The sequence below is a fragment of the Mesorhizobium argentiipisi (SeqCode) genome (assembly GCF_037179585.1).
Taxonomy (GTDB): domain Bacteria; phylum Pseudomonadota; class Alphaproteobacteria; order Rhizobiales; family Rhizobiaceae; genus Mesorhizobium; species Mesorhizobium argentiipisi.
Window position 1 is genome coordinate 56501 of record NZ_JAPYKO010000005.1, and the last position, 57671, is coordinate 114171.

Consider the following 57671-nt stretch of genomic DNA (forward strand, 5'->3'; position numbering starts at 1 on the left):
CGTCTAAATCTTTGATGCCGATCTGCGTCGGATCCCCAAAATGGAGCGGCGCGCCGTGAACGCCGGGGAACCGGCTGGTTACCTGAATCGCGCGAATAGTATTGGCTGGCGTGAAGGGACGCATCGACACGACATAATTGCCCCTGAACGGGCCGGCCGGCTTGGCAACGATGTTCGTTGTGTACATCGGATTAACGAGGCCGAGCTCGTTGTGCCGAACGCCAAGGCCAGCATTTTCGAGTGCTTCTTCGAACGAGAAGGAGCAGCCGATGGCGATGGTCACCAAATCGTCCGACCAGCGGTCGGATATGTCGTGGACGATACCGACCTCGCGACCATTCTCCAAAACCCGATAGGCAGGCAGATCTGACCGTATGTCGATATCATCGCCGAGACTTGGCAGCGTGGGATCGCCTGGCGCGCCCACGGCAAGCAAAGGACAAGGCTTTGGGTTGAGGTGGCAGAACCGCAGGAAATCTCCCGCGTATTCTTTCGGAACGATGACGACGTTAGCCTGGACGTAGCCGCGCGCAAGTAGTCCGGTTGGCCCTTTGTACTCTCCTGATCTCATGCTGAGACGTGCAGCCACTGCCGGATTTAGTTGCGATCTAGGACCCGGCGAGCTGACCATCAGAACCTGCTCTCATTAATCCGATATCCCGGAGCCGCTGATTGCGAAGGCCGGGTACGCCATTACATATATGTGTCGTATATTTTTAGCAAGCGACTTCTCCCTTTAGCTGCGGGCTATTGGCCACTACCCATGAAGTGCTAGATCGAAGTTCGGAGGACACGTGAATGGCCAGAGCCGGAAGACAGATCGCTACGGGATCAGAGAATGGGAAGCGGCCAAGCGCGGCCAAGCGCGGCTTAGCTGGCGGCGGCGGGACGATCACGGATCCGAAGCCGGCGTCTCAGACGGACGAGGCCGTAAACCGTATACGCTCCCTCATCATCGACATGTCGCTCGAGCCAGGCAGCCGAATAGATGAAGCTCTTCTGATCAAGGACTTCAAGCTCGGCCGCACGCCAGCCCGCGAGGCGATCAATAGGCTGCTGGCTGAGGGGCTCGTCTACATCGTCCCGAATAGAGGCGGCACATTCGTGCGCAAGTTGGACTTCCCAGAGATTAGCCAAGTGATCGTGGCGTATCAGGCGGCGGAGTCTATTTGCGCACAGCTCTGCCGCTTCGAAGACCCGACGCTCGTTGAAGACTTAAAGTCGATCCAGGATCGCTACATGAAAGAGGTCCGGAAGCACGCCTATCTGGCGATCACGCAGATCAACGAGGAGTTCCACCTTCGGATCCACAGTTCGATCGGCAACGCCCTCCTCTTCGAATTTGCCAAGAGCGTGCATCGGCATGTCAGGCGGCTATTGATACTTATCTACAGGATGGAGGAAGCGGAAGGTTCCGTTCTCGACAGACAGTTCGATATCAATCTAAACGAACACACTGACATCATTTCCGCAATTGGACGGCATGACCGTGCTGCGCTTGCGGCGATCATGCCAGTGCACGCGCGCCAGGTTCAAAAGCGCATGCTGCGCCTCCTTGAGGCATCTGCGGTAGAGCCGATGCATTTGATGTTGGATATGGAAATGCCATTTTCCCCCGGAAGCGCGTTGCTCGCCGCGTTGCAGGCTGCCCGTTCGAAATAAGCCGATAATCCTTCGCATCCCCTGAAAAAACCCGCCGGCCGCGCTTATGCGCGATCCGGCGGGAGGGGGAGGATATCAATCGTTCAGTTCCCAGTCCGGCTGCTCACAAACCGCTCCACCAGCAGCGCCAGAATTATGATCGAGCCGATAGCCGAACCTTGCCAGAATGGTGAGACTCCAAGCAGATTCAGTCCGTTTCTGATCATGACCATGATGAGAACACCGATCAGCGTCCCGATTATGGAACCGCGGCCGCCAAACAGGCTAGCGCCGCCTATGACGACTGCCGCGATAGCATCGAGTTCCATCATGTTGCCCATCAGAGGATCGGCCGTGCCCAGTTGCGCGATGGAGAAAGTAATGGCAACCGCGGACAGCGCTCCCGATACCACGTAGGGCAGAACGCTATAGAACATCACGTTTAGCCCAGCCGCCCTGGCCGCTTCTTTGTTTGAGCCAAGGGCATAAATCGTGCGCCCGCCCTTAGTGTAAGCAAGGTAGGCCCACGCGGCGAGATAAAGCACCAAAAGGAAGAACACGTTTCCCGGAATGCCAAGGACGTTGGTGTAAACGATCTGCGACAAGTCGAGAGGGATATTCGAAATCGCTGTTTGCCCGGAGAAGATGTAGGCAAGGCTTCTTCCGATCGCCATCATGCCAAGCGTGACCACGAAGGCCGCCAATCCGAAGTATGCAATCAAGATTCCGGACACGAGGCCAATGCCGGCTCCCGACAGAAGGGCGAGCAAGATCGCGACAGGGATCGGAAAGCTTTGCAGAGCCAACCCGAGAATGATCCCAGTGAGCCCTGCAACGGAACCTACCGATAAGTCGATTCCCCCAAGCAGAATGACGAAGGTCATCCCCACCGAAACGATACCAACAACGACAGATTGGTCGAGAATATTGAATATGTTTGCTTGGGTTAAAAAATAAGGTGACGTTAATGATAGGCACACGGCAAGTGATAGAGCCAACCCAAGCATTCGTACTTCGAGACGGCCTTTAAGCGCCCACAACGAAAATCCCCGGGGTGCGCTAATGTTCATCGTCACGGTGCCATCTCTCTATTCATTGTGAAATGCAATCTGACTGCTTATACGAGACCGTATCTGCTCAACCGAGGGCAGATCGCGTCCGCCTGGCATGCTGAGCCCGATCCAGCCGAAATCGTGGCCCCGTCGGCTTGTGACAGGGACCAGAATGGTTGCCCGGCTCCCATCTTCCTCACATACGAAACTCGTCGCTCGATCACGAAGGGCTTTGGGAATCTGAGTGTCGGAGATACCGACCGCCTCTCCTGCCGCGAAGCCCGGCGCTACACTGTTGTTCTGAACAACGGAACTCAGGCAGATGAGATCGTTCTCGCCAAGAAGCGCCCAGAAACTTGCGCCTCCGTGGTCCCGTGTGAGGCCACGCAGGATTTCGGTATTTTGAGCCGTAGACGTACGTGGCGCGGCGAGCAGCGTTAGCTTCTCCTCGGTAAGTGACTTGGCGGGCACATCGGCAATGCTGAGCCCATCGCTTATCACGACGATACGCTCCGCGATTCCAAGGAGCTCATCGAAATCCGAAGACACCACCACAACCGAGATCCCTTTCGCGGTGATTGAACGCAAGATGCTGTAGATCGAGGATCGGGTCCGGATGTCGACACCCTTGGTGGGTTCGTCGAGGATCAGAACCTTGGGTTCCAGCAGAAGCCATCGCGCAATGATTATCTTCTGCTGCATGCCACCCGAAAAGTTCAAAAGGCTGGAGTCGATGAGCCTGTTCGGGGGTAAGTCGAGGCTGGCCAGCAACTCTTTTACTTTCGCCTCGCGCTGGCGGTAGCCAAGGCCAAAACCGCGATGCGCTCCAAGATGCGCCAGCAACAGATTCTCTTTGACGGTCATATCCGGGACTATGCTTTGGATGCGGCGGTCCTCGGCGACGAAGCCGATACCCGCAGCTATCGCGTCACGAGGCTCGCGGATCGTAAGTGCCTTCCCGTCCAACCGGATGATACCGCCCTGGCGCTTGCGAAGGCCGAAGATAGCTTCAAGCGTTTCGGATCGGCCCGCCCCAACTAGGCCGCCAATTCCAAGAATCTCGCCTTCTCGCACCGAAAAGCTGACGTCCCGTACGGCGGGAGCTGAGGATATTTTCTCGACGTCAAGGACGATCCGGGCAGCAGCAGCCGTTTTGGGATCCCGCGGTGTCGAATAGATTGTGCTCAATTCCTGGCCAACCATAAGTCGGATCAGTTCGCCTTGAGTGAGCGATGCCGTGTCGAGCGACGTGGCGACTGATTGCCCTTCGCGCATAACCGTCACACGGTCCGTGATGGTGAAAACCTCTTCCAGCCGATGCGAGACGAAAACGAGGGCCGCTCCGCTTTCACGCAACTTCGCCATTATGTCGAAGAGGCGCTCTACCTCTTTTGGGCTCAGCGAAGTCGTGGGCTCATCAAACACGATAAGCAAGGCGTTGAGGGCAAGCGCTTTCATGATCTCAACAAGTTGCCGCTGCGCGGCTGACAGTTGCCGGACCGTTTTGTCGAGAGACAAAATTTCCTTTTGGCCCAAGCGGTCCAAGAGGTCCATAGCTCGCTGCCGAAGTTTGGGGAACGAGAGACGGCCACGACGCCCAAGTTCCGGCAGGAAGACGTTTTCCAGCACGGAGAGATCGGGAGCCAGGCTTGTCTCCTGTGAGACAAGCGCAATTCCAGCATCCAAAGCGGCGCGGGTAGATCGAAGGCGTAGTTGCTGGCCTCTATAGACGATTTCCCCCTTGTCGGGCTGTATGTAGCCGGCTAAGACGCGGGAAAGAGTGGATTTCCCTGCCCCATTGGCACCTAGCAGGCCATGGATTTCACCGCTTGCAAGCTCAAGACGAGCCTGTTTCAGTGCCTGGGTCCGCCCGAAACTTTTGCTAATATCTGAGGCTCGCAAGACGACGTCCAGCGGACTTGGGTTCGATTCGACCATATCTTAGGTTCCCGAAAGCATGGGCCGGCGGTCACACTGCCGGCCCTGTAAACGATCAAAGACCCTCGTTGGCGAATACGGTCTCTTTCACTGTCGGAAGCTGACTTTCGAGATTCTCCGTGGTCACGACGAGCACCGGGACCGCTATCTCCTTGGGAGGGGTAGCTCCGCCGAGTGCTTGGAATAACGTCTCGGTCGCTCGCTGGCCCATCAGATACGGCTGCTGCATGCCCGTCACCAGGATGTCGCCCGACTTCAAGAGGTCAATGAACTCCGGAATGCCATCAAAGGCAGCTACCAGCACATCTCCTTGGCGACGAGCGGCGCGGATGGCCTTCAGCGCTCCGATCGTGGGTTGGTCTGATTGAATGAAGATGCCTTTCATGCCTGGACTGGCCGTAAGCATGTCCTGGGTGAATTTGAAGGTTTCGTCGACGGTATAGGAACGAAGCTGCTGGAAGCCAGCTTCCTTGGCTATACCTGCTTCCTTCATCGCATCGCGGAACCCTTTCGTCCGAGCCTGCCCATTCTTGCGGGCCTGCGACACGGCCACGATGCCAACCGAATTGCTTTCCCACCCTTTGGCCTTCAGAGCCGCAGCAAGAGCTTTGCCGACGCCGTTCGCACCCTCGTAATTGTCCGAACTGATAATGGAAACGTATTCACCGCTATTGGTGCCGATGTCGGATATCACCACTGGGATGCCCGCCTTCTCCGCGAGTTCGAGCACGCTCGGAGCAGTCGAACTGTCAGTAGGCGATAGAATAATGCCGGCTACGCCGCGGGCAATTGCGTCTTGCGCGTTGGAGAGTTGGGTTCGCGCTTCATCGTTCGAGTTCAGGGCCTGAAATTTATAGCCCTGCTTCGTTGCGATCGACTCGACTCCCTTCGACATATATCGCCAGAAGGAGAGATTTATGTTCGGGGTGATGTATACGATCTCCTTCGACCCCGCAAACAAGGGACTTCCCGGCAGAATTCCAACCGCTGAGATGATCGCCATCGCAGCAACACTGTGTAGTACCGAACGTTTGTTCATTTACTGCTCCCATTTAGACCGCCCCCAATGGTCGGCCTCTGATCTCCGGTCGGTAGGCCATTGGCGAGCAACGCTACCTGTTGGCGCCGAGCTGCGTGCGGTATTCCCATTTTCCCGCGGTCGTTCTGACTAATGCTCGATTGTATAGATAAGCCGCTGTGCAGGCGTGCCTCGGGGTGAGGGCGACATAGTCCCCAACCCGAAGCGAGTTCGTCCCTATGACGGCGTGCTCTTCCTTAATCATCTTGATTGGCCCGGGGCCGACGAACCGACTGGTAACGGGGATGTCAGGCGAAACCGCCTTCGATCCGGCATCCAGCGTCGCCGTATCGCGACCAACTGAGACGACAGTCGATAGAACATAGGCGGCGATGCGCCAGCCGATGTCCCCAAGATCACTTGAATGCTGAGCGCTGGAAAAGGTGAAACTGCCTGTCGACACCCAACGCGCGACTTCAGCCGACCAGATGTTGAAGGAGTAGCTCCCTGCGGCGATAAGGTCCGTAGAGAGGCCCGCCGCCGACACATCCGCCATTAGCTTGCGAACCGCGTTGATTAGGCGAGCGAGCTTGACCTCACGTTCAGCTCTGTCCGCATCCGTGATGTGACCATCATATACATGCCATCCGGCAAAATGTCCGGCGACCGCCATGGCGCGAGCCAGGGCAATCGCGCCTTCGTCGATCGGCACACCGGTCCGGCCTAAGCCAGGATCGAGATCTACGCGAAATCCGACATTCCCTGCGCCGCTTGCAAGCTCCGACTGCCAAGCGTGCAGTCCTTCGTATGAATCCACCACTGCCTCGATCCGAAGGCCATCGTGGCTTCGCGCAACGTTCGCAACGCGGCGGATATTCGCCTGATTTGCAGTCGGGTAGGCCCAAACGATAAGGCGGGCTCCGGCTTCCGCGGCTATCTCAACTTCCGCTGGGGTCGCGGTCTTAAAGCCAAGAACGCCTTCACGGATCATCATTTCGATAATCCAAGGCGCCCGATGCGTCTTCACATGCGGCATTAGGCGACCAATTCCGCCAGCAAGCCTAGCAGTCTGACGAAGGTTGAAGACAACCTCATCTTCAAGGATCACGAAGCACGGCGTTTCGACCGGCACTGGAGGAACGGGTAAGTCACGCTTTTCGTCCAACACGGCTGACTGTTCCAAGAATCGCTCTCATGACATATATGTAACGTATATTACGATGCATGAGTTTGCAATAGGCGAGGAACGCTCGCCCGGAAGCGCTGCGCTAGGCCATTGAAAACAAACTCATGAGTTTGGGTTTTCACCACCCGTCCCTGTCGGGAATCTCGCCCAAGCTACAAAATGGCCAGTGTTCGCTCACCGCTTGATGTGGCAGAGAGCGACGGAGCCCCGGCAACAGCCGAGGTGGCCAAAGGAGCGACTTGCGACGCATATGCCGCCGACTTAAGATCAGTAAGGCAACGACTCGCCTTTATAGTCGCAGTACCGAAAGGCGCTCGCGCCCGACCCATCGTCAAGCAGCGCTACAAGGCCGAGAACTGAGGTAGCGACATCGATATCAGCGTCGGTGCCTCCCATTTCGGTGCGCACCCAGCCTGGATGGGCAACCGTGACGGCAAAGGTTCCCCGGCTGCGTCGGCCATAGAAACTCTTCGCGGCCGAGTTGAGCGCCGCTTTGCTCGCCCGATAGATCCACTCGTCCCCCTGGGCATTGAGCCGTACAGAGCCCATACGTGAGCCAAGGAGCATGATGTGGCCAAGAGAAGGACCTAGCCGCCGCGCCAACATATCCGCCAGCACCGCAGGCGCCACGCTATTGGTGTCGAACACCGCGGCGACGACCGCAGGGTCGAGAGTGTTGTCGACATCCTTGGGCATGATTCCGGCGGAAATGACGATATGGGTCGTACCGTCGAGCAACGGATCACTGACGAAGCGCTCGCGGGAAGCGCTGTCGGTGATGTCCAAGCCAAGCCAGGGCGAAAGCGGCGCGTGGGCGCTGCCGTCCCTGCTTGTCGCCACCACCTGCCGACCCTGCGCAGCCAGCACCTTGACCAGCCCAAGCCCGATTCCTCGGGATGCGCCGACGACGAGGAACTTCTTGCCCGCCGCCGCAACTGCTTGCCCGCTCATGGATAGCCTTCCCTCAGTCCTAGCGATAAGCGGCGGCGCCGACTTCGGTGATCCACCCAGCGGCGAGGTCCTGCTGGATGGCATCGGGATCCCGCTTGCGCGGGTCGCCATAGCCACCACCGCCGGGCGCCACCACGATGACCTGATCGCCCTCATAGACCTTGGCATTCGAGAACTTGGAGGCCGACACCTTGCCGCTGTCTTGATGGAAATCTTTCCAGTCTCGCGAGCCCGCCCGCTTGATATGAAGGCTGCCGCAGCCGCCGGCCTGACCCTTGAAGAGACCCCAAGGCGCCAACTCCTGGCGGTCCGACATGAAGGAGAGCGTCAGCTCCTTGGCGAGGCAGGTCATCTTTTTGCGCAGAGCCAAGCCGCCGCGATACTCGCCCGGACCCCCGGTGTCTGCAACGAACTCATGAGCGTCAATCCGCCATGGGAAACGGGTCTCGAAAACCTCGACCGGGTTCAGCCGAGAATTGCCGTTCACTGCGTTGCATGCGCTGTTGCCATCGGCATGACTGCGCCCGCCCCAGCCTGGGGTGGAGAGATCGTAGCAGACGACGTATTCCTCTGTACGCGCATTGTAGCCGCCGAACAGGAAGTTCGAGTGGGTGCCCCCGTCTGTCGCGAAGGCTCTTTCGGGAACGGCGGTCGCCAATGCTCCGATGACCGTATAGCAGATGCGGATGTGCGTTTCCGTGTTGCCGCCGACTTCGGGTGCGGGATAGTTGGCATTCACCATCAGACCGGGCGGGGCGACAACTCGGATCGGGCGGAAGCAACCGGAGTTCTTCGGAATGCTCGGGTCGGTCAAGTGAAGTATGGCGTTGTAGGAGGCGGAGAGCGCCACAGAGAGAACACCGTTGATCGGGCCTTTGGCCTGCTTGTCCGAGCGGCGGAAGTCGACAACGATCTCGTCGTCCTGGACGAAGACGTCGACGGCGATCTTGTAACGCCGCTTCTCGATGCCATCATCCTCCATATAGTCTTCGAAGCTGTAGCGACCGTTCGGAAATTCCCTGAGCTCGGCCCGCATACGGGCCTCCGAATAGTCAAGCAGGCTGTCGGTCAGCTGCACGAAGCGGTCGAGGCCGAATTCGGCGACCAGCGCCCGCATGCGCTGCTCGCCAAGCTGCACTGCGCTGATCATTGCCCGGAAGTCGCCGAAGTTCTGCCTGGGCGTGCGGTAGTTGGCGAGCATTAGGCGCCAAATATCTTCAACGTCCTTGCCTCGGCGCCGTATTTTAACTGGTGGAACGCGCAGGCCTTCGTGGAAGATTTCGGTTGCTTCCCCGGCGAACGCGCCGGGCACCATTCCGCCGACCTCCGCGACGTGGCCGATCGCCACCGAGTAGCCGACGAACGTCTTGTCGACGAACACTGGCTGGATGAAGGTGTGTTCGGGCGTGTGCATGCCGCCGCGATACGGATCGTTGTGAACGATGACGTCGCCTTCCTCCAGCGTTTCAACAGGAATCTCCTGGGTGATCGTCTGAATGACCAACGGAAGGCCGCCGATCATCGACGGCTGGAAGTCGCCAGTGCCGATTAAGTTGCCCTTGGCATCGGCTAGGCCACAGGTGAAGTCGAGTCCTTCGTTGAAGATGGTCGAGTAGGAGGTCATCATCAAAGTGATGCCCATCTCCTTTGCGATCTGGACCAGGCGACCGTCCAGAATGCTCATCTGGACCATGTTCTTGGCATGTCTGCCCTGCATCGTCATTTCCCCGCTGCCGCGCGTTGCCGTCTCGGTTCGACGCCCTCGGCGTCCCGCTTCTGGTTTGCGATCTCGGACTCCCGCTTCATGTCCCAATCGACGCACCAATCCGAGCAATATCGCTTGTGGACACCGTCAACGGTGATGCGGATCGGCGACCGATAGAGCAGGATCCCGCAATTGTCGCACTTGGTGTATTCTTCGAGGTAATATCCGTTGTCCGAGAACTTCATCGCGTTTGCCTTTCCGAAACGTGGAGGTTGCCGTAGTCGTCCAGGAGCAATTCCTGGTCGGGATGCAACACGACAACGGACACGGCCTCTTCGATGACCGCAGGGCCCTGGATCGTGTCGCCGGCCATAAGTTCCTCGCGCCGGTACACGGGCGTGTCGTGACGTCCTTCGTCATAACTAACGGACCGCATTGAAGTCGGCTTCGGCGCGAAGCTAGTCCTGGCCAGCTGTGGCACCTGCGGCTTCGAGAGCAATTTCACGGCCGTCACGTTGAAGTTCACGATCTCGATGAACTCGCCGGGGATGTTGAAGCCAAAGCGCTCTTCGTGCGCCTTGTCGAAAGCGGCCCACAGTTCCTTGGCAGTGGCGTCGTTGAAGGTTGTGAACCGCAGCGGAAGCGAGAGCTCGTAGTTTTGGCCGTGGTAACGCAGTTCGACCCGGCGCTCGACGCTGATGTCGCCTGCGAATCCCTGGGCGTGGAGTTGCGCCAGGCAATCGGCCTCGAGCTCCTTGAGATGTTGGGTCGCGCGGCTGTGGTCCATGCGGTTCGATGTCATCTGCACCGTCCGCTGGCGGTCGACGCGGGCGTCTGTCGCAGTGAATCCGAACGCGGAGAACTGGCCGGGATGGACCGGGATGATGGCCCGCGACATCGAAAGGTCCTTCAGCAGATCGCAGGCATGCACCGGGCCAGCACCGCCGAAGAACATCAGCGAGAACTTGTCAGGCGACTCGCCTTTTTCAATGAGCACGCTGCGGATGGCTCCAACCATGTTGTTGTTGACGATCTTGATAATGGCCAACGCTGCATCGTCGACGCTAAGGCTGAGGCGCTCCGCCAAGCGCTTGACGCCGGCGCGCGCGCCATCGACGTCGAGCGCGACTGTGCCACCCAGAAAGTTGTCGGGATTGATGCGGCCAAGCACGAGGTTTGCGTCCGTCACCGTCGGCTCGGTTCCTCCCCGGCCATAGCAAATGGGACCGGGCCGTGATCGGGCGCTCTCCGGCCCAACGCGGAGCAAACCGCCCTTGTCGATCCAGGCGATCGAGCCTCCCCCGGCGCCGATCGTGCGCACGTCCAGCATGGGCACCTGGATGGGGATGCCCCACTCCACCTCGAAATCAGTGGTAAGCGAAGCGGCGCCGTTGACGATGAGCGAGCAGTCGGTCGACGTCCCGCCCATGTCGATGGTGACGAAGTTCTTCTCGCCAGTCACGCTACCGATGAACTGCGCCGCCACTACCCCGCCTGTCGGGCCGGACAACGTCATCTGCACTGGCGCCTCGCAGGCTCCCGCAACGGTCGTTTGCCCGCCATTCGACTTCGTCACCACTACGCGCGCAGCTCCGACGGCCTCGGCGATCCGGCTCTCGAGCTCGCCGAGTTGATCGGTGACGATGGGCTTCAGATAAGCATCCGCTATCGTCGTCGAGGCCCGCTCATACTCCTTCCATTTCGGGAGCACGTCATAGGAGATCGAGATCGGCAGATCTGGAAAGCGCGACGCGAGATAGTCGCGAGCGGTGATCTCATGCTGGGGATTGATGTATGAAAACAGGAGGCAAACGGAGATTGCCTTGATGTCCCCCCGCTCGGCAATGCTGTCGGCGACACGACGCAGGCTGTCCATGTCTAAGGGAACAATGACGTTACCTTCGCAGTCGACCCGTTCAACGACCTCGAAGCTGTTGGCCCGTTTGAGCAGCGGCTGCGGCTTTACCCAGCGAGAATTGAAGTGAAAACGGCGATTGCCACGCTGGATGAAGGGAACATCGCGAAAGCCTTGAGTCGTCACGAAAGCGACATTTGCGCCATTGCGTTCAAGGATAGCGTTGGTCGCGATCGTGGTTCCCAAGCGAATGCCGGATATCTCGTTGCGCCGCGGAAACTGCTTCAGCCCGTTGAGGATGCCGTCTGATGGGTCGCCGGGGGTGGAGAAATCCTTCCACACCGTCACTTCGCGGCTCTGCTCGTTATAGGCCACGAAGTCGGTGAAGGTACCGCCAACATCAATACCCAGTATGTAAGACATGATATTCCTTTCCTGCCGGCGCGGGGCAAAGCGTGCCCGCGCAACCGGGATCAATCTTCATTCGGCACGTTTATGCCTGCCATGAGGTGGAGCAGTTCGCCCTCGTCGACCTCCGAGGCCCGGACTGTCGCGACGATCTTGCCGCGCCTAAGCACCAGGATGCGATCGGCCGTGGAGAGCACGTCGCTGAGCCGATGGCTGATCAGAAGGATCGCGACGTTGCGCTGCGGCAGGCGACGGATCAGCTCGAGTACAGGCTGGCCGGCCGAGACTGAAAGCGCGGCGGTCGGCTCGTCCATGATGACAAGCTTCGGCTCATAGGCGACCGACCGGGCGATGGCCACCATCTGGCGCTGGCCGCCGGACAACGCCGTCACGGGCTCGCGCAGGTTCGGCAGCTTGACGTCCAGCATGGTGAGAAGCTGGTGCGCCTTCAACATCATGACGTCATGGCTCAGCCGCGCATAGCCCAGCATGCTGCGATGAGTGATCTCTCGTCCAAGGAAGATGTTGGCGCAGATGTCGAGGTTGTCGCACAGCGCCAGATCCTGGTAGACCATTTCCACGCCATGGTCTCGCGCCCATTCGGTCGAGGAACTTTGAACCGGATTGCCGCCAATCCTGATCTCGCCCGAGGTAGGCGCCACATCGCCAGCGATCATCTTTGTTAGGGTCGACTTGCCCGCGCCGTTGTCACCGACAAGCCCAACGATCTCGCCGGGAAAGATTTCGAAGCTGACGCCTCGAGTGGCTTCGACGGCACCATAGTTCTTGCGCAAGTCTCGGACTGAAACCGCCGCAGCCGAGTTATCTGAAGTGATCATCTCGGCCTCCTCTGGGCTGCGTGATCGGCTGACACGGCGACGATCAGCAGACCGCCCGTGATGATCATCTGGTAGAAGGTATCCACCCCCGCCAGGCTGAGCCCGTTGGTGATGCTCGCCATGAGCAGCGCGCCTATCACGGTGCCAAGAACCCTGCCCTCTCCGCCAAAGAGGCTGGTGCCGCCAATGATGGCCGCGCTGAGCGCACTAAGGTTGACAAACAGCCCGACGTTTGGGGGTCCGGCATCGAGGCGAGATGTCTGTATTGTCGCCGCCACCGCGGTCAGCGCGCCCATAAGGCCGAACAGCGCCAGGATCGTGCGGTCGACCTTGATGCCCGCGCGCTTGGCGGAGGTCGGATTGCCGCCGATAGCATAGACGTAGCGCCCAAATCGCGTATGGCGGCTGGCATATTCCATCACGAACACGACAAGCGCCAGGAAGGCGAGCGGATAGGGGATGCCGCTGCGAGTTGCGAAAACCCAAATTGACAGCCCTGCAGCGCACAGAGACAGCGCCAGGATCACTAGATTGACGGCGCGTAGGTCGTACCTCTGGGGGCCGAGCAATCCCGTGTATGCGCGCACCCACCCGTAGAGGTGGATTGCGGCGAGCACCAGGATGATCACCAAGCTTGTCGTGACCGGGAACTCGCCGTTGGCAATGTCATAAAAAGTATCCCCGGCGCCCGACAGAGTTTCAGCGCCCGACAGGACGTAGGCCAGGCCGCGCAGCCACGAGAAGCCGGCCAAGGTGATGATGAAAGATGGAATGCCCAGCGTGACGCGGAAGCCACCCTGCAGGAGCCCGACACCGACGCCGACTAGCAGCACGATGAGGATTGTGGGATATGCGCCGAGCCCGGCCTTCTGCATTAGCAGCATGCAAAGCACGCCGCACATCGCAAGAAGCGACCCGACCGACAGATCGATTTCTCGAGCAACCAGCAGCCAGCAAAGTCCGGCGGCTATGACGGCGGTTATCGCGGCTTGGACAGCGAGATTGGACAGGTTGCGCGGGCTGATGAAGACCCCTGTCCAGATATGAAAGCCTATCCAGATCGCAACAGTCGCCAGGATAAGGATGATTATGCGCCAGTTGCTCCGTTCCGCTTCGAGTGATTGCCGCGACGGAGCTGCCGTCGCCGCGACGTTTTGGGTCGAGACAGCCGACGCTGCTGCTTTAGCGTTCATGATCCCGTTTCCTGTTCAGGCGGCGAGACGTTGATTGCATCTGCGCACGACCTGTTGCTGAAGGGGGCAGGTCGAGCGCTCGACTGGGAGGAGGTCGTCGAGCGCTCGACCGCGGATCGGCGACTATGGCCGCCGACTTTGTGGGATTAGCTTTACAACTTGTTGGCCCCTGCCGGCCATTTGTCCTTCGGAACGTTGTCGAGGATGGCCCGGGTGTCGACGTAAACCGGGCTGTACGCCTTCAGGTATTCAACCATGTTGTCGCGGGTGATATTCCGGTCCTCAACGGGAACGTAAGGAAGCGTCACGCCATTCCCGGCATCATAGGTTTCCTTGATGCCGAGGGGCTCTCCCTTAGCGAGCTTTGCGCAAAGCTCGCCGGAGATCTTGCCCATCTGATCGAACAGCGTGAAGCTCGACAGCGCCATGTTGCCCAAGAGGATGTGCCGGCAACCCTCGATGGTCGCGTCCTGGCCAGTTACGAACACCTTGCCGGCAAGCCCTACCTTCTCAAGGGCGCCGATGACGCCGCCCGCCATGCCGTCGTTGTTGCAGAGGAAGCCAGCGATCTTGTTGTTGTTGGCCGTAAGCGAATCTTCGGCCTGACGGCGCGCAGCGTCTGGATCCCAGCCATCGTGGAACAGATGGCTGACGACCTTCAGCTCGCCCTTGTCGATCAGCGGCTGCATGATGTCGTAATAGCCCTTCGTGATCTCTTCCGCCACTGTGTTGCCCGCCTGGCCCGAGGTCACCACCCAGTTGCCCTTAAGCACGCCGACATCCAGCGCGGCCTGCGCCGCCTTGCGGCCCACGCCGCGATTGTTGCGAGCCACGTAGACGTCGACATCCTTTGAAGGGATCGCGGTGTTGTAGGCTAGGACCGGCACGCCAGCACGCTTGGCGCGTTTTGCCATGTTGATGCCAGCTTCCGCGACGACCGCAACGATGGCCAGCGCATCCACGCCCACGGTAAGCATGTTCTCGACATCGGCAAGTTGCTGCTCGACCTTGAAATCCGCCTGGTTCACGATCGGCTCGAAACCTGCGGCCTTAACCGCCTTCTCAAAGCTCGGCCGATCGAGGTTCTTCCATCTCGGGACGGTGAATGTCTCCATAGCGAAGCCGATCTTGCCGGTCCCGGCTGCCAAGACCTTCCCCCCTCCGCCGAGCGTCGCGACGGTGGCGAGGCCGGCGCTGGCGCCCAGAAATCCTCGTCTGGTCAGGTTGAAATTTCCTCTCATGGTCATTCCCCTTTGCTTGCGTTGAACGCTTATCTTTAACGTTAAAGTTAATGATTTCGAGCGGTAGCTGTCAAGAGTATTGTTACGATCTCTCCAAATTGGCAAAAAATGGATATCCTTCAGTGTGTTACCATGTTTCGGACAGGATTGGAGCCGGATAGTCGATGCCATTTATCGTTACAAAGCGCCTCTGGGCATGGCCCGCCGCAAAACAAAAACCCCTCACAGATTGCCCGATTGAGCCCGGCGATCTATTTTAACGCTACAAGTGCAGGTAACGGGATTGGATGACCAGCCGGAAGATCAATAACCAAGTGACGCTGAAGGATGTCGCGGCGGCGGCTGGCGTCTCGGTCATGAGCGTTTCCAACGTCGTCAATGAGCGATGGGACCTGGTCAGCGAGCGGACGCGTGCCATTATCGAGAACGAGATCAAGCGTCTGAAATATCAACCTCAGATCGCGGGGCGCTCACTCAGGACAGGACGCACAAACACGATCGGTCTCATCGCGCTGCAGGGAAGCGACGACAGCATCCGGTTCAACCGTAAGAGCCAAGCCGCAATTGCGGGATTCCTTGAGGCGATCAGCGGTCAGGGCTACACGGTCTGCCACGTCGTTCGCAGCCACTGCGCTATCGAGACCGCCATCACCTCGCTGGCGCAGCGTCTCGATGGGGCTGGCCTCCTGGTCGACGAAAGCCTGGATGTCCGCAAGAAGGATGTCGCGGTGCTCGCCAGCATGGGCATCCCGATTGTCGAGATTCAGGGCCTTCGCCTACATGATCTGCAGGACTGCTGCTCAATCCATGAAAAGGCCGACGCTCAGATCAACAGTCTCGCCGCTTTCATGGCAAAAGGACCGCCCGGCCAGGTTTTCTACATTCGGGCAAGCGACTGCGACCGCCGCGCCATTCGCCGTTACAAGCTGCTGAAGGCCCATCCGATGCTACGGCATTTCGAGTTCGTGGATCCTCTTGGCATCTCCGACTTTCTATCGCAGAGCGCCGTTTCGGCCGCATCCGCCGTCTTTGTAGCCAGCGAGATCGAACTTGCAGAAGTTGCTCAGGGCTGCGTATCGGCGGGCCGAGGGGACGGGCTTGGCCACCTCATCTGCCTCGATGCCGACGCTCAATACGAAAGGCCAGAGGCGACAGGAATTCCCGGCTTGCAATCGGTGGCATTCAGGGTTGGCACAGTGGCCGGAACGTCTCTCCTGGGACGGCTCAACACCAGCGCTTTCACCTATCGTGACATAGGCGTTGATTGTCGCCTCATCCTGCCCGACCGCGCACGGTGGAGCGGCCGCCGGAGTTTGCATGTTGTTTGACGCTCCCCAGGCCAAGTCGCGCATGAAGAGTTTTGGCGCGCGCTACCCCGTGAGAAGCCTCCGCAACCCTTGGATAGTCGTGGAAAGCAATGAACAGAAGAAGCCGCCTTGAGTTGATCTTTCACTTTTCGTTTGTGGTTGCGTTGCTTTTTCTTGCTGCTTACCTAGGGCATGGAAGCGGGACGCACGAAATCGGCTTCGATTGGCCCCTTGGGTCCGGTCACTAGATGCCCGAACCTCAGGATTTCCAAGACAGGGCATAAGCCTAGCCTACCGCGCGTCAGCCAGCTGGCGCAGAGTCAAACCGACGTATTGATTTCAACCTTGCGGCCCGTCGAGGCCGATTGCCGAATTGCGTCCAAGATGCGCATGCCGGCCACGGCGTTAGAGAGGGGCCAAGGCTGCTCCAGTTCGCCCCGAACCGCCCTGGCGAACGTCCTCACCTCGTGCTCATACTGGTTGGCGGGTTCGAACCGGATGGTTTCCACGTTTGCGTCATGGAGGTCGTCGCGGCCACGGATGCGTATGAAGGTTTGCTGATTGGCGGATGGCCATACCGAAACTGGCAGTTCCATCCATCCCACGCTGCCAATAACGATGGTGAAGTGAGACCACGCCTGCAACAGTGCGCCGCTGAAGAGCAAAGTGCGATTGCCGGGAAACTCGAGCATCCCCGCGACGGCGATGTCCACGCCATCGGGCGACTGCTTTTCGAACGTCGCGGTGGCGGCTATTGGCTCGTCCTCAAAGAGGAACCTCGCCGCCGTGATGGGATAGACGCCGACATCGCCAAGCGCTCCGCCGCCGAGTTCCTGCTTGAACCTGATGTCCCCGGGGTTTCCGTTCATGACGCTGTACGCGGCGTGGATCTGGGTGATCCTTCCCAGTCGTCCACTGCGAACAATGTCGCGTGCGGCCAGCCATCGCGGGTGGTACCTCACCATGAACGCTTCCGATACTTGGAGGCCCGTCTCCTGCTGGACAGCCAACAGACGCTCCGCTTCCTTGGCGTCAAGTCCAAGCGGCTTTTCGCAAAGGACATGGCGACCCGCTCTAAGAGCTTCGATAGCCTCTGAGACGTGGGCGTTGTTCGGTGTCGGTATATAGACCGCCTCGACCTCTTCATCTTTCAGAAGCTCGCTGAGCGAGCTGTAATGACGCGGAATGGCGAATTCCTTTGCCACTGAACTTGCCCGTGCTGGATCGCGTGACGAAATGGCCACCACCTCGCACTCAGATACGGATTGCATGGCTGGTATGACCCAGTCACGGGCGATCTTTGCAGTGGACACGACGCCAAATTTAACAGGTTTCATGAAACGCTCGCGAGAAAGAGTTGAGGTTGGGCTGGTGAGCGCGAAGCGGGCAACGCCTCGCACATACGGTCAAGTGTCAGGGGCGCTCACCGCGGCCCCGGGGCCGGAAAGCCGGCGCGTTAAAAGCCATCCGCGCAACCGCTCGCTATAGGCCACGACAGCCGCCGCCAGCACGAGACCGATGACAATGCGCTGCCAGTAGGGATTGATGCCCATGAGGTTGAATGCATTCGCCAGTATACCGATGATGACGACGCCGCAGGTTGCGCCCAGCAGCTGGCCGCGTCCTCCAGCCAAGGAAATCCCACCGACGGCTACCGCCGCGATAGCGTCGAGCTCCCACCCCATCCCTGTCCGCACGCCGTCTCCCGATTGCATACGTGCTGTCAAAATGATGCCGGCGATCGAGGCAAGAAACCCACACAACGTGTAGGCAAGGATCTTGGTCGGGCTGACCGGGACGCCTGCCAACGAGGCAGCCTCCTCATTGCCGCCGACTTGATAGATGGCTCGTCCCGCTCGAGTGTTTGCGAGGAAGAACATTGCGCAAACAGCTACAACGAGGAAGATGAGGACCGGAATTGGAATGCCAAGAAAACGTCCATCAAAAAGCATGAAGAGCTCTTTGGGTAGCGTTCCGAAAATGGGGCGGCTCTCCGACAACCACATAGCAAGGCCCCGCACCATCGCCATGGTCGAAAGCGTGACGATGATTGGCTGAAGCCCGAGCCGCGTTATCAAAACGCCATTGCCGAAGCCGATCACGACACCCGCAACAAGAGCCAGATTGATCCCGACAATGGGGGGATAGGTGTTCGCCAAACCCGCGACGAGCACCGTTGACAGCGCGACGATCGAACCAACGGAGAGGTCAATTCCGCCCGTCAGGATTACGATGCCCATGCCGACGGCAACGATGCCGAGCATCGATGTCTGGCGCAGGACGTTGGTGATGTTGGTAGCGCTTGCGAAACCATCGGCGAAGATGGCGAATATCATGACCAATCCGATCAGGACCATGATGATCGGCTGCTCGACAAGCAATGAGCGGATGCGACTCATCATCACTTCTCCGACACCACAATCGCAGAGACCTGGTTCGCCTCTATCAACGAGAAGTTGGCCCCAAGATCGAGGTCGAGATTGTGTCTGCCTGCCGTTCTAGCTCGGAAAATGAATACCGCCTCGAACGGCTTGTCCCCATTCCCGGCGAATTCAAAGAAGCGTTTGCCCCAGTAATCGGACGTACCCATACTCGAAGGCATGACAGACACGAAGTCAAATTGTGCAATAAACGCGCTGTTGATCGCTATAGAGAATTGTCCCGCGGGGACGGCCCCTTGCTTTATGTTGATCGCCAACTTGAATGGCTTCCCGACGATAGCGGGCTCTGCTTGAATGCTCACAAGACCGGATCGCGGCGCCGATTTCTCGGCTGCCTGAGAGGTCACCAAGATCGTATCAGCGAACCGTCTTGCGTCCTTTGTTGCCTGGCTTCCCGGGTAGTCTCTCGCTAGCATTTCGAAAACGTCCTTGAATCGCCCAGCATCCCCCTCCTCTTCCAGCGCGGCCGCCAGTTTCGAGAGAACTATGAGACGGTTGGACTCCCGCTCGGAGTTGTCCGTTAGACTCGACAAGAGCTTTTCGAAATCGGCTATCGCTTCGCTGCGACGGCCCAGGGCCATCAAGGAATTGGCGATGCCAATTCTGGCAGGGTCATAGTAGCGGCTTTGAGGGAAATCCTCGACCACTTGTCGATAACCATCCAGAGCACGGCTGTACACCCTGGTTAGCTCATAGTTGTTGGCGACCGTATAGGGACCGCGCGCACGATCACTGACAAATACCGAGGGGGCTAGAATACAGAATGCCCCATTGAGCCCTAAGAAGAAGACGGCAACAGCTGCAAGGGGCGTCACCCACTGAGGTACCACCCCAGCTTGGGCTCGAGGGAGGGCCCAGTTGTTAGGCATTGCTTGGCCTCCGCATGGTCAAGGAACGCCATAGCGGTCCCCCGCCCGCTATGGTGACGGCGAGGAGGATAACCGCTCCCTTCGAGACGTTCTGCCACTCCGGCGCCACCCCTAGAAGGTTGAAGAGGTTGGAGAGGACCCCGATGACAAGGGCGCCGATCAACGCGCCCCAAACCGATCCGCTGCCGCTCCGCAGGGAGCTTCCACCTATGACCACGGCGGCGATGGCATCCAGCTCCAGCAAGACGCCAGCCTGGCCGGGTTCGCCCGATCCCATGCGCGCCGTCAGGATGAGGCCCGCAAATCCGGCCAATACCGCACAGTAGGTGTAGGCAAACATCTTCACGCGCCAAACCGATACGCCGCCATAGTATGCGGCGCTTTCATTTGACCCGACCATGTAGATCATGCGGCCAACCGCCCGGAAGCGGACCACGTACCAAGTGAGGGTCACGATCGCCATCAAGACCAGGGCGGGCGCCGGAATGCCCGCGACATTGCCTCTGGCTAGAAAGTTGAAAGCCGGCGGATAGTCGGCGTAAATTGGCTGACCAGCGCTGTAGACAAGCCCGGCTCCACGAAAAAGCGTCATCGTTACCAACGTGGCGACAAAAGGCTGATAGCTGAGAAACGCGACGAGGGACCCGTTCACGATGCCGACGGCGCCGGCAATTGCGAGCGGGGCCATAACGACCACCGGCAACGGATATCCAGCCGTCCACAGCGATGCCGCCAATGTGCCGGTCAGGGCGACGACTGAACCTACCGACAGGTCGATCCCTCCAAGGATGATGACCAGATTCATTCCGACAGCTACGATCCCGATCAGCGATGCCACGCGAACGAGATTCACAATGTTCTCGACCGACCAGAAATAGGGCGATACCAAGCCGGCACATGTCAGCAAGATGACCAGAATAACGAGATTGGCGTTTATCTTGTATCTGATCATTGAACACTCTCAACCAGACCGTTGCCGTGGCCACCCATCACGCTGACCATAATGTTGGAAACATCGAACTGCTCGCGGCTCTGCTCATCCGTGACCCGGCCCAGGTTGAGGCACACGATTCGATCACTGACATGGATTAGCTCCTCGATGACCGAGGACACGATGACAACGCTGGCGCCCTTGGCGGCAAGATCCCGGATGAGCTCGAAGATCGCATCCTTGGCACCGATGTCTACGCCGCGGGTCGGCTCGTCGAGCAGAAACACATCGACTTCGGCATCGAGCAGACGGGCGAGGATGACCTTTTGTTGGTTGCCGCCGCTCAACTTGCCGACCGGAGCTTCGATTGAGCTGTATTTAACTTGAAGGCGCTGGCAAAGTTTCCCCACGGCGCCAGCCTCAGCGCGGCTTCGCAAGGCAAACAGCCCGCTGTAGCGCTCAAGGGACGATAACGTTACATTATGCCGAACCGACATCGACAAGACCAAACCATCGGCCTTGCGGTCTTCGGGACCTAGGCCAACACCGCTGGCCAGTGCGGCGCGCGGTCCCGAGAACATCGCAACTTTTCCCCGGCTGCGAATTACTCCAGAAGAAGGCTTGTCTATTCCAAAAATGGCGCGAAGGATTTCCGTTCGCCCAGACCCCATGAGGCCGGCAAGGCCAAGCACTTCTCCTCGCCGCAATTCAAAGGACACGTTCTTCAAGAGGGCCGGCGTCGAGACGCCGTCGACCTCCAAAACAATTTCAGCTCCCTTCGGCACCGAGGTTCCCCAGTCCCGCTTCTCGAGATTCAGCTTTCGTCCAAGCATCACCTCGACGAGGCGCGCCTCGGTGAGCGCAGCGATATCGGACTCCCCGACCAACCTTCCGTCGCGCAGCACCACCACGCGATCACAGACCTCAAATATCTCGTTGAGATGATGCGTAATAAAAATAATGGCGGTCCCCGCTCGCTGGAGCTTTCGTACAATTTTGAAGAAGTGCTCCACTTCTTGCCGATTGAGAGAAGCTGTGGGCTCATCCATTATCAGAAGCCTGCAAGGCCTGACCGTCGCTCTGCAAATCTCGACGAGTTGCTGCTCAGCGACGCTCAACTTGTTGACCGGACTATCCAACGAGCCGAAATAGCCAAGTTCGGCAAGTATTGCGGTCGCTCTTTTACGCATCTCCGGCCAGTCGAGGGTCCCCCAGCCGTTTGTCGCAAGCATCCCCAAAAAGACGTTCTCAAGGACGGAGAGATAGGGCACCATCATCAATTCCTGATAGATGGTGCTTATGCCTCGCGCATGCGCCGCGGAGGTGTTGGGAAACTCGATCAGTTCACCGTCCAACCTGATCTCACCGCTGTCGGGCCGCACAGCCCCCGCCAGGACCTTCATCATGGTCGATTTTCCGGCGCCATTTTCACCGACCAACGACACGATTTCCCCTGGCCGCACCTCGAGCTTCACGCCACAGAGGGCCTGAACGCCAGGATAGGACTTCGAAATATCGGCCATTGTCAGGAAGGCGGCAGGCCGCTCAGCGGTCGGTCCCGCATTGGTCGTTTGGTTGCCGACGTACCTCGCCATCGATTGTTCGCCTCCTCCGATATCATGGCGGCCAGCATGAGCTGGCCGCCTCGCTTATCGCTCTCGCTTAGCGAACGTATTGAAGGTCGGGGTTGTAAAACTCGTCGACGTTTTCCTTGGAAACAATCGGCGTTTCGGTGGTGATGCGCTTCGGGACCGGCTCGCCCTTGAGGACTCGTACCGCCATGTCGAGGCCGACACTTCCGCCCGTCGCGTAGATGGACGTCACCTGAAGCCAACCATCCTTGATCGCCTGGAAGGCCTCACGTTGGCCGTCCACACCGACAAGGAAGACCTCGCCGGGTTTGTAGCCAGCCTCCTTGAGGACATTGATGGCGCCAAGGATCATTGGGTCGTTGTGCGCATAGATGACCTGGAATTGTCCGCGGTAGCGCGTGAGCCAGTCCTCCATGATCGGAATGGCAGGGGCGAGGTCGTAGTTGGCGGGCTGGGCATCCAGCCGTGTAACGCCGGGCTTGTCATTGAACTGCGCCGAGAAACCTTCGTGACGCTGGATTGTCGGGGTCGCGCCGGGGATACCTTCCAATTCCAGGTAGCTGAACTTGTCTCCAACATTCTTGAGGACGTGTTGCCCCAGCCCTTCGGAGAGCGTCAGATTGTTGCCGCCAATGAAAACATTGTAGTCCTCGCCGACGATCTCGCGATCGAGCACCACCAGCGGAATGCCGGCCTTCTTGATCGCCTCCACCGCCGGCACAAGCGCCTGGGCTTCGCGCGGGCTCATCATGATTAGGTTGACGCCACGCGAAATCAGATCTTCCACGTCAGCGATCTGTTTCTCATTCGTCCCCTTGGCGTCGGTATAGACGAATTCCTTGATGAGCTCAGGATATTTTTTCGCCTGTGCCTCTGCGCTTGTCACCATGAATGCACGCCAAGGATGATCCATCGTGTCCTGCGAAAACCCGATCGTCCATGGCGGCGGCCCGAACGGAAATTTGTCTTCCGCCTTCGCCGGCAACAGCGCCGTGAACATAGCCATGCCGACCAATGCTGCAGTCACAACAAGTTTATGCATACTTCCCCTCCTGTGATTGTTATATTGCATCCAATCGGCAATTGCCGGCCTTGTCAAGGCGACAAGGAAAATTCGGTCCCCCTAGCGGCCGGGAAAAAAGCTCAATGTTGAATATTGACACCAATATATTGGATATTAGAGTCGCCACGCAATGAGCCGTTATGACCCGAGTTCCGCTCGGTCTCCCGCGGCTATCGTCGGAGAGATGGAAATGCAGTTGGACCGTGTCATCACCGTCGTCGGCGCTCATGCGGAGGGCGAGGTTGGGCGGGTCATCACCGGAGGGGTTCTTCCGCCCCGCGGCGACACGATGTTCGACAGGATGCAGAACCTAGAGCGTTACAGCGGTTGGCTCCGCAACATGCTCCTCTTCGACCCCCGTGGCAGCGTCAATGCCGCGGTCAACCTGATCACGCCGCCCTGTCGACCGGATGCCGATATAGGCATGATAGTCATGGAGTCCGACTATTTCGTCCCGATGTCAGGATCTAATCTCATCTGCACGGTCACGGTGGCGCTGGAGACGGGCATCGTCCCGATCAAGGAACCTGTTACGCATGTCCGGGTAGATACGCCGGCGGGCCTGGTTGAGGTGGAAGCCGAGTGCGCCGGCGGCAAGTGCCGCAAAGTCAAATTCCGCAACATTCCCTCATTCGTCATGCACCGCGACCGCACGATATCGGTCCCGGGCATAGGCTCGCTCCGTGTCGACGTCGCCTATGGGGGGATGATCTACTGCATCGTCGAGGCGGCCGACCTTGGATTTACGCTCGACCGAAGCGAGGCACGCCGCCTGGTTGAGGTGGGAGAGCGGATTAAGGCTGCGGCCGCAGAGCAGCTTCCCTCGGTCCATCCTGAGAATCCAGGAATACACACGATCAACCAGACCGAGTTCGTCGGTCCGCTGGAAATCGTCAACGGCATCAAGACTTCGAAAAACGCAGTCGTCGTGTCGCCCGGCAGAATCGATCGCTGCCCATGTGGAACCGGTACCTCCGCGCGCATGGCCCTGCTAAGTGCCAGAGGCGAACTCGGTATCGGCGACCCTTTCAGACATTTGTCGATCCTGGACACAGAGTTCGACTGCAAGATCCTGGAGACAGGCAGGGCTGGATCGATTCCCGCCATCGTTCCGCAAGTTTCGGGTCGGGCGTGGCTCACGGGCGTCAGCCATTACGGGGTAGATCCCGAGGACCCATTCCCCGAAGGCTACCGCCTCTCGGACACATGGTTCAACTGATCAAGATGGAGACCTAGATGGCAATGTCGATGAATGAACTGAGCTGGCTGAACGAACCGCCCCATCACACGTTGAAAGATGGCACCCTGGAGGTCACCACGGGAGAAAAAACCGATTTCTGGCGAGAGACCTTCTATGATTTCTGGCGAGATGACGGCCACTTCCTGTTCAAATCGGTGGCGGGGGACTTCACCGCCGAGGTTACCGTTCAGGGGGACTACGAGGTCCTCTACGACCAGGCAGGACTAATGATGCGACTGAGCGAGAGCCACTGGATCAAGGCAGGCCTGGAGTTCACGGATGGAAAGAGCTACTTCTCAGTCGTCGTCACGAACGACGCATCGGACTGGTCGCTCGTCGAAGTTCCAGTCGACCCGGAGGGCATCAGAATCAGGCTTACCCGGCATGACGAAGCCATTCGGGTGCAGTACTTCAGCGTCAAAGAAAATACGTGGATTCCGGTACGGCTCGCCTATTTTCCGACAACCAGCCGGGTGGACGTGGGTGTGATGTGCTGTTCGCCACAACGCAGCGGCTTCAAGGCCCGCTTCAAGGACCTCAACATCGGTCCCCCCATTAACCGTGAGTTGCATGATTGAGCAGGATCCGATCCGACGACAAAAACCCTTGCCCTCGACCGCACCGACAGAGGCCGATTTTCGTTTAGCGGAGCTGGCGCGGCCAGCTTGCCGGAAAAGATGCTGCTGTTGTATTCAATATGCAATCGAAAATCAGGGCACCCCATGAAGTCTCCAACAGCGATTAAGCGTCAGACCGTAACCTCTTCGGTGCTTGATCTCCTGAGGGACCGGATCATTTCCGGCATCTACCCCGGAGGGTACCAGATCAGGCAGGAAGCGCTCGCGGACGAATTCTCGGTCAGCCGCATTCCTATTCGCGAGGCCTTGCTGCAGCTCGAGGCGGACGGGCTGGTGGTGATCCATACGCATAAGGGTGCTGTAGTCGCGTCCCTGACCCCCGAGGATGCGATCGATATCTTCGACGCTCGCCTGACGCTCGAACCTTTCGTGCTAGGCAAGGCGATCGAGAATGCCGATGATGCCGATACGGACCGCGTGCGAGCCGCGCTTCAAAATTACGAGGTGGCGCTGAACACTGGAGCGCCACCCGAACGGCTCAGCCAATTGAACTGGGCATTCCACAATGCGCTGTCGGCGCCCGCCGACAGACCGCGAACCTTTGCAGTATTGGCCACCCTGCACAACTCCGCCGACAGATATCTCAGGCTGCAAATCGATACCGAGGCTGCACAGGCCAAGGCCCTGGAGGACCATCGTTTACTGGCCGAGGCCTTCGCGAACAGGAGCATCGCGCTGGCACAGAAGCTGCTCCGGAAACACATCTCAGATGCACGCGATGATGTCATCAAGAACCTGAAGGGCCGCGCCGTCGCCCGATGATCTTGTAGAGGCCAGGCGTGCGACGTGACGCCGCCGTCCGGTCTCTGCGCTCTCCCGGACGCATCGGCTCCTCAGTGCGCCTGGTCCGCATACCTCATCGCGGTAGCAGGCAGCGGTACAACCCCCCTGATGTCGTCACTGATCTTCTCGGCGATCATCATCGTCGGGCAATGAAGATTGCCGTTGGTTATGCGCGGCATGATCGAGGCATCAACGACGCGAATCCCCTCTAGTCCATGCACCCTTCCCTGCTCATCGACCACGGCCTCGTCGTCGAGGCCCATACGGCAGCTTGAGCAAGGGTGATACTGGGTACCCATGTTCTTCTGCAGCCAGGCAAAGACCTGCCGATCATCCATATTGCGCAAGCCCGGCACGATTGCATCGCCCCTGATCCGATCCCAACCACGTTGCTGGATGATCTCGTCGGTGTGGCGGACGCCGTCGATGAGATCCCTGCGATCCTCAGGGTCCTTGAGATAATTCAGCACTATGGACGGATGCTGTCTTGGATCGGCCGATCTCAGGTTGACGCGCCCCCTGCTCCTGGGTCGACCGAGGCAGACCTGGTATTGGAAGCCCTCTTCGATGTTGACCTGGCCATGCATGAGCTCGCCGAGCATCGGCAAGAATTCATGCTGGATGTTGGCATACTCCATCCGGTCGCTGCTCCTGAAGAAGGACCCGACTTCCCACAGGTTTGTGATGCCGAGACCGCGACGCAGGAACATCCACTGCGCCCCGATCCAAGCCATCTTGAGGAGGTTCATATCGACCGCCGGAGAGACGCCTTTTCTTGAAGCACGATATTTGACCGAGACGGCGACGTGGTCCTGCAATCCCCTGCCAACGCCCGGCAAATCGTGAACCGGCGAAACCCCAAGCGCCCGAAGCTCGGAAGCAGGTCCCACTCCCGACAGCAGCAGCAACTGGGGCGAGTTGAACGCGCCTCCGCAAAGGACGACCTCCCTCTCTGCTTCCACCGTGTGTATGGCGCCGTCTTTCTCGTAGACCACCCCCACGGCGCGCGTCCCGTTGAACACGACTTTGTGGACCAGCGCATTCAGCTGCAGCGACACGTTGCCCTTACGCATTGCAGGACGCAGATAGGCCCTGCCACCACTTGCCCGGATTCCATTGTCGATGTTCGCCTGATAGGCGTGGACTCCTTCCTGCCGATAGGCATTGTAATCGGCGTTCAACCGGTGCCCCGCTTGCTGCCCTGCCTCCAGAAAGGCTTGGAAAGGCTCGAGCTCAGCCTTCAACGAGGTGATGGCGATCGGTCCACTGCCGCCGCGGTAGCCATTGCCTCCCTTGTCATAGGTCTCCAGCTTCTTGAAGTAGGGCAGGCAATGGGCATAAGACCAACCCTTGAGGCCGTCTTCCGCCCAGCGGTCGAAGTCCCGCGGATTCCCGCGAACATAGACCATGCCGTTGAGCGATCCCGATCCGCCGAGCATTTTGCCGCGCACATGCGTGATCATGCGGCCATCGAGCGCCTCTTCCGGCCCCGTCTCGAACTCCCAGGTCCTGCGCTTGTCAGTGAGCGGGTAGGACATCGCGGCCGGCATGCGGACATAGATCGAGTTGTCGTCGGGCCCGGCCTCAAGGACGAGAACCCTGGTTCCCTGGTCCTCACCCAGCCGCGCAGCCACAACCGACCCCGCTGCACCGGCTCCGATCACGACGTAGTCAAACTTGTTTGGCGCCATTTCTATACCTTCCGCTAGCCCCGCCGGCACGCCACAAGCGCCGTGTCGCTTCAGGCGTACAAGCCGCGGCATGCACAATGGCAGTGCCGCGGCCCGATCCCGCCGATTTTGTATAATGCCGAGGGAGCCCGCCTAGGCGACCTTCGGGAGCTTGTAGGCCTCAAGCTTGGCGATTGTGTCCTGGACAATTCGGATCACGCGCTCACGTTCCTCGCCCACGAGCGGAAGGCGAGGAGCTCGCGTCCACTCCGGAGATCCGCAGACCAGGTTCTCGGCCAGCTTTATGCATTGAACCAGCTTCACATGCGTATCGAGGTGGAACGCAGGTGTCATGATCCGGTAGAGTTGCAGCGCCTCATCCTTGCGGCCCGCTGCGCAAAGCCTGAACAGTGCAACGCATTCGGCCGGCCATGCATTGGTCATGCCTGAAACCCAGCCGACGGATCCGAGCGCTACGCTCTCGACAATCTGGTCATCTACACCGCAACACACGTGAAAACGGTTGCCCAACTCAACATAAGTGTCGGTGACGCGGCGGACATCGCCTGTTTCGTCCTTTACGGATTCGATGGTCGGATAGTCGACCAGCTCCTTGAGGATCGCTGGAGTCACGTCGACACCGTAGGCGATGGGGTTGTTGTAAATCATGATCGGCAGCCCACTCGCACCCGCGAGCTTCTGGTACCATTGGGCGGTTTCGCGCGGGTCAGTCTTGTAGGCAAGGCTCGGAAAGGCCATCAGGCCCTCGACGCCGTAAGCCTCGAATTCACGCGCCCTTTCGCACGCCGCGTCCTGGGTGATTTCCGCAAGACCGGATAAGAGGGGCACACGGCCGGCGACCGCCTCCTTCGAAATCCGGATTACATGCTCCTTCTCTTTCGGCGCCATCGAGGCGTTTTCCCCGAGCATCGGTAGCACTATCACCCCGGTAACCCCATTGACGATCAGACGATCAAGGCTTGCCTGGTGCGCGGCAACATTGATCGACCCGTCTGGGTTGAGTTTAGTGGTAACAGCCGGGAAAACACCCTTCCAATTGATCATTGACCTACTTCTCCGCTTGAGGGCTGAATGCCGAACAAAGTTGTATCCAATCTATTATATTCTATATGCAACGTCTAGCCGTTTTGCGCGCTTTTCGATCGCCTGGGGACGGTGGCCGCAATATCCAAATTGGTGCCTAATCCGCCATGACCTCCGTCAAATTCGGCTATGGCTGATCCCGCAGTTCCGCCTCGAACGTGACGCAGATCAAACTCTCTGATTATGGAATCGCGAGGAAATTCACATCCTGTGGCGACCAGTAGAGTGTCGCGTTGTCGCCAGCCCGTGGCAATTCTCTCGCCTGACTGTTCTGAACCTGAACCCTGGCCTGGTCGCCGCTCTTCGCACGTACCGTGTAGAAGCTGCGGCTGCCCATGAACACCGAATCCTCGACAGTCACCGCGGCAGACTGGGAAAGCCTTTCGCCGGGAAAGAATGAAAACGCTTCTGGCCGAACCGTTACGATCACTTTGTCACCGCTCGCGAACCCAGCCCGCATTCTGCAGTCCATAGACCCCGTGAAGGAAGCGAGGCCTGCTTTGGCCGTGGCGGCTTGCTCGGTAACTGATCCCATCACTGCGTCGAACAGATTGATCTCGCCGAGAAACTTTGCGGCAAAGAGCGAGGCAGGTCTCGAATACATCTCGCGCGGTGAGGCGATCTGAATGATCCTGCCTTTCTCCATCAGAACGATCCGGTCAGAAAGGACCATCGCCTCGTCCTGGTCATGGGTGACGTACACAAATGTCGACCCAGTCGCGGCATGGATGCGCCTCATCTCGACCAGCATGTGCTGCCTGATTTTGAGATCGAGCGCAGCAAGGGGCTCGTCCAGGAGGAGGACCCTGGGTTCGTTCACGAGCGCGCGCGCCAGCGCCACCCGTTGGCTCTGGCCACCGCTGAGTTCGGCGATGCTGCGCCCGGCGAGCGCTTCGAGCTGGACTATCGCGAGGATGCGCTCGACACGTTTGCGCACTTCAGCTTTAGGCACACGATGTACGCGAAGCCCAAAGGCCACGTTGTCGAATACGTCGAGGTGCGGAAACAAGGCATAACGCTGGAACACCATGTTGACGGGACGGCGTTCCGGAGGTTGATCCGCGCAATCGCGACCATCAATTCGGATTGATCCGACAGTGGACGCCTCAAAACCAGCGATGAGGCGCATCAAAGTCGTCTTGCCACACCCGCTTGGGCCGAGCAAAGTGACAATTTCTCCTGCGCCAACGGACAGGTCGATGTCCGCCAGGGCTTGGAACGCCCCGAAAGACTTGCCTACGCCGACCGCTTCAATAACGGCTTGTCCGGGCATCTCGTACCTCATGTTGAAGCCCTCGCGGCCATAGTCGTTCTGCGTCTGATGTGGCCGATCGTCCATGCTATGCAAAGCAGCACGATCGAGAAGAAAAGAGCGAGCGTGGAGACCGCGTTGATGAGGGGAGTCACCGTCCGACGCATCATCGACCACACATACATCGGCAAGGTTGTTTCTGTGCCCGCGACGAATACCGTCACGATGAACTCATCGAAGGAGACGGCGAATGCCAGCAGGGACGCAGCAATCAGCGTCGGCATCAAGAGCGGAAGCGTCACCCGTCGAAAGACCGCGAACTGGCCAGCGCCGAGATCACGGGCAGCTTCTTCTAGCTGCGGGTCGAACAGCATAAGCCGGGCTCGTACTGTCAGGATCAGCACAGGCAAAGCGATGACCACATGCCCGATGATGATGGTCAGGACAGATAGCCTGATCCCGACCTGCGCGAAAAGCACAACCAACGACACTCCGATGAACAGCCCCGGCAATGCGATGGGCGAGAGCCAGAGCAATTCGAGGGCCAGACGCGTGCGCGGGCCGACGCGCAACCATGCAAGGGCGGCAGTAGCTCCGAGGATCAAGCACAGCAAGGCTGTCGCCGTGGCGATAACCAGGCTCCGGATTAAGGCATCGCCCAGTTGGCCGTTGTGAAACAGGTCCACATACCAGCGCAAGCTGAAGCCCTGAAAGGGAAACGACAAGGCTGGCGAGGCATGGAACGAGAAGAGAATGATAATCGCTATCGGCGCCAGCAGGAAGCCGAGGATTAGCCAAACGGCAAGCCTGAGTATCATGCCAGAGATTCCTGCTGGCGCGAACGCTTCCTGTTTGGGACCAATCCAACGGCCCGGCCTGCAGCGACGATTACGAAATACAGGATGCCCGTGATTGCGAACATGATGATGGCTTGCGCCGCTCCAAGCGGCCAATTGCCCGTTTTGCGAAACTGATCAGCGATTAACAATCCCGTGGTCTGACCCGAGGAGCCGCCGAGCATCTGGGGCGTCACATAGTCGCCTGCGACCAGGATGAAGGTCACGACGAAAGCGCCGATCAGGCCGTTGGCGGCGTTGGGAGCGATGACCTTGGCGAAGGCCCCTAGCGGTGACGTTCCAAGGTCGCGGGATGCCTCGACGAGTTCCTTTTTTATATCGCGAAGGGAAGACACGACCATCAAAATGCAAAGCGGCAGGTAGACGTGGATGAGTGTGATCGCCACCGCAAATCGGCTGAAGAGAAAGGCTTCTACGGGCACATCGATCAACCCTAGCTGCAACAGGATGGTATTGAGGAGACCATTGGTCCCAAGCAGAGTGCGCCACGCATAGATGCGAACCAGATAGCTCGAGAACCAAGTGATCAGGACAAGGTAGAGAATGGCCTGCGACCTGCTGACGTATATCAGGTAGTAAGCGACAGGCAGGGCCAACGCGAGGGTGGCGGCCGCCGTCAACAGACCGATGACGACGGCATTGCCAGTGACCCGCCAGAAGAGCGGCGACGTCAAGGAATTCAGGTAGTTCACCAGCGTAAAATCAGGCACGATCCTATACGATGCGGCCGTCCAGAAACTGTAGACGAGCAGGATCGCACTGGGCACCAGGAAGAATACGAGCATGTATAAGGCGCCTGGCGCGGCCAACAGCTTACCTGTCATTTCGTTGGAAAGTCTCACCCGATATCCTCGCTGCGCCTGGCCGCACGCTCGCTCACATGCCTGCTTTGAATTCCTGCCAGGCAGCGACCCAGTCATCATAGGTCGCATGGGTGTCCGACTGGCGGGGCGGAATGCCTGGTAGGCCAGCCGCAAAGATCTTGTCGATTGCGCCGTAGTCGATGCGATTGCGCGACTTCTCGTCCAGCAACTCAACCGCCTTCTTCGACACGGGGGCCTGGACGACGGCCATTGCGACTTCCGCCTGTATCTTGGGGTCCAGCGCCTGGTTTATAAAGGCAGTCGCCGTCTCGATGTTGTCGGCCGAGACCGGGATGAACCACGCATCGACCCACAAAACGGGGCCTTCGTCCGGCAGCACCATCTCGATTTTCACGTTCTGCTGCTCTGCCTGGATGAGGATCGACGGATCCGCACAGAGCGCCGCCACAACTTCGCCGGACACCATCAGATTGAGCAATTCGCCCTGGTTCAGCGCAATCACCCGGGCCTGGTCCCTATACTTGGCGAACTTCGCAAAGGTCTGGGCAAGTTCATCCTTGCTCAGCAGAGGATACTTCGCGCCGAGGCCGGCCACGCGCGCGGCAACAGGCCAAGAGCTAACCGTGTCGTCCATGATGGCGATCTTGCCCTTCAGGGACGGATCCAGCAGGTCGGCATATGACTTCGGGGCCGCCAGTTTGTCCTTGCGGTACAGCAGCGTGTTGAACCCCCAAATGTAGGGCGAGCCCCACAGCTTGCCGTCGGCGAACCATGTCGGCTGATCGAAGAACTGCGCGAAAAGGTTGTCGGCATTGTAGTTGGGAACCTTGCTCCGATCGATGGGCGTGACGATCTTCAGCTCGCGGATGTAGAGATCAGCATATGCCTGATTGTACTCCGCGAGATCGATCGGCGGCGGGTTGCCGGCGACGAACTTAGCCTGCACGTCATCTTGATTGGCGATCGAGGTGGCTTCGATAGTTACCCCGTTCGCTGCCTTCCAGTCCCCGAGTTGTGCGTTGAGGTCATACCCTTCCCAGGCCATCACCTGCAACGCGCCACCGGGGGCCGCCTGAGCCCAGCCGGACAACCGAACCAGCGCCGCGCCGGCAGCAAGGCCGGTGATCCCGGCCAGTGCGGCACGCCGGGTCATTTCGACTTTCAAAACGGACTTGCCACCTTCGTCAAACATCGCCTTCCCTCTCCTGGTGTCAATTGACTATAGGATATTGGATACGAAATCCCGACAGAGTCAAGCTGCATCTGAACGGCAGCCCCAACTCCCACTCGCCGGAATGCTTGCCATCGACACGAGCCTGCACTCCTCGCGAACTTTATCGCACGGGTTCCTAGTTGGGGCCGTTGACCGCACGGCGATGTGCAAGGTGACCGAACCACTCGACGTGAACTTAAAGACGCAGACTTGCCGGGTATCGGGGCATTCCCGCGGCTAGCAACAAGCCGGCACCTGGCCCGCCTTCGAGACGGGCAGGCCAAGGCATCGGTACCAAGATCAGCACGATGCCTGGCGTCGGCGGTCCATCTTTTTGCAGCGGCTTTTCATCATAAAACCGCAAGGGCACGCAGGTATGTATACATCAGCCCGGGAGTGCCGGTTGCAGTCATTATTGGCAGGGCAACCTTAGGCTCATGAATTTATCGAGGCACCTGATTGCGACGACCATCAGCTGGATAACCTGATATCCAACTTGCACCCGCTCCAATCTCTTTGATACGCACCACCAAATAAAAATCCTAACGGTAGAAACAATAAATGTCGATGACTAAAATAGTTTCCCCTTGCCCAGGCGTCGATGTAGGCCAGCCATTCATAGCTGTACATTAATTTCTTCAATTTACCTTTCCTGGCATTTCTATAGAAAATTTATTTGACCAATACGAAAGCTTAGTTAGGATAGACGCTCTAATTTTTACCCCCTCTACCGCCTGCCTGCGTTTATCTGCCAGGGCGCGATCTCCTGGCACTCTAACCGCCTCCCCACCTGGCCAAGGCTGGCCGCGCCGGCAAAGGTCTGCCAGATGGGACATCTGGCCCTGAAAAACATCGCGCCCACCAAACCTGCTCGGATCGAAAACTTGAACAAAAACGCTGTTTGCCTCGCCCTCCCCAGACGTATCCATCCGACCCGCTCCCGCCAAGGCAGCAAGGGCTTCGGTAAAAAGACACAACCCATAGCCTTTGTAACCCTGCTCCGGGCCGCCTGTTGGCAGGATCGCGCCTCCACGCTCAACGAATTCCGCAGGATCATCCGTAAAGACACCATCGCGCGAAATCACGCTATGGGCGGGCAGGGTTCGATGCAATTCGTAAGATCTGAACAAAGGACCCTGTGCAGACATAGCCGTGGTCGTATCTATTAGGATTGGGTCTCCAGCCGTTGGAATTCCAATAGAGAGTGGATTACATGAAAATACCCGGTCCACACTTCCATATGGCGCCACCACAGCCTCAGACGGGGTGGTGACCGATAGCAAGATCATCAAGCCTTTGTCCGTTGCTTCTTGGAGATAAGCGGCAAGGCAAGCAATGTGCTGTGCACGCCGGATGGAAATCGAGCAAACTCCAAACTCTTGCGCACTAAGACATGCCTTGCGCACGGCAGTCATCGTTACCCACGGGCCAGGCAAAAAGCGCGCATCCCAAACCTCAACACTACCGCCGTTGACGAGGACATGAGGATCCCCAGAGACGCGCGTCTCTCCTTTTTGCAACCACTGGAGGTTGCTATCGAGTCGAGCCACTCCGTGCGTGGAGTAGCCAAGTAAGTCGGCCTCAACAAAAATTGATGCGACAACGCTAGCTCGATCAAGCGGCAAGCCGGCGGCCTTGAGAAGTTGCGTTGCAAACTCGGTAAGCGCCAACGCGTCAAAGCGGGCGTCAGGCACGGAATTCGCTTCAGGATTGTCGACCATGGTCAACCGCCTTCTGTTTGGATGCTCGAAAAAAGACTTAGGCCGCAGATGCCAGCTTTCGATCAACCACTTTGCGCCACCCCCTGCAGGGTCGACGGCAAATCAAAGATCCAATCGGACTAGCTGTTTTGGAACCAACACGGGCTTTGGACCGAAGGCTCGTTATGCTTCGGCCAAGCCGGCTGTCGGAGATCAAGATTGAGGGCGCCTTTGCGGCAACGGCGCGTCTGACGGAACCAACTTGTCTTCGACCAAGTCCGCCCAAAGGGCCGGCGGAATATCGAACTCATACATGTCGAGATTTTCGCGCAACTCGACCGCGTTGCGCGCGCCTGTCAACGTCGAGGCGACGGCTTGGTGACCCGCGGGAAACTGCATGGCTGCCGCGCGCAACGGCACGCCGTGGCGCTCGCAAACAGTCTGTATCGCGAGCGCCCGCTCGATGAGAACCTTGGGCGCGTCCTTATAGTTGAACTTTGCTCCATCCCGAGGGTCCGCCAAGATTCCACTATTGTAAACGCCGGCCGCGAAGATGGCGATGTTTTTAGCCTGACAGAGCGGCAAAAGCTCGGCGAGCCCGCTCTGATCAAGCAGGGTATAGCGGCCAGCAAGCAGAAAACAATCGAACACACCGTCGTTCGCAAAACGAGCAAGCATCTGCCATTGGTTCATGCCGGCCCCCACTGCCTTGATGACGCCCTGCGAGCGCAACGAATCCAACGCCCTGTAAGCTCCAGAGATCGCAGCATCGTAATAGTCGTCTGGATCATGTATGTGCAGGATATCGATATATTCGAGCTTCAGCCGCGCCAGACTTTCATCGACGCTTCGCATGACACCATCGTAGCTGAAATCGAAAACTGGCCGCTCGGGCGGTGTCCCCTTGTAGTAGAAGTCTTCGCCCTGTGCGGTCTCCGGCACCCGCAAGAGCCTCCCGACCTTGGTCGCCAGCACGAAATCTTGCCGGGATTTTGTCGAAAGAAAATCGCCCAGGTATCTCTCTGACAGGCCGTTTCCATATTGGGGCGCCGTGTCGAAGAAACGAATTCCTCTCGTCCAAGCGAGATCTATCGTTGAGGCGGCGTCGTCCGCGGAGACCGCGGCATATAGCCCGCCCAATGGAGCCGTTCCCAGGCCGATCTCAGGAACCAAACAGCCATTGCCAACGACACGTTTCTTATACGACATTTTTTTCTCCCTTGGGAATTGAATTTGCCGATATCCATCCTGCGGCCGCTTGGAAATGACCGCATGAAGCAACATCAGGCTGATCTCAGTCCAGAATCCGATAGAATGCCTTTGCATTGTCACGAAACAATTTGCGGCGTTCGTCGACCGAACAGTCGCGGGTAATCTCATCGACAACATTCACCCAATGGGAGTAGGTCCCAGCCAGTTCCAGCACATGCCAGTCACTGCCGAACATTACCCGATCGAAGCCGAACACGTCCAAAGCGTGTTCGACGTAGGGTCTAATCTCGTTCAGCGTCCAACTTTTATGGTCGGCTTCGGTCACCACCCCAGAAATCTTGCAAAGGACATTTGGCATGGCGGCTAGCCTGCCGATATCAGTCCGCCATGGCTCAATTCCACCCGCCTTGATTGGCGGCTTGCCGATATGATCGAGAACGAAACGAACATCGGGACATTGCGCCACCATCTCTATTGCATTCGGTAGATGGTGATGGAATAGGCATATATCGAATGAAAGATCGTAATCTCGCAGCAACTTCAGACCGGCGATAAAGTCGGGACGAATACAAAAATCGCTGTCTGGCTGGGTCTGTATGAGGCGCCGGATGCCGCGAAGGGGCTTGAGCGCCATCAGCCGCTCTAGGTCTGCGGCGACAGATGGGCCCCTCTCAAGCGGCAAGCAGGCAACCATAGCCCCAAGTCGGCTGTCGACAACCGCCACCTCGGAAATTGCTATCGCCTCATCGATATGCTGCCCATCGTCAGCGTTAACCTCAACGAACACAAAACTTTCGATTTCGAAAGGCCTTGCAGCCGCAGACAAATCCGCGGGTGACGCCTTCGGTCGCAAGCCTGGTTCAGATCGGGTCCAACTGTAGTCGACCCTCGCCGGATCGACCAGATGGACATGGCTGTCTATAATTGGATAATCAGGCATATCTTTAACCGAATCATCTTATATTTATTTTCGATTACTGTTTCTCTATCTATACCCCTTCCGTCTCGATAACACCTTTACTAAGGATAAGATTTCCATAGGCCCGAAGCTCACCTGTTGCGATAACGGCAAAGCACGCACGCGCCCGCTCGTAGAACGCCGAACGTTCCAAGGTCGCCATTTGAATGCCCTCCTGATGCGCAGCTATGGTCCGCTTGAATTCGTCGTAAATTGGAAGCGATGTCTCCGGTTGATCGATCACCTGCATAACTGAAGCGGCAAACGTCACGTCCCTGTCCAACGGCATCAGCCTGAGAATTGCGTCCACGACACGGATAGCGTCCGCGGATTCGAGATGAATGAGGCGCTGTGCAAATGACGCCGCCGGAAAATTGGCATCGACAATTGCAACCTCATCGCCGTGGCCCATCGAACGCAGCGCGTGCAAGAGATCCGGCCCGACGAGGGGATCAATTCCGTAAAGCATGTCGCAATGTTTCCTTTTCGCCATCGATCGCACGCGCGATGCCCTGTCCTGCCTGAGCGCCATAGTCCAACCGCTTAAGCTGCACCCAACCCGCCAGCCCCGTCCGAGTTGAAACTGGGAGAAGATACACCGATCACAAACGGCGCTCGAATTGCCCCGTTGATACGGCTCGGCTCAGAAAACCGGGCGTCGGCAGCTGAAACCAAACCATCCAGGGAATGCGATGTATCACCCTGCAAATTTTTTTTCAATTGCGAAAGTTATGTTGCCAATACGACATTTTTTTGCTAATTGGCCTCAACGATAAAAAATGATGAGGGAATTGCCACGCAGTCGCGTCCCCGCAGAATCAGCGGTTCCTAAGGTGCAATTTGAAGAACGGCACCCGAGGGTCACCAGGTCTGCGCAGAGCGCTCGTTGGCTGCAGGCATTGCCGGCGAATGACGTGCTCGGAATTGCCGCTGGGTGTTTCTGTCTGTTGCGATGCAATTTTGCCGTGCGCGGAAGTGTATCGAATAGCAGGCCTGGAAGCAGAGTGCCCGGCTGGGCGGCTTCCTGACGACCCAAGGCGCAGTTTTCAACGTTTTAATGTGGGAGAACCTGAAATGAAGCGTAGAGAAATCCTCAAATTGGCCAAGGCGGCATCTGTATGCCTGGGCATAGCTGTCACCGGGGGGTTGATGTCCCTTTCTCCGGTCCAGGCAGCCACGAAAACCCTCCGGATTTTGACATGGGAGGGATATGCTGACGACCAGTGGGTAAAGGGCTTCGAGCAGAAAACCGGCGCTAAGGTCGAGGTAACCTATGTGGGGAGCATCGACGAGATATTTGCAAAGCTGACTGCCACCAAGGGAGCGGACTACGATGTCGTCGCCATCGAGACATCCTCTTACAAACGCCTGGTTGGCGAGCATCTGGTAAGTCCGATCGACTTGTCGAAGATTCCCAACGCATCGAACCTTTCTCCTGCGTTCAAGAACGTCTCGGCCATCGTCTTTGACGGCAAGCCATATGCCATCCCCTACGCATGGGGCTCGATCCCCCTTATCTACGATAAGACGGCATATCCCCAAGCGCCCGACAGTTGGAACGTGATGTGGGATCCGAAAAATGTCGGGGCCGTCATGACGATGGACGAGGCGGAGAACAACATCGTTGTAGCCGCTCTGGTCCTTGGCTTTAAGGACCCCTTCAATCTCACCGACGAACAGTTTGCAAAGGTCAAGGAAAAGCTGATAGCGGAAAAGAAGAATCTAGCTACCCTTTACTCCGGCTTTGATGACGGGGCTAGCATATTTGCCCAAGGCGGCGTCAAACTCATGATGTCACAGGGCGAACCGCAGCTCATTCTAGCGAATAAAAAAGGCGCAAACGCCGCGTTGACTATTCCGAAGGAAGGCGCAATCGGCTGGATCGATTGCTGGATGATTAGCGCCGGCGCTCAGGACGTCGACCTCGCCTATCAATGGATTGACTACATGCTCCAGAAAGACGTTGGAAAATACCTGAGCGAGAAAACCGGGTACGGCAACACAACCGACGAAGATTCCAACAAAAGTATCGGGATGACTTACGCTGATCGTCTTGTCTGGCTGCAGGCACCAGAGGATTATGCAAAGCGGAACGATATTTGGAATGCCGTCAAGGCAGCTCCGGTGCAGTAAGAAAGTTCATATGATGGCATCCACGGTGATAGATCGCTCGGACGATATCATAACTCTAAAAGGCGTTACGAAGCGCTATGGCAATGTCACCGTACTCGAGCCTGTAAACCTAGGCGTTCGGGATGGCGAGTTTCTGACGATACTCGGACCGTCTGGATCGGGAAAGACAACAATCCTGCGGATTGTCGGCGGCTTCACTTTGCCATCTGCAGGGAGCCTTCTCCTTGACGGTCGGGATATCGCGAATGAACTGCCATTCCGGCGCCCATTTAATACGGTCTTTCAAGACTACGCCCTCTTCCCTCATATGTCGGTCGAGAAAAACGTGGCGTACGGACTTGCCGTACGCGGCCAACCGAAAGAGTTGATCAAAGCCCGTGTTGACGAAGTGCTCGACGTCGTCAACCTCAGCGCCAAGAGGGCCCGCTATCCCTCGGCGTTGAGCGGCGGCGAGCGCCAGCGTGTTGCATTGGCGCGGGCAATCGTCTGTCAGCCGCGCGTTATCCTTCTCGATGAACCATTGGCGGCGCTAGACGCCGGGCTGCGACGATCGATGCAGGTTTTCCTGAAGGATATCCAGCGTCGAATTGCGACGACATTCGTCTTCATCACCCATGACCAGGAGGAAGCCATGGCGGTTTCCGACCGGATCGTCGTGATGACGCATGGCAGGGTCGAGCAGATCGGAACCCCGCAAGAGATTTACAACGCACCCAAAACAGAATTCGTCGCGCAGTTCTTCGGTGAAAACAACGTGATAAGGGCTGCGGTTGAATCTACGTCCGACAGTGGAGTTAGGGTGAAGAGCGCGCTGGGGTCGTGGGTGGTGCCAAACGGGCAACGGCTGCCCGTCGGAGACAATTGCGGAGTGGTGATACGGCCCGAGTCTTTCCAGATGACTCCGGCGTCCAACTCAAATGGCGGCAACCAAAGACCCACGATCGCGGGAGAGTTGGTGAAGCTTTTGTTCGCGGGTGCATATTGGCACGCACTTGTGCAGCCGCTCAACGCCCCGGAAAGCCTCTTGAAGGTACGCGTTCCAGGATCGCGCGCTGATGCCGGCTTTGCGCAAGGAGACAAGGTCGTGGTCAGCTGGTCAAATGATGTTGCGCATCTGGTGGCAATGGTTGGGTAGGATCGGAAATGAGTCAAAGCGCATCAACGGCGTTGGGAAAGCACACCACCACGGCTCGTCCGGCTCGCTGGCTTCTGCCTATTGTCGTGTTCGGATTGCCATGCGTGACCGTACTTTTGCCTCTGCTAACGTTTCTGACGTATAGCTTTTGGAGCATGGAGGGAGGTCGGCCGGTAGCAGACTTCACATTTGATAATTATGTTAAGTTTGCCGGCGATCCCGGGTATGTTGGAGTATACTTTAGCACACTTTGGATGACGTTATTTGTCGCTATTTTTGCCTTAATAGCTGGCTATATAATAGCATACTGCATCTGGCGGCTTGATGGTCCAATCAGAAATATCTTATTGCTTTCTAGCGTGCTACCACTTTCAATAAGCTATATAGTAAAAATCTATTCGATGCGAAATATACTTGGTTTTAGCGGATTTTTAAATCAAATACTTGTTTGGTCTGGTTTTCTTTCTGAACCAAGTCGAACTTTTCTCTTCAATCAGACCGCCGTGACAATATCTATGACTATGATCTATCTACCCTTCGGCATTCTGCCCATCTATTTGGCGCTTGACAGGATACCTAGGTCTCTGATTGCGGCTTCTGAAGATTTGGGGGCCTATCCCTGGAGAACATTCACACGAATTGTCTTGCCTCTGAGCGCCCCAGGCGCCGTTGCTGGAGGAATGTTCGTCATGGTGCTTGCTCTCGGTGACTTCCTTACCCCTCAGATGGTGGGAGGGACAAGCGGCTTCACATTTGGACGTGCGGTTTGGAGCCAGTTCGGCCTAGCATTTAACTGGCCGTTCGGCGCGGCGCTGGCAGTCGTGCTATTGTTGACCGTTGCAGCCTTGATGGCTTTGGCGAACCTTTTGGTGCGACGCACATGACACGTATTGAGCGATTGACACTCGGGATCCTGTGGGTCGTATCGGGGCTTGTTTTGCTGGTCATGTATCTTCCAGCTGTGGTCGTCGTTCTGATGTCATTCTTTCCCGTTCAACGTCAAACAATAGATTGGCGTGGGTTTACCCTCGTAAATTTTGAACAGGCATTTAAGAATACCGAGATGATTTCTGCGCTCGGCAATTCGCTGACTGTCGCGTTTATATCCATTATCGCCGCGTCGACGTTCGCTCTTGCAGCAGGTTACTATATGGTCTCAGGAGAGAGAAAGGGCCGCGCATTCCTTGAATCTATGATCTATTTGCCATTTATCCTGCCTGCCATCATTACTGGTATATCACTATTAATTATGTTTCAAGAATTCGGCGTCGAAAGAAGCCTTTTCACAGTTACGATCGGGCATGCGATAATTGTTCTTGCAATTATTTATCGGATGGTGATGGTTCGCCTGAACACGATTCCACAAAGCCAGATAGAAGCCTCTCGCGACCTGGGAGGGACTGAGTGGCAAACCTTCCGAAAGGTCATAGCCCCGCAACTGGTGCCAGCATTGGTGACGAGCGCCCTGCTGGCGTTCACGATTTCGTTCGATGAAACGCTTGTTACCTTTTTCCTGGTCGGCGGGGATGCGACCCTGCCGATTCGTCTCCTCGGCAAAATGCGGGTTGGCTTCAGCCCGGATGTGAATGCATTGGTGACTTGCGTTCTGTTGCTTACGATTTTTTTGGCCGGTATTGGTACGGTCACCCTTCGCACTGCCGAGGGAAAGGGCACCTAAGAGGGCGAGAAAGGCATTGGTAAGAATGGGTGGAAAAGTTGGACGCTTAAAAACGGGAGCATCCGATACGACCTATCCTGAAATAGGGCCGCTTTTGCGCGAGCGCCGGGCTCATCATGGCTGGACGCTGGCAGATGTGAGTTCGATGACGGGCATCTCCGCCTCTACGCTGTCTAAGATCGAAAACGGTGTCATTTCCCCAACCTACGACAAGATCCTGCAATTAAGCCGGGGATTGCAGGTGGAGATCGCGGACCTTCTCACGGCGCGGACCGCGCAGGCCAGCCGGGAAACGTTGGTCCTCACGCGCCAAAGTTTAAGCCGGCAGTTCGACGGCATGCGATTGGAGACACGGCACTACGTATACAGCTATCTCTGCAATGAAGTTGCCCATAAGCGTATTATTCCGATTCATATCGAAGTCAAAGCCCTGGATGAGGGACAAATGGGCGAGTTGACAGCGCATTTTGGTGAGGAATTTTTTACCGTTCTAACGGGCAAGATACGTTTCTACTCGGAATACTACGAGCCAGTCGACTTGGAAGTGGGAGATTCGCTTTATTTGGATAGTACAATGAAGCACGGTTACATGTCACTTGACCCCAAAGGAAGCACGGTGATCGTTACTTGTTCCAGCGCTACGCCAAATCTTGCCCAAACGCTGCGTGAGGTCATCAAGGCCAAGATTATCGAAGAAGCAGGCCATTTTGAATGAAGGGAAAGCGGCCTGGCGCTCGTTCCTGACGCGCTCCTAGGGTTTCATAGCGCTGAGGGACCATTCAAGCCTCGCCGCGATGTCCAGCCACGGCCGACACAGTTCATTGTGGCAGCAAGCCCGACCTCGAAGGTCGTCGCCAGGTAACGAGTTGGCCTTGCCCATGTCGCGGACCGAGGCGCGTGATCAAGTCCGATCATCGTCAAAGCTGCGGTCCCAGGTATTCGGTAGGGCGGACAAGCCTGATCGAACCTAGTCGAAACGTCAATCCGATCGAATTTTTGTTGGGTAAGCAGGGACAGCAGAATGTCGATCTTTCAAAAGCCTACAAGTGCCTACATTACTGGTCGCACGCGGGTACTGGGCATTCTTGCTCATCCAACCGATCACGTCAAAGCGCCGACAGGCATCAACCGTATCGCGGTGGCGCGCGGCAAAGATGCGGTCATGGTGCCGCTGAACGTATCACCATCAGATCTCGGTCGAGTGGTTACCGGCCTGCGCGCACTACGGAGCTTCGATGGGGCAATCGTCACAGTACCCCATAAGCAGTCGGCAATCAGTCTTTGCGACGAAGTAAGTCCCAGAGCGGCGGCTGTCGGAGCAATCAATATTTTGCGTCGCGCCCACGACGGAAGGCTTATCGGCGACCAACTTGATGGGGTCGGATTTGTTGAAGGGCTGGGCAGTCAAGGCATCGAGGTTGCCCGACGCAGTGTTTATCTGGTTGGCGCAGGAGGCGCCGCCAACGCCATCGCCTTCGCGCTTGCCGAGGCTGGCATTGCACGGCTTACGCTTGCCAACCGCACGTTGAACAAGATCGAAACGTTGGCCGCAAAACTTCGCAACGCTTATCCCGACGTTAAAGTGGCGATCGGCTCGGCCGATCCACGCGGGCACAGTCTTGTCGTCAATGCAACGACGCTCGGGATGAAGCCATCTGATCCGCTACCGCTCGACGCAACGTTGTTGACGCCAGATGTGGTCGTTGCCGAAGTCGTTATGGAACCCGAAATCACAGCGCTTCTTGCGGCAGCTCGATCCGCTGGATGCCGGATTCATCTGGGCCACCACATGCTTGACCACCAGTTGCAATTGATGGCCAGCTTTCTTGGCCTATGAAGCCGCATGGTGGAATGTGAGTGGCGGCACAATTGGACCACACGTTCGCGTAAGCCTCGAGCGCATGCGACACCGGAAGAGCTGGTCAGCGGATGTCGCGATATGGCGCCTCATGATCGTGCTCCTCCTCACTGTCTGTTAGCAGCCACCCTTAAGATTGGAGGAAAAATCGGACTTCAATGCTGACCAGGAATTCGACGCACGCAATAAGGCCGCGGGAAATTGCTGCCAGTTGCGCAGTTGATCGTCGGCCGGAATCCAGCGCCGTGTACAGCCACTTGAGTCACAAATAGCGCCCCGCTCAAGCGGTGCCCGACAACGCTTTCTCAGCCTTGGCAACCTTTGAGACCAACCTGAATCAACCGAAAATATTGGCGCTTCCCTCACTAGGCAAAAGGCACGCGTTCCGGTGGGAGCGCCGGGATGCCAAGGATTGAGTCGGACAGCTTCTCAGCGAGCATCATCGTTGGGCAGTGAAGGTTTGCGTTGGTGACGCGCGGCATGATTGCCGCGTCGACAACCCGCAGCCCTTGCGCACCGTACACGCGGCCTTCCGCGTCAACCACCGCCATGTCGTCATAGCCCATGCGGGCGCTCCCACATGGGTGGTATTGGGTGTTCATGTTCTTCTTCAGCCAATCCAGCAGATCGCCATCCGACATCTTGTAGAGTCCCGGTTGCAGGGATTCGCCGCGCAGCTTCGACCAGGCGGGTTGCTGGATGATCTCATCGGTATGCCGGATACCGTCCATGAGGTCGCGCCGGTCGTCAGGGTGCGACAGGTAGTTCAGCACGATGCTGGGATGAAGCGTGGGGTCGTTGGACGTCAATGTCACGGCACCACGGCTGCGCGGCAGCGAGAGGCAGGTCTGATAGATGAAGCCATCCTCCACTGAAACACTGCCATGCGACAGCTCACCAAGAACGGGCAGGAACTCGTGTTGGATGTTGGGGTATTCGGCGCTGTCACTGCTGCTGAAGAAGGAGCCCGTCTCCCAAAGATTTGTCGCGCCAAGGCCGGACCGGAGGAAGAGCCATTGCGCGCCGATCAGCGCCATCTTGGCCAGGTTCATGCCCACGCCAGGTGAAACACCTTTGCGAGATGCGCGATAGCCAATCGAAACGGCAATATGGTCCTGGATGCCTTTTCCAACGCCGGGAAGGTCGACGACCGACTGAATGCCGTGCTTCGCGAGTTCTGCCTTCGGCCCGATGCCCGACAACAAAAGGACTTGGGGTGAATTGAATGCTCCCCCGCACAGGATGACCTCGCTTTCCGCGAACACGTCACGAAGGGCGCCGTTTTGCTCATAGCGCACTCCGACCGCGCGCTTGCGGTTGAAGAGCACCTTATGGACAAGCGCCCCCAGCTCGACCTTGACGTTGCCCTTGCGCATGGCTGGCCGCAGGTACTGCCTGCCGCCGCTGGCGCGTATCCCATGATCTATGTTTGCCTGGTAGGCGTGGACGCCTTCCTGGCTATAGCCGTTGTAGTCCTGCGTCAGGGGGTGCCCAGCCTGCTGCCCGGCCTCGAGGAAAGCCTGGAATGGCTCAAGCTCGGCCTTCATCGTGGTGATGGAAATCGGCCCCGCCCCGCCCCGGTACTGATTGGCGCCCTTGTCGTACGTCTCCAGGCGCTTGAAATAGGGCAGGCAGTGCGCGAAGTCCCAGGAAGGCAGGTTGAAATCCGCGGCCCAGCGATTGAAGTCGCGCGGGTTGCCTCGCACATAGACCATGCCGTTGAGCGATCCCGAGCCGCCGAGCATCCGGCCCCGCACATGAGTAATATACCGGTCGTCCAGCGCCGGTTCAGGGCCTGTCTGAAACGACCAGATACGGGCCTTGTCGGTGAGAGGATAGGATAACGCCGCAGGCATGCGGACATAGATGGAATTGTCGCTGGGTCCAGCTTCGAGCACGAGGACGCGACTGCCGGCCCTTGCGCCAATGCGTGACGCGACAATGGAGCCCGCTGCGCCCGACCCGATGATGATGTAGTCGTAGTTGGAAGCTGCCATGTCGATCCTGTCTCAAAGTCGCTATGCGAACAGTCCTCGGTGCAACTCTGCTTGCGCCTTGCAGCCGAAGCTTGAGCCTAGCGGCTTAGTGAATTCGCCAGCATCTTTGGACGCTCTGTGTTTCACGCGGATGAGCATCGCATTCCAGCAAGCTCTGTCACTGGCTATCCCGAGGTAAGGGCGTCAAGGTATACCCCGTTTGGCATATTGAGGGTTCGGAACCATAAACGAGACAGCAGCAGCTTAGTCGGCTGAACGCAAGGTCAGTCGAATTGGTATTGAGGCAGATGTTTTCATAGGCGGCGTCAAGCAAGGGAAATGCCGATGATAGGAGCTTCAGAGGCGATCGCATTCGCCAACCACCTGTTCACGACGGTCCGCCACGATGAATATCCAGACAGGCTCGTTCAATCGCTCAGGGAACTGGCGCCGTTCGAGATCTACTCCGCCACGATCTTCATGCCAAACCGACACCCGATTCTGCTTCACGGCAATCTCGACGATTTCGCCTCTGCTCAAGTCATTGAGACCTTCCTTACGGCTACTTATCTGCTGGATGCGGTTTACACGGCATGCTGCGCCGCAGTCGAACCAGGGCTCTACCGCCTGTCCGACCTGGCTCCCGACAACTATTTCTCCAGCGATTTCTACAACTCTGCGGACTTCCATCCTTGTGTCTCGGATCAGGCCGGGTCGCTCGCCGAGGAGATCGTCTATATGGCTCGGCCCACCGAGGGGCTTTACGTGGTGCTGTCGCTGATGAGGACCAACAGCGTGCTGCCGTTCAGCGCCGACGAATTCAGCGATCTCAAGCTGGTGGCTCCGGTCGTGCTGGAAACAATGAGCCATCATTGGCAGGCCGCGGTGGGCAAGGCTCTCGAATCTGATGCCAATGTGGCTGCTCCCGTCTCCACCCTCGACAGGGCTTTCGCCACTTTCGCCAATGACAAACTGTCACCGCGCGAGCAAACGATCGTCTGCCTGCTTCTGCGAGGACACTCTACGCTGTCCGTTGCCCACAATCTTGATATCGCGGAGGGGACCGCCAAGGTCCATCGCAGAAACATCTATGACAAGCTCGGCATCAGCAGCCAAGCGCAGATGTTCCTGATGTTCTGTTCCCATATCATCAACAGCCGCGACATGCAGCCTTAGGCTCGCCGGCGAGGCTTACGACGCCAGCACGATCAACTGTCTCAATTTGTCAGTGGCGATAGGGATTCCATCTTTGTTGGCTTCCGCTCGCTGCCTGTATCGGCGGTCCGACGGCAGCCGTGCCGCGCCCGACGCACGGACCGTGTCGAGGAGCGTTAGGACTCGGCCTGCAAAATCGCTGTTTCCCGCGCGTTCGGGGTCAATCACGAGCAATACCTGCCCGGTGTTGGGTGTCTCGGCTCCTGGATACCCGGAGAAATCAACCTCGTGCGAAAACAGCCCTCCGGTGAGTGCGGAAGCCATGATCTCGACCATCAGTGATAGCGCCGCGCCCTTGTGGCCGCCAAAGGGCAGCAACGCGCCTCCATCCAGGATCGCCTCGGGTTTGTCGGTGCGGTCTCCGTGGCTGTCTATGCCTGTTCCCAAAGGCACCTTGGCCTTCGCCCGCGCGGCAAGCCTGAGGTCGCCGTTGGACATGGCGCTGGTGGCGAAGTCGAACATAAGCGGATGCGTCCCGGCGACTGGCGCCGCGAACGCCAGGGGGTTTGTACCGAAGACCGGCTTTGTTCCACCGGGAGGCGCGACGCATCGGAATCCGGTCACCATCGCAATGGCAACGAGATCCCTAAGCGCAAAGGGTTCAAGGTCCGGCCAAAGCGCGCTGAAATGGTGCGAACGGCGGATCGCTACCAGGGCAACACCTGTTGCCGAGACCCTGTCAAGAATCGCAGGAACCGCGGCAGCCAGCGCCGGCTGAGCAAAGCCGTTCATCGCGTCGACGCGAATGACCGACGGACCGCGGTCCTCAAGCCGCGGCACCGCTCGCCCGTCGACCCACCCGCTTGCCAGGGAGGAAAGATAGCCGGCAATTCGAAAAATGCCGTGGCTGAGAGAACCGTCCCTTTCGCAAGACGCGCAGTTGGTCGCCAGGATTTTTGCGTTGTCGTCGCTTACGCCATGTCGCGAGAAAATCCTCTGCAGGAGGTCTTCGAGCACGACAAACGGAACCAGCGTCAAATCTGAGGAAGAAGCCGCAACGCGATCTTCAGGCAACGGTGTCTGACCTTATGACTGTTGGGGAAGAGCGTGGGAAGGGCCGCCCGCCCACCATCCAGTCCGACGGCTGGACCTCTACGAACATGACCGTCGTCTCCTGCGGTTGGATACCCGCCACGTCCTGAAGGATCCTCGTAAACTCGCTCGCTATCGTCGCCTTGGTTTCGGAGCTGCGACCGGGAAAAAGCTCAACCCTTACGATGGGCATTGGGGTGCTCCTAAAGGTTCATCGGCCAAGTGTCAGCCAGTCGATAGCCTGTCTGGAAGGGGTCCGTCGGGTCAACCATCAGCTGCGCGGTGCCGACTACCCATGCCCGGCCCGAGATGATCGGCCGAATACCAGGCTTGCCGTTAATATCGACGAGACTGTCGATGCTGCATTGGAACTCAGTGTCGATCAGCGATGTTCCCACGAAAGGCTGGCCGACCTTGAGCTGACGCTTGGCATGCAGGACGGCCATGCGAGCCGAGCATCCTGTTCCCGTAGGCGACCGATCAATTTTCCCGGGTCGTATGGCAACGGCGTTTTTCCCGGTGAGGATACCGTCTTTCATGACGACCGGGTTGGTGAGCTGGCAGAAGGAGATGTGGGTCCAGGCGGCTGCGGGATGCTCGAAACCGAGCTGCTCGTTGGCTGCCTTTGTGATGCGCATACCGGTCTGAGCCAGGTCGCGGGCCTCGTCCGGCCGAAGCGCGAAGCCCAACGAGGCGGCATCGACGAGCACAAAGCTATCGCCGCCATAGGCGGTATCGACCGTCAGCGTGCCAAGACCGTCTACCTCCAGCTTGACATCGAGTTTATCGGCGAAGGAAGCAACGTTGCGCACCCGGATGCGTTCAGCCTTGCCGTCTCGGCATTCCGCCTCGACTTCGATAAGGCCGCCCGGCGGCTCCAGCACCATTCGGGTAATCGGCTCCTGCATGGGGATAATGCCCGTATCCAAAAGCACCGTGGCGACGCAGATCGAGTTTGAACCCGACATCGGAGGCGTGTCAGCCGGCTCCATGATGATCCACCCCATCTGAGCCTTTGGATTCTTGGGCGGCACCAGAAGGTTGACGTGACGGAAAACCCCGCCGCGCGGTTCGTTCAGAACGAAATTGCGCAGCGTCTCGTCCTCGGCGATGAAGCGTGACTGTGCCCAGACCGTATCGCCCGGCGGCGGCGCTACGCCGCCTACGATGACGTCGCCGACCTCGCCCTCCGCGTGGCAGGTAACGACATGAATGACCTTTGAGGTGCGCATTGCAGGTGCCCCGAACTGACCAACGACTACCGTGCCAATTTCAGGTAAACAGCTTTGGTTTGCATGAATTCCAGAATGCCTTCCGGTCCGTTTTCGCGGCCAAGGCCACTGTCCTTCATCCCGCCGAAGGGTAGCTGAGGGAGGGTCTCAAGGTAGGCGTTGACGTAGACTGTTCCACTTTTCATCTGGCGTGAAAAGGACAGTGCCCGGCTCAAGTCGTTTGTCCAGACGCCGTTAGCAAGGCCGTATGCGGTATCGTTGACCAGCTCAACCGCCTCTTTTTCGGTCGAGAACGGCATGGCGCACACTACGGGTCCGAAAATCTCTTCCCGGAAAGCCGTCATTTCAGGTGTGACGCCGACAAGCACGGTCGGCTCGATAAAGCAGCCCTTGGCAAGGTGGTCGTCCTGCGGCCGCCTTCCTCCGGAGACCAGCCGCGCTCCTTCCCTTTGGGCATCGGTTATATAGGCAACGACCTTGTCGAGATGCTGCTTGTGGATGAGGGGGCCGATGGAGGCATCCTGGTCCTCGGCCGTGCCGAGCCGCATCTGGCCAGCCTTCGCGCTCAATCGCTGGATGAATTCATCAAAGATTGGCGCCTCCACGAAGAGGCGTCCGGCCGCGCAGCATTCCTCGCCCTGGTTGATCGTGAAGCCCGCGAGAGCACCGTCCAGCGCTGCCTCGATGTTGGCGTCAGCGAAGACAACATTGGCACCCTTGCCGCCTAACTCCAACGCGACCTTTTTCAGCTTCGAGGTTGCGTGCGAAGCGATAAGCCGGCCCACGCGTGTCGAGCCCGTGAACGAAACCATGTCGATGAAAGGGCTGTCGCAGATCGCGGCACCGACCTTCTCGCCCACAGCCGGCACCACATTGATGACGCCGTTCGGAATGCCAGCCTCCTGAGCAAGGACGGCGCACTCCAGCGCTGTGCCTGCCGTGAGCTCGGATGGCTTGACAACCACTGAGCTCCCCGCGGCCAATGCGTAAGGAAGCTTCTGGAACAAGGTCACCATCGGATAGTTCCAGGGCACGATCAAAGCCACGACCGCATAAGGTTCATAGCTGACGAGCCCCATCTTGCCGGGGCCTTCGCCGTTGATGAGCCGACCCGGCAGGTTCCAGGCCAGCGACGCTGCATAGCGGATCAATTCGATTGACCATTCGATCTCGGCGGTCGCCGCCGAGATGACCTTGCCTGCCTCGTCCGCCTCGATGCGAGCGAGCCGTGTGCGATTGTCCGCAATCAAGTCAGCCCATCGGTTGAGGACCTTCGCACGCACGCTTCCCGGCAATTCGCTCCAGGCACCCTTGAGAAATGCGGAATGAGCCGAGGCGGCGGCATCGTCGATTTCCGCAGGGCCCGCCAGCGAGAACCGCGCTACAGGTTCGGAGGTCGCCGGAGAACAGCGTTCGACAACATCTTCCGAAGCAGTCGCAGCCCACTTGCCCCCGATCCACAAACCGTATTTCCGCATCTGTGCCATGTTAAGGCGACCTTCCCTGTCTGAACTTCCTGTAGCCGCCCGTCACGGAAAATTGATCCGGCCAACGGTCTGCTCACATGGTCCAAACTTTTAGGACGCTCATTCCTTCGCGCGACATACCCCGTTTGGCATATGGAAACTTGATAGCCGAGGCGTTCATCTCATCCGGTCAGGTACCCGATCCATGGGAACGGCGGGGCCTGTGAAGCTACGCGAACCAATGCCCTGCGCGAGAACAAATAAGGGGTCCTCGGGATCGGCGACCAGATGGCCGAATATGCCGAAAGGGGTATGGAGAGCAGACGTCAGGCGTTAATAATGGCTATTGGATATCATATACATCCAAACGCCAAAACAAATGGGAGACATACATGCGTAGACTGCTGATGGCGGCGATGGCCGCGACAATTCTCGCCGGATCGGGCTACGCCCATGCGGAAAACAAAACCATAGGCTTGGTGGTCGCCCGCACCGGGGATCCGGTTTTCGCGATGATGGAATGCGGCGCCAGGAAGGCCGCCAAGGAAGACGGCATCGAGCTTACCGTCGGCGGCCCCGCCGAATGGAACGCCCAGCAACAGATTCCCGTGCTGCGCGCAATGATCGCCAAGAAGCCGCAGGCCATCGTCATTGATCCGACCGACTCGGTCGCACTGCAAGAGCCGCTGCGCGAGGCGCTGGCAGCCGGGATCAAGGTTGTCACCGTCGATTCCGAGCTCGGCGGCAAACTGGGAATTCCGCATATTGGAACCGATGGCGTGGAAGGCGGGCGCGAAGCCGCTCGTCAGCTTGCAAAGCTGATCGGTGAAAAAGGTACTGTCCTTGAAGTCGGCGTGGCCCCCGGAATCGCGATCACCGACCAGCGCCACCAGGGCTTTATCGAGCTGATGAAGACCTTTCCGAACATCACCGTGCTCGACAAGCAGTTCGCCGGCGACAGCCCTGACAAGGTCGCCGCGGCAATCAAGGGAGCGCTCGCTGCCCATCCGGACCTCGCGGGTATCCACGCGGACGCCACGCTGATTGGCGAATTCACGGGCGCGACGTTGCGCAACCTGAGCCGAGCCGACATCCCCGCCGTGACTTTCGATGCCAGCCCGACCGAGGTCGATTGGCTGAAGCAGGGTTATCTCGATGTCCTGCTTCCCTTCAACCCGTACGAATTGGGATATCTTGGCGTCAAGAACGCGGAGAAGCAACTCGCCGGACAATCCGTTGAGCCGCTGGTCCTCAAGGGTTACACCGCGGTTACCCGCGAGAATCTGGACACCCCGGCTTCCCAGGCCACGGTGTATAAGTTCGATTGCAAGTAAGCTGACGGATCGGTTGACCGCGGTAGGAATGGGGTGTGGGGCCGGTCCCACACCCCAATAATGGATTGAACGATATGGCTCACCCCTTGCAAGGCTATCTGGACGAATTCAGCTACCGCCCCGGACAACGTGTTGTGGCCCGCATGAGCGGTTCGGGTGAAGCCAGGATCCGGCTTGTCGGCCTGAAGAAGACTGGCCCCGACACCTGCGAAAGTGTCGCTATCCCGAACGCAAACGATGTCACCGCGGAACTCAGGCACCAAGAGCTGCCTTCGGGAAGCGGCTTCGCAGTCCGGCTCCCATTCGCCCTGATCGGTCTGGACGATTGGACGCTATCCTTCTGGATGAAGCCCACTCTGGTTCGCGAACAGGGCCACGTGGTTTTTGCGCTTAGATCCGGAAAAACCGAACGGGCACTCCTTCTGTCGCCAGCCAAGCTTCAATGGGTTGGCGAAGCGGTAAAAGCAGACGCTCGGCTACCGTATCCGCCGGACCGGTGGGTCCAGCTCAAAATCAGCGTTTTCCCGGCACGCGGCGAACTCGTGGCCACCTACGGTGACGTACGTTTGGTGAGCAGCATTGGTCGCCCAGGGGACGACTTCGAGCTTGTCCTCGGGCGCGGCTTCAGCACTCGCGACCATCTGGGAGCGAATGCTCGCATCGAAGGTCCGACGATAACGCGTGGGCCTGATGAAGGCATCTCTGTCACCGCCTTCGACTTTTCCGACAATTTCGATGCGCCAACCTTGCTCGCGAGCGCCGGCGCACCCTTGGTCGGCAAATTCATCAACCATCCAACGCGGCGCGTGCTCGGCCGTTCCCGCTCGAATATCCTGGATACCGGTGACAGCACGGGACGTCATAATGCCATCCACGTGCATGAATTCGACCTGACCGATGCGCTTTGGGAAGAGACCGTCTCGCTTGACATCCCGTCGCAGCTGCAGAGCGGCATCTATGCAGTCGAAGCCCAAACCGGAAATGACCTTCTTCGCCTGCCCTTCGTGGTGCGCGCCCATCCCGGCCGTGAGACCGCGGCCCTGCTGCTGCTTCCGACGAACACCTATCTTGCCTATGCCAACGAGCGCTTGGCTTTCTCGGACCGGGGCGCGGCGCTGACCAGCGAGACCGAGCCGCCTCTGTTAACCGGCCTTGACCGGGATCTCGAGGCCGAGCCGCGTCTTTCGGCGTCCCTTTATGATCGACACGCGGACGGTTCGGGCGTCCATTATTCCTCGCGCAGGCGGCCCGTGCTCAATCTCTCGCCCGACTACAAATGGTGGTGGTGCACAAGAGCGCCGCGCCATTTCCTCGCCGACCTCAACATCACCCAGTGGCTCGACCACTTCTCAATCCAGTACGATGTTGCGACCGACGAAGACCTGCATCGGGAAGGCGAAAGCCTTCTCAATCGTTACCGCGTCCTGATCACCGGCTCGCATCCCGAATATACCTCCTCGCGCATGCTGTCGGCACTCCACTCGTGGGGAACGACCGGCAACATCATGTACATGGGCGCCAACGGCTTCTACTGGGTCACGGGCTTCGATCCATACGACCATGCGGTGGTCGAATCGCGCCGGGGTTTCGCCGGCACCCGCAACTGGAATTCCGATCCGCTGGAGCTGAGGCTTTCAACCACCGGGGAGGACGGCGGCCTGTGGCGCCACCGCGGCCTCGCGCCCAACGCCCTCATAGGCGTAGGGTTCTCGGCAGTCGGTTTCACCAAAGGTTCGGGCTACACTCGGCTCGAGGCATCCTACACGCCCGAGATGTCCTGGCTCTTCGAAGGTATTGAGGACAAGGTCATTGGCGATTTCGGCGATATCCTCGGCGGCGCTGCTGGAGACGAACTCGACAATGCCGATTTTGCGTTGGGAACGCCAGCCGATACACGTGTGCTTGCTCGGTCCTCGCATGACCGCACCTTCCTCCCCTCTATCGAACAGGAAATCGAGTTCCAACACGACCGAGGCGGCGATCGCAACGATCGCGTTTGCGCGGAGATCGTCTATGTCCGACGGCCAGAGGGCGGCCAGGTGTTTGGCGCCGGTTCCATCAACTGGTGCGGCAGCCTGGCCCACAACGGATTCGACAATTCCGCGTCGCGTATTTCATTGAACGCCCTTAGGGCGTTTCTAGGAGTCTAGACATGTCTGTCGCCTTGCAAGCTAAAGGCATCGTAAAGCGATTTGGCGCTGTCGAAGCCCTTCGCGATGTGGATTTCGAGGTGAGCCTCGGCGAGGTAGTGGCGCTGATCGGTGACAATGGAGCCGGCAAAAGCACCCTCACCAAAGTGTTGGTCGGCGCTTATCAGCCCGACGCCGGAACGATCGCATTCGGAGGGAGGGAAGTAACCTTCCACAATCCCTCGGAGGCGCGCAATGCCGGACTCGAGATCGTCTATCAGGACCTGGCGCTGGCGCCACACCTCGAACCGGCCGAAAACTTCTTTCTTGGACGCGAGCTCTACCGCGGTGGATCCATAGGCAGGGCCTTGGGCTTGCTTGATCGTGCGGCGATGCGCGGGGTGGCCAAGGATGCCTTCCAGGCACTCAACGTGAACCTGAAGACGCAGACCTGCCGCGTATCGGAGCTTTCCGGAGGGCAGCAGCAGGGGGTGGCCGTCGCACGTGCCGCGCACTGGGCTTCACAAGTCCTGTTTCTCGACGAACCTACCGCTGCCCTGGGCGTCCGGCAAAGGGCGGGCGTCGCCGACCTCATCAAGCGCGTGCGGGACAAGGGTCTCGGGATCGTGCTGATTAGCCACGACCTTCCAGAGGTCAACGAAATTGCCGATCGCATTCACGTCCTGCGCCGCGGCGAAACTGTAAATGTCTTCAAGCGAGGCGACACCGACACCATGGGCCTCGTGGCTGCAATCACAGGAGCATCGTGATGGAGCTGCTTTTGCGCGCGTTTGATCGCTCTCAGGCCGCTGGAGGCAGCCGTAGCTTTCGAGGCTGGTGGCTGATCGCCTGCCTGGTCTTGCTGTTTGCGGTGTTCGCTCTGTGGAACCCGACGGCGGTGCTGTCTTCCTACAACGTGCAGAACATCATCGGCGATGCATCCACACTGCTGATAGTGGCGGTCGGAATGACATTCGTCGTGGCCACCGCCGGCATCGACCTCTCAGTCGGCTCGGTACTGATCTTCTCGCAAATCGCGGCGGCTCAGGCGATGATCTATGCTGGCGGCGATGGCTGGACCGCCACCATCGTGGGCGCGGTGGTCAGCGTCGTTTGCGGTGCGTTCTGGGGCCTGATGAACGGCATCATGATCTCCCGCTTCAAGATTCCGGCGCTTATCGCGACGCTTGGCACATTGGGCATGGCGGGCGGCATCGCGCTCTTGATGACCAACGGCATCAACATACGAAGCGGCATTCCAGATCAGCTGACGCTGACGATCGGTGCCGGGCGAGTTTTCGGTCTGTTCCCTATCGTGTCGCTCGTGTCGCTGACCGTGGTGATCATTGCCGCATTCATGCTTAGCAAGACTCGGTTCGGCCTTCATGTAATGGGGGTGGGGTCCAATGCGACGGCGCTAGCGCGCACAGGTATCGATGTCGCGTCGGTTCAAACGAAGGTGTACGTGATATCAGGCGCATGCGCGGGCCTGGGGGCAGTTGTGGATCTCGCCCGCTTTTCGACCACGACTATCGGGGCCTATTCAACGCTCAGCCTCGAAGCCATCGCGGCTGTCGTCATTGGAGGCACGAGCCTTTTCGGAGGCATAGCCTCGATCATCGGCGCTGTGATTGGCGTCTTTATCCCGGCTGTCCTGCGCAACGGGTTCGTCATTGTCGGAGTGCCTTCGTTCTGGCAGCAGATCGCCGTTGGAGCCATTTTGGTGGTTGCGGTTTATCTCGACCAGAAGCGGCGCTGAGAAAACCCACCGGCCGCAGCCTTGATCCGCTCACGCGGAAAGGTACGGCTGTTGTGGCATCAAGGCATCGATCATCGATCATAACGCAAAGGCCGGCCCGGTCCGGGCCGCACTACCTTATCGTGGGCGGGTCGTGGAAAATGCAGCAACGAGTGCCTCGAGTGAAACATTCAAGGCGCTGGAAAAGGTCCTGCCCTTCTGCCAGATCGCGACGTAATGATAGAGCGCAGATGGCTCCGCCGGCTTTACGCCAAGGTCAAACGCCGCGTACTCGCGCGCTATGATCTCATTGGTTATCGAAATGCCGAGGCCCGCCGAAACGTAACCGGCCTCGTGACCATTGCAGTCGAACTCTACCAGTATGTCCGGCTCAACACCGGCAAAGCGCAAGGCATTGAGGTTCATCTGATGGGCCGCGAACTGCGGATCGATATCGACGATCGTCTCGCCCGCGAGGTCCCTCGCCTCGACGCGGTCCTGCTTCGAGAAACGGTGGCCGGAGGGAAAAATGCAAACATTGCGCGCCGATCCGAGCGGCGCCCATTCAAAAAGGCGTGGGTCCAGCGGCAGTCTCGATATCCCGAGATCCGCCCGGCCTGCCAGGATGTGTTCCCCGATCTGGTCGTAGCTTCCCGAGATTGATCGAACATTCGAGCTGGTTCTTGAGTGGATTGTCGCCACCACTCTTGGCAAGGTCACGAACCCGAAAACGGATGGCGCGGCGATAGCGATGCGCTGCTTTTCGTCGTTCTTCATAGCGCTGATGGAGGCTTCCAGCCGATCGAGCGAGGTCAGGGCAAGCTCGACGTTTCGCAAGAATTCCCAAGCTTCCTGCAGGGGTAGAATACGGTTGGCCGATCTCTTGAAGAGCGTGATGCCAAGGGTGATCTCAAGCTGCTTGATGTGCTGACTGACGGCCGGCTGGCTGATTCCGAGCGCCGCTGCCGCTCGCCTGGTCGAACCGGTCCGCATCACCTCGCGATAGACCTGGAGCTGGCGGAACTTGAGGCCGCTCTGCAGCAGTTCCATGCCGTCCTTCCTTCTGGTGACGAAAACTCGCCTATGGCAGCGCGTTAGACGCAATGCTCGACCGGCGCCTTGAAATCGCCTTCGACGCACGAACCTTAAACGCGTGATAATATAATCATTATAGTGACTGGTAAAGCTGAACGTTTGCTTATCGCTATGCGCACATGCGCCTGGCGGAGATTTTTGGAGCAAACGTTCGCAAGGTCCGCCTCAAGCGGGGAATGACCTTGGAATCGCTGGCGACGGAAGCTGGCCTTGCCTACGGCTACATGGGTCGAATCGAGCGGGGACAAAAGAACCCCAGCCTGGATGTCGCCGAGAGGATCGCGAAGGTCCTTGAGATAGATCCCATCACGCTCTTTCGCGCACCACCGCCGGAACGATAGCCGAAGCCGAATTTGGCCCGAACCAGCAAGAAGCGTTCGCAGGCAGCGCTTCGGCTATTGTTAACGGCCTTGGCGGGTGCGCCAGACCGACCGCTTCCGGGCGTCGGTCTTCCGTGCCACGGCAGCTGAAAATGCGCGCGCGATAGTCACAAATTATAAGCAAAATAATAAAACTTATAGATTGAGCAGGCTTTTATTGCAGTTAAACTGTCCAAGTCCGCAGCTTCACTTAGAGTTATCAATATAACAAACCACAACCAAGGATAATCGGTCCTAGTTCACGCGACGAGCGGCCGCTGCGGCTTGTGGAATTTTGCATCGAGGAAGGCGTTTCGTGAGTGGTTTTGCTGCTCAGTTTGCTGTCGCGCTCACGGTGACCGTGAGCCTTGGCCTTGTCAGCGGCTGCCTGGGGGACGGCCTTCGGACTGTTCCTGGCCATCGCGAAAAGCACCGCGGCCCTGCCCGCCCTCAGAACTGTCGTCACGGCCTACACGACCGTGGTCCGCGGGGTGCCAGAACTCCTCGTTATCCTGCTCATCTACTCGGCGGAACCACGCTCGCCAGCCGTATCGCGGGGCGGTATGTCGAGGTGAACGCCTTCACCGCCGGCGTGATCGCGCTCTCGGTC

General features: G+C 58.3%; 52 protein-coding genes (2 of these 52 running past the window's edge). 18 read left to right on the top strand and 34 right to left on the bottom strand.

Annotated elements, in window-relative coordinates; translation table 11 throughout:
• Positions 1–631 carry the 5' portion of a putative hydro-lyase gene (locus O7A05_RS10065; RefSeq protein WP_337092868.1) on the bottom strand. It extends 179 nt beyond the left edge of the window, so only the first 631 of its 810 coding nucleotides appear in the window; it begins with the start codon at positions 629–631; its stop codon lies beyond the left edge, outside the window.
• A 167-nt stretch (positions 632–798) separates the two neighbouring features.
• On the opposite strand from O7A05_RS10065, the gene O7A05_RS10070 reads away from it, so the two are divergent.
• Positions 799–1662, top strand: a complete 864-nt coding sequence (locus O7A05_RS10070) for a GntR family transcriptional regulator (RefSeq protein WP_337092869.1) — start codon at positions 799–801, stop codon at positions 1660–1662.
• An 83-nt stretch (positions 1663–1745) separates the two neighbouring features.
• On the opposite strand, the gene O7A05_RS10075 is transcribed toward O7A05_RS10070, so the two are convergent.
• From O7A05_RS10075 to O7A05_RS10125, 11 genes are all read right to left on the bottom strand, one after another.
• Entirely contained in the window at positions 1746–2711 is a 966-nt protein-coding gene (locus tag O7A05_RS10075) for an ABC transporter permease (RefSeq protein ID WP_337093082.1), read from the bottom strand.
• 18 nt (positions 2712–2729) lie between these two features.
• Entirely contained in the window at positions 2730–4631 is a 1902-nt protein-coding gene (locus O7A05_RS10080; protein WP_337092870.1) for a sugar ABC transporter ATP-binding protein, read from the bottom strand.
• Between the two features lie 55 nt (positions 4632–4686).
• The gene (locus O7A05_RS10085; RefSeq protein ID WP_337092871.1) at positions 4687–5670 is read right to left on the bottom strand and encodes a substrate-binding domain-containing protein; all 984 of its coding nucleotides are present in this window, start codon (positions 5668–5670) and stop codon (positions 4687–4689) included.
• Between the two features lie 73 nt (positions 5671–5743).
• Entirely contained in the window at positions 5744–6832 is a 1089-nt protein-coding gene (locus O7A05_RS10090; RefSeq protein ID WP_337092872.1) for an alanine racemase, read from the bottom strand.
• A gap of 270 nt (positions 6833–7102) precedes the next feature.
• On the bottom strand, positions 7103–7786 hold the full coding sequence (locus O7A05_RS10095; RefSeq protein WP_337092873.1) for an SDR family NAD(P)-dependent oxidoreductase: 684 nt from the start codon (positions 7784–7786) through the stop codon (positions 7103–7105).
• A 19-nt stretch (positions 7787–7805) separates the two neighbouring features.
• A complete protein-coding gene (locus O7A05_RS10100; protein WP_337092875.1) occupies positions 7806–9503 on the bottom strand; it encodes a hydantoinase B/oxoprolinase family protein in 1698 nt (565 codons plus the stop codon).
• A gap of 2 nt (positions 9504–9505) precedes the next feature.
• Positions 9506–9736 (bottom strand): hypothetical protein, encoded by a 231-nt coding sequence (locus O7A05_RS10105; protein ID WP_337092876.1) that lies wholly within the window; start codon positions 9734–9736, stop codon positions 9506–9508.
• Positions 9733–11823, bottom strand: coding sequence for a hydantoinase/oxoprolinase family protein (locus tag O7A05_RS10110; protein WP_337092877.1), 2091 nt, complete (start codon positions 11821–11823; stop codon positions 9733–9735). The genes O7A05_RS10105 and O7A05_RS10110 overlap by 4 nt, the downstream gene beginning before the upstream one ends.
• The gene (locus tag O7A05_RS10115; protein ID WP_337092879.1) at positions 11820–12593 is read right to left on the bottom strand and encodes an ATP-binding cassette domain-containing protein; all 774 of its coding nucleotides are present in this window, start codon (positions 12591–12593) and stop codon (positions 11820–11822) included. Before O7A05_RS10115 ends, O7A05_RS10110 begins: the two co-directional genes overlap by 4 nt.
• A complete protein-coding gene (locus O7A05_RS10120) occupies positions 12590–13786 on the bottom strand; it encodes a sugar ABC transporter permease (protein WP_337092880.1) in 1197 nt (398 codons plus the stop codon). Before O7A05_RS10120 ends, O7A05_RS10115 begins: the two co-directional genes overlap by 4 nt.
• Positions 13787–13938: 152 nt before the next feature.
• Positions 13939–15198, bottom strand: coding sequence for a sugar ABC transporter substrate-binding protein (locus O7A05_RS10125; RefSeq protein WP_337092881.1), 1260 nt, complete (start codon positions 15196–15198; stop codon positions 13939–13941).
• A 116-nt stretch (positions 15199–15314) separates the two neighbouring features.
• Here O7A05_RS10125 and O7A05_RS10130 point away from each other — a divergent pair, with 116 nt between their 5' ends.
• Entirely contained in the window at positions 15315–16355 is a 1041-nt protein-coding gene (locus tag O7A05_RS10130; RefSeq protein ID WP_337092882.1) for a LacI family DNA-binding transcriptional regulator, read from the top strand.
• 299 nt (positions 16356–16654) lie between these two features.
• Here O7A05_RS10130 and O7A05_RS10135 read toward each other — a convergent pair whose 3' ends face one another.
• From O7A05_RS10135 to O7A05_RS10160, 6 genes are all read right to left on the bottom strand, one after another.
• Positions 16655–17671, bottom strand: coding sequence for a Gfo/Idh/MocA family protein (locus tag O7A05_RS10135; protein WP_337092883.1), 1017 nt, complete (start codon positions 17669–17671; stop codon positions 16655–16657).
• A gap of 69 nt (positions 17672–17740) precedes the next feature.
• Positions 17741–18733, bottom strand: a complete 993-nt coding sequence (locus tag O7A05_RS10140; protein ID WP_337092884.1) for an ABC transporter permease — start codon at positions 18731–18733, stop codon at positions 17741–17743.
• A 2-nt stretch (positions 18734–18735) separates the two neighbouring features.
• On the bottom strand, positions 18736–19590 hold the full coding sequence (locus O7A05_RS10145; protein ID WP_337092885.1) for a tetratricopeptide repeat protein: 855 nt from the start codon (positions 19588–19590) through the stop codon (positions 18736–18738).
• Positions 19591–19636: 46 nt separating this feature from the next.
• Entirely contained in the window at positions 19637–20596 is a 960-nt protein-coding gene (locus O7A05_RS10150; RefSeq protein ID WP_337092886.1) for an ABC transporter permease, read from the bottom strand.
• Entirely contained in the window at positions 20593–22170 is a 1578-nt protein-coding gene (locus O7A05_RS10155; RefSeq protein ID WP_337092887.1) for a sugar ABC transporter ATP-binding protein, read from the bottom strand. The genes O7A05_RS10150 and O7A05_RS10155 overlap by 4 nt, the downstream gene beginning before the upstream one ends.
• A gap of 67 nt (positions 22171–22237) precedes the next feature.
• Complete coding sequence (locus tag O7A05_RS10160; protein WP_337092888.1) at positions 22238–23167, bottom strand: substrate-binding domain-containing protein; 930 nt, start codon at positions 23165–23167, stop codon at positions 22238–22240.
• Positions 23168–23420: 253 nt separating this feature from the next.
• Between O7A05_RS10160 and O7A05_RS10165 the strand changes: the two genes are divergently transcribed.
• The 3 genes from O7A05_RS10165 (at position 23421) to O7A05_RS10175 (ending at position 25870) form a co-directional block, all read left to right on the top strand.
• Positions 23421–24449: a proline racemase family protein gene (locus O7A05_RS10165; RefSeq protein ID WP_337092889.1), complete on the top strand. Its 1029-nt coding sequence runs from the start codon at positions 23421–23423 to the stop codon at positions 24447–24449.
• Between the two features lie 23 nt (positions 24450–24472).
• On the top strand, positions 24473–25048 hold the full coding sequence (locus O7A05_RS10170) for a DUF1349 domain-containing protein (RefSeq protein ID WP_337093083.1): 576 nt from the start codon (positions 24473–24475) through the stop codon (positions 25046–25048).
• A gap of 87 nt (positions 25049–25135) precedes the next feature.
• Positions 25136–25870 (top strand): GntR family transcriptional regulator, encoded by a 735-nt coding sequence (locus tag O7A05_RS10175; RefSeq protein ID WP_337092891.1) that lies wholly within the window; start codon positions 25136–25138, stop codon positions 25868–25870.
• A gap of 71 nt (positions 25871–25941) precedes the next feature.
• Here the strand turns inward: O7A05_RS10175 and O7A05_RS10180 are convergent, their stop codons facing one another.
• The 10 genes from O7A05_RS10180 to O7A05_RS10225 all read right to left on the bottom strand — a co-directional run bounded on the left by O7A05_RS10180 (position 25942) and on the right by O7A05_RS10225 (position 37150).
• Positions 25942–27582, bottom strand: coding sequence for a choline dehydrogenase (locus tag O7A05_RS10180; protein WP_337092892.1), 1641 nt, complete (start codon positions 27580–27582; stop codon positions 25942–25944).
• A 132-nt stretch (positions 27583–27714) separates the two neighbouring features.
• A complete protein-coding gene (locus tag O7A05_RS10185; protein ID WP_337092894.1) occupies positions 27715–28626 on the bottom strand; it encodes a dihydrodipicolinate synthase family protein in 912 nt (303 codons plus the stop codon).
• Between the two features lie 220 nt (positions 28627–28846).
• Positions 28847–29938: an ABC transporter ATP-binding protein gene (locus tag O7A05_RS10190; protein WP_337092895.1), complete on the bottom strand. Its 1092-nt coding sequence runs from the start codon at positions 29936–29938 to the stop codon at positions 28847–28849.
• Positions 29939–29946: 8 nt separating this feature from the next.
• Positions 29947–30735, bottom strand: coding sequence for an ABC transporter permease (locus O7A05_RS10195; protein ID WP_337092896.1), 789 nt, complete (start codon positions 30733–30735; stop codon positions 29947–29949).
• Entirely contained in the window at positions 30732–31616 is an 885-nt protein-coding gene (locus O7A05_RS10200; protein WP_337092897.1) for an ABC transporter permease, read from the bottom strand. The genes O7A05_RS10195 and O7A05_RS10200 overlap by 4 nt, the downstream gene beginning before the upstream one ends.
• Before the next feature lie 34 nt (positions 31617–31650).
• Positions 31651–32790 (bottom strand): ABC transporter substrate-binding protein, encoded by a 1140-nt coding sequence (locus O7A05_RS10205; protein ID WP_337092898.1) that lies wholly within the window; start codon positions 32788–32790, stop codon positions 31651–31653.
• 659 nt (positions 32791–33449) lie between these two features.
• Entirely contained in the window at positions 33450–34598 is a 1149-nt protein-coding gene (locus tag O7A05_RS10210) for an Ldh family oxidoreductase (RefSeq protein ID WP_337092899.1), read from the bottom strand.
• 126 nt (positions 34599–34724) lie between these two features.
• A complete protein-coding gene (locus O7A05_RS10215; protein ID WP_337092901.1) occupies positions 34725–35720 on the bottom strand; it encodes an aldo/keto reductase in 996 nt (331 codons plus the stop codon).
• Between the two features lie 85 nt (positions 35721–35805).
• Entirely contained in the window at positions 35806–36663 is an 858-nt protein-coding gene (locus O7A05_RS10220; RefSeq protein WP_337092902.1) for an amidohydrolase family protein, read from the bottom strand.
• Positions 36664–36712: 49 nt separating this feature from the next.
• Positions 36713–37150 (bottom strand): RbsD/FucU family protein, encoded by a 438-nt coding sequence (locus O7A05_RS10225; RefSeq protein ID WP_337092903.1) that lies wholly within the window; start codon positions 37148–37150, stop codon positions 36713–36715.
• 605 nt (positions 37151–37755) lie between these two features.
• Here O7A05_RS10225 and O7A05_RS10230 point away from each other — a divergent pair.
• The 6 genes from O7A05_RS10230 (at position 37756) to O7A05_RS10255 (ending at position 43464) form a co-directional block, all read left to right on the top strand.
• Positions 37756–38814 carry an ABC transporter substrate-binding protein gene (locus O7A05_RS10230; protein WP_337092905.1) on the top strand — a complete coding sequence of 353 codons (1059 nt, stop codon included), beginning with the start codon at positions 37756–37758 and terminating at the stop codon, positions 38812–38814.
• Between the two features lie 10 nt (positions 38815–38824).
• Positions 38825–39949: an ABC transporter ATP-binding protein gene (locus O7A05_RS10235; RefSeq protein ID WP_337092906.1), complete on the top strand. Its 1125-nt coding sequence runs from the start codon at positions 38825–38827 to the stop codon at positions 39947–39949.
• 8 nt (positions 39950–39957) lie between these two features.
• Positions 39958–40833, top strand: a complete 876-nt coding sequence (locus O7A05_RS10240; protein ID WP_337092907.1) for an ABC transporter permease — start codon at positions 39958–39960, stop codon at positions 40831–40833.
• On the top strand, positions 40830–41627 hold the full coding sequence (locus tag O7A05_RS10245; RefSeq protein ID WP_337092908.1) for an ABC transporter permease: 798 nt from the start codon (positions 40830–40832) through the stop codon (positions 41625–41627). The genes O7A05_RS10240 and O7A05_RS10245 overlap by 4 nt, the downstream gene beginning before the upstream one ends.
• 25 nt (positions 41628–41652) lie before the next feature.
• Positions 41653–42342: a helix-turn-helix domain-containing protein gene (locus tag O7A05_RS10250; RefSeq protein ID WP_337092909.1), complete on the top strand. Its 690-nt coding sequence runs from the start codon at positions 41653–41655 to the stop codon at positions 42340–42342.
• 306 nt (positions 42343–42648) lie between these two features.
• Positions 42649–43464, top strand: coding sequence for a shikimate dehydrogenase family protein (locus O7A05_RS10255; RefSeq protein WP_337092910.1), 816 nt, complete (start codon positions 42649–42651; stop codon positions 43462–43464).
• Between the two features lie 386 nt (positions 43465–43850).
• Here the strand turns inward: O7A05_RS10255 and O7A05_RS10260 are convergent, their stop codons facing one another.
• A complete protein-coding gene (locus tag O7A05_RS10260; protein WP_337092911.1) occupies positions 43851–45482 on the bottom strand; it encodes a choline dehydrogenase in 1632 nt (543 codons plus the stop codon).
• A 324-nt stretch (positions 45483–45806) separates the two neighbouring features.
• On the opposite strand from O7A05_RS10260, the gene O7A05_RS10265 reads away from it, so the two are divergent.
• Complete coding sequence (locus O7A05_RS10265) at positions 45807–46637, top strand: helix-turn-helix transcriptional regulator (protein WP_337092912.1); 831 nt, start codon at positions 45807–45809, stop codon at positions 46635–46637.
• A gap of 15 nt (positions 46638–46652) precedes the next feature.
• On the opposite strand, the gene O7A05_RS10270 is transcribed toward O7A05_RS10265, so the two are convergent.
• Genes O7A05_RS10270 through O7A05_RS10285 form a run of 4 tightly spaced genes read right to left on the bottom strand, consistent with a single transcriptional unit; the run spans position 46653 to position 50427 of the window.
• Positions 46653–47690, bottom strand: a complete 1038-nt coding sequence (locus tag O7A05_RS10270) for an Ldh family oxidoreductase (protein ID WP_337092913.1) — start codon at positions 47688–47690, stop codon at positions 46653–46655.
• A complete protein-coding gene (locus O7A05_RS10275; protein ID WP_337092914.1) occupies positions 47683–47901 on the bottom strand; it encodes a tautomerase family protein in 219 nt (72 codons plus the stop codon). Before O7A05_RS10275 ends, O7A05_RS10270 begins: the two co-directional genes overlap by 8 nt.
• A 10-nt stretch (positions 47902–47911) precedes the next feature.
• Positions 47912–48940, bottom strand: a complete 1029-nt coding sequence (locus tag O7A05_RS10280) for a trans-3-hydroxy-L-proline dehydratase (protein ID WP_337092916.1) — start codon at positions 48938–48940, stop codon at positions 47912–47914.
• A gap of 26 nt (positions 48941–48966) precedes the next feature.
• Positions 48967–50427, bottom strand: coding sequence for an aldehyde dehydrogenase family protein (locus O7A05_RS10285; RefSeq protein WP_337092918.1), 1461 nt, complete (start codon positions 50425–50427; stop codon positions 48967–48969).
• 371 nt (positions 50428–50798) lie between these two features.
• Between O7A05_RS10285 and O7A05_RS10290 the strand changes: the two genes are divergently transcribed.
• The 4 genes from O7A05_RS10290 to O7A05_RS10305 all read left to right on the top strand — a co-directional run bounded on the left by O7A05_RS10290 (position 50799) and on the right by O7A05_RS10305 (position 55628).
• Positions 50799–51740, top strand: a complete 942-nt coding sequence (locus tag O7A05_RS10290) for an ABC transporter substrate-binding protein (RefSeq protein WP_337092919.1) — start codon at positions 50799–50801, stop codon at positions 51738–51740.
• A 74-nt stretch (positions 51741–51814) separates the two neighbouring features.
• The gene (locus O7A05_RS10295) at positions 51815–53890 is read left to right on the top strand and encodes a N,N-dimethylformamidase beta subunit family domain-containing protein (RefSeq protein WP_337092920.1); all 2076 of its coding nucleotides are present in this window, start codon (positions 51815–51817) and stop codon (positions 53888–53890) included.
• Between the two features lie 2 nt (positions 53891–53892).
• Positions 53893–54639 carry an ATP-binding cassette domain-containing protein gene (locus tag O7A05_RS10300; RefSeq protein WP_337092921.1) on the top strand — a complete coding sequence of 249 codons (747 nt, stop codon included), beginning with the start codon at positions 53893–53895 and terminating at the stop codon, positions 54637–54639.
• On the top strand, positions 54639–55628 hold the full coding sequence (locus O7A05_RS10305; protein ID WP_337092922.1) for an ABC transporter permease: 990 nt from the start codon (positions 54639–54641) through the stop codon (positions 55626–55628). The genes O7A05_RS10300 and O7A05_RS10305 overlap by 1 nt, the downstream gene beginning before the upstream one ends.
• A 117-nt stretch (positions 55629–55745) precedes the next feature.
• Here the strand turns inward: O7A05_RS10305 and O7A05_RS10310 are convergent, their stop codons facing one another.
• Positions 55746–56657, bottom strand: a complete 912-nt coding sequence (locus O7A05_RS10310; protein ID WP_337092923.1) for a LysR family transcriptional regulator — start codon at positions 56655–56657, stop codon at positions 55746–55748.
• Positions 56658–56821: 164 nt separating this feature from the next.
• On the opposite strand from O7A05_RS10310, the gene O7A05_RS10315 reads away from it, so the two are divergent.
• Positions 56822–57043 (top strand): helix-turn-helix domain-containing protein, encoded by a 222-nt coding sequence (locus tag O7A05_RS10315; RefSeq protein ID WP_337092924.1) that lies wholly within the window; start codon positions 56822–56824, stop codon positions 57041–57043.
• Between the two features lie 589 nt (positions 57044–57632).
• A protein-coding gene (locus O7A05_RS34400) for an ABC transporter permease subunit (protein WP_415926988.1) crosses the window boundary here: on the top strand, positions 57633–57671 show its start. It continues 291 nt past the right edge of the window; only the first 39 of its 330 coding nucleotides appear in the window; its start codon is at positions 57633–57635; its stop codon lies beyond the right edge, outside the window.

What these genes read in the sequence shown, in the direction of transcription:
- O7A05_RS10120 (WP_337092880.1), bottom strand. Translation starts at nt 13,786, where the DNA reads ATGAACGCTAAAGCAGCAGCGTCGGCTGTCTCGACCCAAAACGTCGCG.
- O7A05_RS10280 (WP_337092916.1), bottom strand. Translation starts at nt 48,940, where the DNA reads ATGCGCACCTCAAAGGTCATTCATGTCGTTACCTGCCACGCGGAGGGC.
- O7A05_RS10275 (WP_337092914.1), bottom strand. Translation starts at nt 47,901, where the DNA reads ATGCCCATCGTAAGGGTTGAGCTTTTTCCCGGTCGCAGCTCCGAAACC.
- O7A05_RS10310 (WP_337092923.1), bottom strand. Translation starts at nt 56,657, where the DNA reads ATGGAACTGCTGCAGAGCGGCCTCAAGTTCCGCCAGCTCCAGGTCTAT.
- O7A05_RS10305 (WP_337092922.1), top strand. Translation starts at nt 54,639, where the DNA reads ATGGAGCTGCTTTTGCGCGCGTTTGATCGCTCTCAGGCCGCTGGAGGC.
- O7A05_RS10300 (WP_337092921.1), top strand. Translation starts at nt 53,893, where the DNA reads ATGTCTGTCGCCTTGCAAGCTAAAGGCATCGTAAAGCGATTTGGCGCT.
- O7A05_RS10085 (WP_337092871.1), bottom strand. Translation starts at nt 5,670, where the DNA reads ATGAACAAACGTTCGGTACTACACAGTGTTGCTGCGATGGCGATCATC.
- O7A05_RS10220 (WP_337092902.1), bottom strand. Translation starts at nt 36,663, where the DNA reads ATGCCTGATTATCCAATTATAGACAGCCATGTCCATCTGGTCGATCCG.
- O7A05_RS10245 (WP_337092908.1), top strand. Translation starts at nt 40,830, where the DNA reads ATGACACGTATTGAGCGATTGACACTCGGGATCCTGTGGGTCGTATCG.
- O7A05_RS10190 (WP_337092895.1), bottom strand. Translation starts at nt 29,938, where the DNA reads ATGCCCGGACAAGCCGTTATTGAAGCGGTCGGCGTAGGCAAGTCTTTC.
- O7A05_RS10115 (WP_337092879.1), bottom strand. Translation starts at nt 12,593, where the DNA reads ATGATCACTTCAGATAACTCGGCTGCGGCGGTTTCAGTCCGAGACTTG.
- O7A05_RS10205 (WP_337092898.1), bottom strand. Translation starts at nt 32,790, where the DNA reads ATGTTTGACGAAGGTGGCAAGTCCGTTTTGAAAGTCGAAATGACCCGG.
- O7A05_RS10185 (WP_337092894.1), bottom strand. Translation starts at nt 28,626, where the DNA reads ATGATCAATTGGAAGGGTGTTTTCCCGGCTGTTACCACTAAACTCAAC.
- O7A05_RS10255 (WP_337092910.1), top strand. Translation starts at nt 42,649, where the DNA reads ATGTCGATCTTTCAAAAGCCTACAAGTGCCTACATTACTGGTCGCACG.
- O7A05_RS10235 (WP_337092906.1), top strand. Translation starts at nt 38,825, where the DNA reads ATGATGGCATCCACGGTGATAGATCGCTCGGACGATATCATAACTCTA.
- O7A05_RS10155 (WP_337092887.1), bottom strand. Translation starts at nt 22,170, where the DNA reads ATGGCGAGGTACGTCGGCAACCAAACGACCAATGCGGGACCGACCGCT.
- O7A05_RS10240 (WP_337092907.1), top strand. Translation starts at nt 39,958, where the DNA reads ATGAGTCAAAGCGCATCAACGGCGTTGGGAAAGCACACCACCACGGCT.
- O7A05_RS10195 (WP_337092896.1), bottom strand. Translation starts at nt 30,735, where the DNA reads ATGATACTCAGGCTTGCCGTTTGGCTAATCCTCGGCTTCCTGCTGGCG.
- O7A05_RS10215 (WP_337092901.1), bottom strand. Translation starts at nt 35,720, where the DNA reads ATGTCGTATAAGAAACGTGTCGTTGGCAATGGCTGTTTGGTTCCTGAG.
- O7A05_RS10140 (WP_337092884.1), bottom strand. Translation starts at nt 18,733, where the DNA reads ATGAGTCGCATCCGCTCATTGCTTGTCGAGCAGCCGATCATCATGGTC.
- O7A05_RS10315 (WP_337092924.1), top strand. Translation starts at nt 56,822, where the DNA reads ATGCGCCTGGCGGAGATTTTTGGAGCAAACGTTCGCAAGGTCCGCCTC.
- O7A05_RS10100 (WP_337092875.1), bottom strand. Translation starts at nt 9,503, where the DNA reads ATGCAGGGCAGACATGCCAAGAACATGGTCCAGATGAGCATTCTGGAC.
- O7A05_RS10225 (WP_337092903.1), bottom strand. Translation starts at nt 37,150, where the DNA reads ATGCTTTACGGAATTGATCCCCTCGTCGGGCCGGATCTCTTGCACGCG.
- O7A05_RS10095 (WP_337092873.1), bottom strand. Translation starts at nt 7,786, where the DNA reads ATGAGCGGGCAAGCAGTTGCGGCGGCGGGCAAGAAGTTCCTCGTCGTC.
- O7A05_RS10170 (WP_337093083.1), top strand. Translation starts at nt 24,473, where the DNA reads ATGTCGATGAATGAACTGAGCTGGCTGAACGAACCGCCCCATCACACG.
- O7A05_RS10105 (WP_337092876.1), bottom strand. Translation starts at nt 9,736, where the DNA reads ATGAAGTTCTCGGACAACGGATATTACCTCGAAGAATACACCAAGTGC.
- O7A05_RS10180 (WP_337092892.1), bottom strand. Translation starts at nt 27,582, where the DNA reads ATGGCGCCAAACAAGTTTGACTACGTCGTGATCGGAGCCGGTGCAGCG.
- O7A05_RS10150 (WP_337092886.1), bottom strand. Translation starts at nt 20,596, where the DNA reads ATGATCAGATACAAGATAAACGCCAATCTCGTTATTCTGGTCATCTTG.
- O7A05_RS10165 (WP_337092889.1), top strand. Translation starts at nt 23,421, where the DNA reads ATGCAGTTGGACCGTGTCATCACCGTCGTCGGCGCTCATGCGGAGGGC.
- O7A05_RS10130 (WP_337092882.1), top strand. Translation starts at nt 15,315, where the DNA reads ATGACCAGCCGGAAGATCAATAACCAAGTGACGCTGAAGGATGTCGCG.
- O7A05_RS10265 (WP_337092912.1), top strand. Translation starts at nt 45,807, where the DNA reads ATGATAGGAGCTTCAGAGGCGATCGCATTCGCCAACCACCTGTTCACG.
- O7A05_RS10160 (WP_337092888.1), bottom strand. Translation starts at nt 23,167, where the DNA reads ATGTTCACGGCGCTGTTGCCGGCGAAGGCGGAAGACAAATTTCCGTTC.
- O7A05_RS10285 (WP_337092918.1), bottom strand. Translation starts at nt 50,427, where the DNA reads ATGGCACAGATGCGGAAATACGGTTTGTGGATCGGGGGCAAGTGGGCT.
- O7A05_RS10125 (WP_337092881.1), bottom strand. Translation starts at nt 15,198, where the DNA reads ATGGCATCGACTATCCGGCTCCAATCCTGTCCGAAACATGGTAACACA.
- O7A05_RS10135 (WP_337092883.1), bottom strand. Translation starts at nt 17,671, where the DNA reads ATGAAACCTGTTAAATTTGGCGTCGTGTCCACTGCAAAGATCGCCCGT.
- O7A05_RS10260 (WP_337092911.1), bottom strand. Translation starts at nt 45,482, where the DNA reads ATGGCAGCTTCCAACTACGACTACATCATCATCGGGTCGGGCGCAGCG.
- O7A05_RS10070 (WP_337092869.1), top strand. Translation starts at nt 799, where the DNA reads ATGGCCAGAGCCGGAAGACAGATCGCTACGGGATCAGAGAATGGGAAG.
- O7A05_RS10290 (WP_337092919.1), top strand. Translation starts at nt 50,799, where the DNA reads ATGCGTAGACTGCTGATGGCGGCGATGGCCGCGACAATTCTCGCCGGA.
- O7A05_RS10075 (WP_337093082.1), bottom strand. Translation starts at nt 2,711, where the DNA reads ATGAACATTAGCGCACCCCGGGGATTTTCGTTGTGGGCGCTTAAAGGC.
- O7A05_RS10250 (WP_337092909.1), top strand. Translation starts at nt 41,653, where the DNA reads ATGGGTGGAAAAGTTGGACGCTTAAAAACGGGAGCATCCGATACGACC.
- O7A05_RS10080 (WP_337092870.1), bottom strand. Translation starts at nt 4,631, where the DNA reads ATGGTCGAATCGAACCCAAGTCCGCTGGACGTCGTCTTGCGAGCCTCA.
- O7A05_RS10295 (WP_337092920.1), top strand. Translation starts at nt 51,815, where the DNA reads ATGGCTCACCCCTTGCAAGGCTATCTGGACGAATTCAGCTACCGCCCC.
- O7A05_RS10230 (WP_337092905.1), top strand. Translation starts at nt 37,756, where the DNA reads ATGAAGCGTAGAGAAATCCTCAAATTGGCCAAGGCGGCATCTGTATGC.